We start from the raw sequence: 52,656 nt of genomic DNA on the forward strand, positions 1-52,656 counted from the left end.
CGGCTGGGCCGCCGCGCGCACCCCGCCGCGCGGGCGGACGGCCCGCCGGGCGATGCTGGTGCGCACGGGACACACGTGGCACCGCCGAGGAGAGTGGATGGACGCCGGGGAACAGCACGACGCGGACGACGAGTTCGTCCGGTTCTGGCAGGAGCGCCGGGTGTGCTTCCTGTCGACGCGGCGGGCCGACGGCACGCCGCACCTGGTCCCGGTCGGGGTGACGTACGACCACGCCACCCGCACGGCGCGGGGTGATCACGAGCCGGGACACCGCGAAGGCGCGCAACGTGCGGCGGGCCGCCGGTGCGGTCGTCGCCGTGGGCCAGGTGGACGGCCGGCGCTGGTCCACGCTGGAGGGCGTGGCCCGCGTGCGCGACGACGCCGGGGCGGTCCGCGACGCGGAGACCCGCTACGCGGCCCGCTACCGGCAGCCCCGGGCGAACCCGGAGCGGGTCGTCATCGAGATCGGCGTACGGCGCTACCTCGGCACCGTGCGCCCGTCGGAGCGGCGCCCGCAGGCGTGACGGCCGGGGCGGGGCGGCCGGGCCGGGGCGGCCGGGCCGGGGCGGGGCCGCTCAGTCCCGTCCCGCCCGGGTCCGGTGTCCGAGCCGCCCGGGCCACCAGGCGACGGCGCCGATGTCGCGGGCGAGCGCCGGGACCAGCAGGGAGCGCACCACCAGCGTGTCCAGCAGGACGCCGAAGGCCACGATGAAGGCGATCTGCAGCAGGAAGGCCAGCGGAATCACCCCGAGCGCGGCGAAGGTCGCGGCGAGCACGACGCCGGCCGAGGTGATCACGCCGCCGGTGGCGGTCAGCCCGCGCAGGATGCCCTCGCGCACGCCGTGGCGCAGCGCCTCCTCCCGTACCCGGGACATGAGGAAGATGTTGTAGTCCACGCCGAGGGCGACCAGGAAGACGAAGCCGTACAGCGGGACGGAGGCGTCGGTGCCGCTGAAGCCGAACACATGGGTGAAGACGAGCGCCGAGACGCCCAGGGTGGCCAGGAAGTTCAGCGCCACCGTCGCCACCAGCAGGACGGGCAGCAGCAGGGAGCGCAGCAGCAGGATCAGGATGACCAGGATGATGGCGAGGACCACCGGCACGATGAGGGTGCGGTCCTCCGCCGCGGTCTCCTGGGTGTCGTACTGCTGGGCGGTGTAGCCCCCGACGAGGGCGTCCGCCCCGGAGACGTCGTGGACGGCGTCCCGCAGCCGGACCACCGTGCTCTTGGCGGCGTCGCTGTCGGCGGGCGCCTCGAGCGTCGCGTCGACGCGTACGCGTCCGTCGACCACCAGGGGCGTACCGGCGCCGGGGCGGCCCGAGTCGGTCACCGGGTCGGCCGAGGCGACGCCGTCGGTGTCGCGGGCGGCCCGAAGGACCGGGTCGAGGCGGTCGGCCTCGGCGATGACGACGGCGGGGTTGCCGGAGCCGCCGGGGAAGTGCTCGGCGAGGGTCTGCTGGGCGGCGACCGAGGGCGTGTCGTTCACGAAGATCTCGTCGAGCGGGACGCCCTTGGAGCTCAGAGTCGGCGCGAAGGCGGCGCAGGCGAGCAGCGCGGCCAGCGAGAGGGCCCAGATGCGGCGCGGAGCGCGGTCCACCAGCGCGGCGACACGGTGCCACAGCCGGTGTCCGGCCTCCGGGTCGCCGGTCCGCACCGGCTTGGCCGGCCAGTAGGCGACCCGGCCGAGCAGCACCAGGACGGCGGGCAGGAAGGTGAGCGTGCTCAGCACCGAGCAGACGATGCCGATGGCACCGACGGGCCCGAGCGCGCGGTTGTTGGTCAGGTCGCTGAGCAGCAGCGCCAGCAGGCCGAGCGCGACGGTGGCCGCACTGGCGACGACGGCGCCCCAGGAGTCGCGCAGCGCGGCGCGCACGGCGCCGAAGCGGTCCGGACGGCGGGCGAGTTCCTCGCGGAAGCGGGCGGTGAGCAGCAGCGCGTAGTCGGTGGCGGCGCCGATGACCAGGATGGAGAGGATGCCCTGGACCTGTCCGTCGACGCGTACGACGTCGCGGTCGGCCAGGGCGTAGACGACGGCGCACGCCAGGGCCAGTGCGAAGACCGCGCTCAGGATGATGACCAGGGGCAGCAGCACGCTGCGGTAGACGAGCAGCAGGATCACCAGGACCGTGATCAGCGCGACGGCGAGCAGCAGTCCGTCGATGCCCGCGAAGGCGTCGGAGAGGTCGGCCTGGGAGGCCGCGGGCCCGGCGAGCTGGGCCCGGGTGCCGGGGACCTGCCCGGCGGCGTCGCCGATGTCCGCCAGCACGTCCGGGAGCCGTTCGCCGAGGTCCGGCTCGACCTGGACGACGGCCTGGAGTGCCCGGCCGTCGTCCGAGGGCAGCGCGGGGCTCGCGGATCCGACGATCCCCGGGTCGCCTTCGAGACCCGCGACCGAGCGGGTGGCGGCCTCCCGGTGCGCGGTGACCGCGGCCTCGCCGTCGCCGTCGGCGGTCCAGACGACGATCACGGGAAGCGTCTCGTCCTGCTGGAAGGCCTGCTGCGCTTCGACGACCCGCGTGGACTCCGCGCTTCGGGGCAGGAAGGAGGCCTGGTCGTTGGTGGCGACCTCGCCGAGCTTGCCGGCGTAGGGACCGAGCGCTCCGCCGACGACGAGCCAGACCAGGAGGAGCAGGACCGGGACGAGCCATCGGGCGCGTCGGGGGCTTCGGGACGGTCGGGAGGGGGTGGACATCGGTGTCGAGTCTCCAAATCTCGGGGGGCGCTGGCACCAAATGCAGCTCGATCATAAACAATCTCAATCATCGAGTTACTTTCGCGTGGTACCGGCGCGCCGGGCGTCGCGACCCGCCGCCGGACGGCGGGGCGGCGGCCGGCTCAGCGGTCGTCCGACGCCACGTGGCCCAGCTCCTCGTTCAACGCCGCCAGGAAGCGGGCCACGACGGCCAGTTCGCCGTCGTCGAAGTGGGCGCGGGCGGCCACGGCGGCGTCGGCCAGCGGACGGAAGTACCGGCGGGCCGCCTCCCGGGCCTCGGGCACGTAGTGCAGGTGGACGACCCGGCGGTCGGCGCTCTCCCGGACCCGGCGCACGTGTCCGGCGCGCTCGAGCCGGTCCACGCACGCCGTCACCGCACCCGACGTCAGCCCCAGGTGCCGGCGCAGCCGTCCGGGCGTCATGGGTTCGGGCGCGTCCAGGATCGCCGCGAGGGCCTGGATGTCGGTGGCGTGCAGCGTGTGGGCACCGGCGAAACCGTGCACGACGCGGTTGATCTCGCCGTTCATCCGCCGCAGCTGGACGGCGAGGACGTGCAGGTCGCTCGCCTCGGGTCCGGGACCGGGTCCGGGACCGGGACCGGGACCGGGTCCGGGACCGGGACCGGGTCCGGGACCGGGACCGGCCGCCCGCTCGTGCGCGTGCTGTCCGCGCTGCTTCGCTGTCGCCACGTGATCAGCGTATAGAAGGGTCGACCTGGGCCCGGACGCGTCGACCCCGTCCCGTTCGGGGGAAGGGCTCACGGTGACGACTGTCCCGCGAACGACGGAGCCGCATGAGCCAGGCAGGCGAAGGACCCGGCAGGACGAGTGGCGCGGGCGGCGGGGCGGGCCTGCGCTGCCTGGTCACCGGCGCGACGGGATACGTCGGGGGGCGTCTCGTGCCCGAACTGCTCGACGCCGGACACCGGGTGCGGTGCCTGGCCCGCTCCCCGCACAAGCTGCGCGACCATCCGTGGGCCGGGAAGGCCGAGGTGGTGCGGGGCGACGTGACGGACGCCGACTCGGTGGCGCGGGCGATGGAGGGCGTCGACGTGGCCTACTACCTGGTGCACGCGCTGGGCAGCGGCGACGACTTCGAGGCGACCGACCGGCGGGCGGCGCGCACCTTCGCCGAGCGCGCCGCGGCGGCGGGCGTGCGGCGCATCGTCTACCTGGGCGGCCTGACCCCGTCCGGCGTGCCGGAGGGCGAGCTGTCGCCGCACCTGCGCTCGCGGGCCGAGGTCGGCCGCATCCTGCTGGCCTCCGGCGTGCCCACGACGGTGCTGCGCGCGGCGGTCGTCATCGGCTCCGGGTCGGCGTCCTTCGAGATGCTGCGCTACCTCACCGAACGGCTGCCGGTCATGGTCACGCCCAGCTGGGTCCACACCCGCATCCAGCCGGTCGCCGTGCGGGACGTGCTGCGCGCCCTGGTGGGCAGCGCGACCATGCCTCGGGAGGTCTCCCGGACCTTCGACGTCGGCGGCCCGGACATCCTGACCTACCGGCAGATGATGGAGCGCTACGCCCGGGTGGCCGAGCTGCCCAGACGGCTGATCCTGCCGGTGCCGATGCTGTCCCCCGGGCTGTCCAGCCACTGGGTCGGGCTGGTCACGCCGGTCCCGGCGGCCATCGCGCGCCCGCTCACCGAGTCGCTGCGGCACGAGGTGGTGTGCGGCGAGAACGACATCGTGCGGTACGTGCCGCCGCCGCCGGGCTACCCCCTCGGCTTCGACGACGCGCTGCGCCTGGCCCTGCAACGGGTGCGCGAGGCGCGGGTCACCACCCGCTGGTCGTCCGCGTCCGTGCCGGGGGCGCCCAGCGACCCGCTGCCCACCGACCCCGACTGGGCCGGCGGCAGCCTCTACACCGACGACCGCGCGCTGGGCGTCGACGCGCCGCCGGACGCGCTGTGGCGGGTCGTCGAGGGCATCGGCGGCGACAACGGCTGGTACTCCTTCCCCCTGGCCTGGGCGGTACGGGGCTGGCTGGACCGGCTGGTGGGCGGGGTGGGCCTGCGCCGGGGACGCCGGGACGCCGCGCGGCTGCGGGTCGGCGACTCGCTGGACTTCTGGCGGGTGGAGGAGATCGTCCCCGGGCGGCTGCTGCGGCTGCGCGCCGAGATGCGGCTGCCGGGGCTCGCCTGGCTGGAGATGTACGCCGAGACCGACGACGCCGGGCGGACGCGGTACCGCCAGCGGGCGCTGTTCCATCCGCGCGGGCTGGCGGGCCAGGCCTACTGGTGGAGCGTGTGGCCCTTCCACGCCGTGGTCTTCGGCGGCATGGCCCGCAACATCGCCCGCGCCGCCGCCCGCGCCGCCGGACCGCCGGGCCCGGTCGCCGACGTCACCGGATCCTGAGCCCGACCGGACGCGGCGGTGGTCAGCGCGTCCCCGCGCCGGGGGGCCGCCGGTCCGGTACCGTCGCCCGCCCGACACCCCCCGCGAGGAGCGCCATGGCCACGTCGGTCGTCCTGTTCACCCGCGATCTGCGGTTGCACGACCATCCGCCGCTGCGTGCGGCCCTGGACCGCTCCGATGCCGTGGTGCCGCTGTTCGTCCGCGACCGGGCCGTCGACGCCGCGGGATTCGCCGCGCCCAACCGGCTCGCCCTCCTCGCCGACTGCCTGCGGGACCTGGACTCGGGGCTGCGGGACCGGGGCGGGCGGCTGGTCGTCCGCTCCGGCGACCTGGTCGAGGAGGTGTGCGCGGTGGCCGGGGAGGCGGAGGCCGACGAGGTGCACCTGGCGGCCGACGTCAGCGCGCACGCGCACCGGCGCGAGGAACTCCTGCGGTCGGCCCTCGCGGCCCGGGGCTGCCGGCTGCACGTGCACGACGCCGTGACCACCGTGCTGGCCCCGGGAGCGGTCACCCCGGCCTCCTCCGACCACTTCGCGGTCTTCACGCCGTACTTCCGGCGCTGGAGCGAGCGAGCCGTCCGCGAGCCGCTGGCCGCCCCGCGCAAGGTCCGGGTCCCGGACGGCGTCGGCTCGGAGCCGCTGCCCGCCCGCGGGGACCTGGCGGGGCTGTCCCCGGGGCTGCGGACCGGTGGGGAACGGGACGCCAGGAAGCGCCTGACGGCGTGGTTGCGCGGCGGCATCGCCGGCTACGCGGACCACCACGACGACCTGGCCGGCGACGCCACCTCCCGGCTCTCCCCCGACCTGCACCTCGGCGCCCTCTCCCCCGTCGAGCTGGTCCACCGGGCCCGGCGTGCGGGCGGCCCCGGTGCCGAGGCGTTCGTACGGCAGCTGGCCTGGCGGGACTTCCACCACCAGGTGCTGGCCGCCCGCCCGCACACCTCGGCCGCCGACTACCGCACCCGGCACGACCGCTGGCGCACCGGCGCGGCCGCCGAGGCGGACGCCGCCGCGTGGCGGGACGGGCGCACGGGCTACCCCGTCGTGGACGCCGCGATGCGCCAGCTGCGGCACGAGGGGTGGATGCACAACCGGGGCCGCCTGCTGGTCGCCAGTTTCCTCACCAAGACGCTGTACGTGGACTGGCGGGTCGGCGCCCGGCACTTCCTGGAACTGCTCGTGGACGGCGACGTGGCCAACAACCAGCTGAACTGGCAGTGGGCCGCGGGCACCGGCACCGACACCCGGCCGCACCGGGTCCTCAACCCGACCACGCAGGCACGGCGGTTCGACCCCGACGGGGCGTACGTCCGGCGCTGGGTGCCCGAGCTGGCCGGGCTCGCGGGCCGCTCCGTGCACGAGCCCTGGCGGCTGGCGGCGGCGGAGCGTTCCCGGTACGACGCCTACCCCGACCCGATCGTCGGCCTCTCCGAGGGCCTGGACCGCTTCAAGCGGGCCCGCGGACGCGACTGAGCCCCGGGGCCGGGGGCGGGAGACCGTCAGCCGCGGGGGCCGAACGGGCGGGACGTGTGGTCGGGGTGGTTCCGGGTCCGGCGGACCTCCTTCAGCTCCGCCTCGTACAGGTGGCGGCGGCCCCCGGCGAGACGCGCCGCCGCATCCCGCTCCAGGTCCCGGAACGGCTGGTAGTACGTCCGGTCGTAGGCGTCGACGATCTGGAACGTCCAGTGGCCGGGGATGACGTTGCGGCCCAGGATCTCGGTGCGCACCCGCTCCGCCAGCTCCGGGTGCCCCGCGGCGCGGAGCAGCGCGACGGCGCGGTCGAGTTCGAAGTCCGCCGAGCCGGTGTGCTGGTGGAAGGCGAACAGGTGGCCGCGGGCGCACTCGGTCGTCTCCAGGGCCTTGGACAGGGACCCGAGGGCCTCGACGGTCTCGTCGCTGACGCCCGCGGGGCGCCGGTGCGGGTCGTCATCCATCGTGGGCCAGGGGGTCGTGGCCCCAGTTCATGAGCGAGTACCGCCACCGGGTGTCCTCGACGTCGCCCGACGGGCGCTGGGCCAGGTGACGGCGGACGTAGCCGACGACCTTGCGCATGTGCTCGTAGTCGTCGTCGGAGAGGTCGCCCTTGTTCTTGTGCAGGATCTCCACGATCCGGCGTCCGGACGCGTGTCCGACGGACTCGCCGCCGTCCTGGTGGTGCCCGGCGTCGCGCGACTCGTCGGTGTCGAGCCACCGGTCCAGTCCGGCCGGTGTCATGTTCACCAGTTCGTGGAAGTCGTCCCGGGTCCGGTCCTGCTCGTTGCCGTCCATGGCGCCTCACTTCTTCTTCAGCGCGGACGGCTTGTGCACCGCCGACCGGCCCGACCTGTCGCTGCGGACCTGGTACTGCGGGTCGCCCTTCTTCAGGCGCTCGCGGTCGTCGCGGTTCTTCGCCATCGTGGTACTCCTTCGCGTGCGCGCCCCCGCCTTCGGCATTCAGGCCACCTGGGTTCCCAGCCGGGGGCGCCCCACTCGGCCGGGGCGGTGATTCACCGCCGAACTATCCTGGTCGCGGCCCCGCCGTCGTTCCAGGAGCAGCCCGTTGAACACCAGCACAGCGCCCACCCCTGACAGCTACTACGAGCGGATCGACGAGCACCGCTACAAGCCCACCCCGCACGCGGGCGGCGCGTGGAGTCCGGACGAGCAGCACTTCAGTCCGCTCGGGGGTCTGATCGTCCACGCCGTGGACCGCCATCTGGCGGGTCGTGCCGGTGCGGGCATGTCACTGAGCCGGATCAGCTTCGACATCCTGGGCCGCCCGGCGCTGGACGAGTGCGAGATACGGGTGGAGACCGTCCGGCCGGGACGCACCATCGAGCTGGTCGAGGCGACCGTGCTGATAGCAGACCGGTCGGTGGCACGGGCCAGGGCGTGGCTGCTGGCCGACGGGGACACGAGCGCCGTCGCCGGTGGCGGTGCCGACCGGCTCGCGTCGCCGGACACGCTGGCCCGCTGGCCGATGGACACCGAGTGGCCCGGCGGATACATCGCCTCCCTGGACGTACGCCCGCTCGCCCCGCCCCGGCCGGGTCGCACCACCGCCTGGGTCTCCACCGGCCTCGGCCTGGTGGCCGGGGAGAGCGCGAGCCCGCTGGCCTCCTACGTCACGCTGGTCGACACGGCCAACGGCATCGCGGTACGGCAGTCGCCGCGGGAGTGGATGTTCCCGAACGTCGATCTGACCCTGCACCTGCACCGCGCGCCGCGGGGGCGCTGGACGGGCCTGGACACCACCGTCGTCTTCGGGCCCACCGGTCAGGGCGTCACCAGCACCGTGCTGCACGACCTGGACGGCCCCGTGGGTCACGCCCAGCAGCTGCTGACCGTCCGCCCACAGCCCTGAGCAGCCCCGCCGGACCCGCTGGAGGGGTCAGCCCCGGCCCGCGGGCGGATCGGCGAGGATGCCCTCCAGCAGCCCGGTGGCCTGGCCGACCTCGATCAGGTACCCGTCGGGGTCGCGCAGGTAGCACCGCAGCTCGGCCTTGCGGTCGATCGGCGGGGTGAGGAACTCGGCGCCGAGCGCGCTCCACTCACGGTGGCAGCGCTCGATGTCGGCCACCCGGATGTTGAGGAAGCTCGTGGCCGTCCCGGGGTCGTCCGGCGGGCGCAGGGTGACGTCGGGTTTGTCCGGCGTCGGTCCGCCGCCCGGGTTCATGATGATCCAGCTGTTCGCGAGCTTGACGATGCACGGGTTCTCCGCGAGCACGACCTCGCCGCCGAGCACCTCGGAGTAGAAGGCACGCGAGCGCGGCACGTCGGCCACGGTGAGGAAGTGGGTGAGCAGCAGTCCCGACTCCGGTGCCGGCAGGTCTTCACGGCGCATTCCTGGACCCCCACGCTCTTGTCACGGGCTTCGGCTTCGGGCTTCGGGTTCTGAGTTCTGCGTTCTGCGTTTCCTTCGACATGCCCATCATGGACCGCACCCGGCCGGCCGGAAAGACGATCAAGAGGGCCTGAGGACCAGACGCCCCCGCACCTCGCCTGCCTCCAGCCTGCGGTGGGCCTCGGCCGTCATCGACAGCGGCAGCCGGCCGGCGATGCGCGGGCGCCACGGGGTGTCCGTGAGGACGCCCACGACGCCCCGCGCCGCCTCGGCGAGGTCGGCGGTCGTGGCGTTGCTGATGGCGAACCCGACGATGCTCGCGTCCTTCGTGTAGAGCCCGCCCACGGACAGTGCGGCCGGCCCGGTGCCCAGTCCCACCATCGCGACCAGCCGCCCACCCCGCGCCAGCGAGTCCACGGCGTCGGCGAGCACCCCGTGCCCGGACGTGTCCAGGTGCACGTCGTAGCCGTCGGGGGCGGCCCCGCGCACGCGGGCGCCGAGGTCGGGCGCGTGGTGGTCGAGGACCTCGGCGGCGCCCAGCTCGCGGACCGCCGCCGCGTCCTCCGCCCGCGCCGTGGCGACCACGCGGGCCCCGGCCCGGGAAGCCAGGGCGACGGCGGCGCCGCCCACGTTCCCCGCGCCGCCCCCGACGTACACGGTCTCCCCCGCCCGCAGCCGGCCGTGCCGGAACAGCGCGAGCCAGGCGGAGGCCGCCGGGTGGGCGGCTGCCACGAGGTGCTCCGCGTCGATGCCGGACGGCGCGGGATAGAGGCGTTCGGCGGCGACCGTCGCGTACTGGGCGAAGGAACCCTGCCGGCCCGCGTGCCCGAGGCTGTTGCACCACACCCGCTGCCCGACGGTGCGGCCCGCGGCGCCGGGCCCGGCCGCCGCGACCTCGCCCACCAGGTCACGGCCGACGACGAAGGGCAGCGGCAGCGGTGTGGCGTACGCACCGGACCGTACGAAGGTGTCCACGGGGTCGGCGGCGACGGCCGTCACCCGCACGAGCACGTCCGTGGGGCCCACCGTCGGTACGGCGAGCTCTCCGTACCGGATGGCGTCGGCCGGTCCGACGGCGTCGATGTACGCCGCCCGCATGGTCTCCGGGACTGTGCCGTTCATGGCCTCATGCTACGAACGGCCCGGTGGCGGCGCAGCCGAGGGCCGCTCGCGCAGCCGGCGACCGCGGCGGGTGAGTCCCCAGGGCTTGAGGAGCGAGAGGACCGTCATGAACACGTAGGCGGACAGGGAGACCACCGGCCCGAAGAGCACGTCCCCCGCGTCGGGCAGCGGCCGGCCGGCGGCCACGGCGGCGACCGCCGCGTTCACCCCGGGCCGCAGGGCGAAGAACGTGGCGACGGTCGTGCCCAGGGTCAGCCAGAACTTGGTGTACACCCACCGGTGGCGGGCGAGACCCCACGGCGTGCCCAGGGCCAGCACCAGTCCGCTCACCAGGGTGAGCAGGGCGAGGGGGAGCAGCAGCCGGTCGGCGAACAGTTTCATGCAGCGGACGGCGGCCCCCACCGCCACCGGGGAGGCGCCGGTCGCCGCGGTGACGCCGAGCGCGAGCAGCCCGAGGGTGAGCCCGAGCCAGGCGGCGGAGGCGACGACATGGACGATCAGGGAGGCCCTGCGTGCGGGGCGGCCGAGTTTCACGTCACCCACGCTGCCGGTCGGCGGCCGCCGTGGCGTCCCGCGGCGGGAGTATCCGCCCGTACTGGCCCGGGCGTACGCGACGGGGGCGCGGCGCCGTGACCCGATCGGCGCAGGCCCCGGACGCCCGCACTGCGCGGGGCACCCGGGCGTCCTAGCCTGGGCGTGTCTTCGAGGAAACGCCGCTAGGAGTTCCCATGCGCCTGCCCATCGAGCTCAGGCACGTCGCCCCACGGCTCGCCACCGGGGCCTTCATTCTCAATTCCGGCCTGGCCAAGCGGGGGGCCGACGAGCAGACCGCCGCCATGATGCACGGAATGGCGAAACACACCTATCCGTTCCTCGGCAGACTGCGGCCCGCGACCTTCCTGCGCCTGCTTTCCGCCGGTGAGATCACGCTCGGTGCGGCGCTGCTCCTGCCGGTCGTGCCGACGGCCGTCGCGGGCATCGGCCTGACCGCCTTCTCGGCCGGGCTGGTGGGTCTGTACCTGCGCACCCCGGGCATGCGCGAGGAGGGCAGCCTGCGTCCGACGCAGGACGGGACGGCGCTGGCGAAGGACACCTGGATGCTCGGCATCGGGATCGGCTTCGTCGTCGACGGGGCCACCGGCAGGGCCTGCTGACGCCCTACGGCACCGGCGCCCGGCACCAGTCCTGCTCGGTGCGGGACAGCATGGCCCCGACGGTGTCCTCGTCGGGCAGGGGACCGTGGTCCCCCACGACCTTCAGCGCGGACGCCGCGGCGATGTGGCCCAGGCGCAGGGCCCGGGTGAGGTCCGTTCCGCGCCACAGTCCGGCGAGGAATCCGGCGGCGAACGCGTCGCCCGCGCCCACCGGCTCCACGACCTCGGTGGTCAGCGCGGGCACGGTGCACGCGCCCTGCCCGGTGAACGCGGTGGCGCTGCGCCCGCCGTCCTTGACGACGAGGACGCGCGGGCCGCTCAGCAGCCGGCGGACGTCCGGCGCGGTCAGGCCGGCGCCCCACAGGTCCTGGGCCTCGTCCAGGCCGACGAAGGCGATGTCGGCCCGGTCGGCCAGGTCCCGGAGCACCGCGGCGGCCGTGTCCGGCGGCCACAGCGCGGGGCGGTGGTTGACGTCGAAGCTGACGGCGTGGGTGCGCCGCGCCGGCGCAGTGCTCAGCGCCCGTTCCACCAGGTCCCGGCAGGACGGGGACAGCGCCGGGGTCACCCCGGTCAGGTGGAGGAGGGCGGCCCCGCCGAACCGTTCGTCGTCCAGGACGTCGGGGCCGAGCGCCGAAGCCGCCGAACCCCGGCGGTAGTAGTGCACGCGGGTCCCGGCGGCGCCCGGCTCCTTCAGGAGCAGGCCGGTCGGCCGTGCCGGGTCGGTACGCACACCGGAGACGTCCACGCCCGCCCGCGCGACGGCCGCCCGCACCCGCCGGCCGAGCGCGTCGTCGCCGAGCGCCGAGAGCCAGGAGACGGGCAGGCCCAGGTCCGCGAGGTACATGGCCACGTTCGACTCGGCGCCCGCCACCGACAGGCGCAGGGACTCGGTGTCGTCCAGCGAGTCCGGCGGGGCCGGGGCCATGGCCGCCATGGTCTCCCCCAGGCACACCACCGGTCCTCGCGGCGGCCGCCAGGGCTCCGTGGCCGGACCGGCCGCGTCATTGCCGGGCCTGCGTACGGGGGTGTCGTCGCGCCCCTCGGACGCGAGCCGTGCGCCGGTCACGGCCGGGTCTCCCGTACGGCGGCGCGGAAGGCGCGGGCCCGGGTGCGCAGGCCGTCGAGGCTGCCTCCGTCCGCGGCGTCGCCGATGAGCGGGGAGCCGACCCCGACCGCGGTGGCACCCGCCGCCAGATGGGCACGGGCCGCCGCCTCGTCGACACCGCCGACGGGCACGAGGGTCTCGTGCGGGAAGGGGCCGCGCAACGCCTTCACGTAGGCGGGTCCACCCGCCTGGGCGGCCGGGAAGATCTTCAGCGCGGTGGCGCCGAGGGTGCGCGCGGTGATGACGTCGGTGGGCGTCATGACACCGGCCAGGACGGGCATGCCCCGTTCGCGGGCCGCCGTGACCCCCTCCCCCAGACCCGGCGTGACCGCGAAGTCGGCGCCTGCCCGGTGGGCGGCCACCGCGTCGTCCGCGGTGAGGATCGTCCCGGCGCCCAGGGGCCGGCCGGGGCCGTGGGCCGCTCTGGCGCGTTCTATGACCCGGAGGGCGTCCTTGCCGGTCAACGACACCTCGATGAGTTCCACGCCCTCCTCCGCCAGCGTCAGCACGGTGCGCAGCGCGGCGTCGGCGTCGTCTCCGCGCACGATGGCGACGAGGCGGTGTGCGGCCAGGGCAGCTCGCAGATCCACAGGCTGGTCTCCTACTCCGGGGCATCGGGGGGCACGGGCCGGCCGGCACGCAGCGGCACTCGACGGCCAGGGTAGAACGCCGCCGCAACCGGCCGGAGGCCGGGGTGACATCCCGTTACGTACGGGGTGTATCCGGCACCAACCCGGGGCGATGTCCAGGTTGTGCGTTTTGTGCCATTCCTCATGGTGACCCGGGTGGAGGACATCCACGTGCGACGAGGTGAGGAACATGCTGGTGCTGGGTCTCCTGCTCATGGCGGGCGCCGCCGCCTTCGCAGGCCTGCTGATCGCGTACAACCTGTCCGGCGGTCCGGACTACACCGTGACCCTGTTCGGGAGCGAGCCATTCACGATCAGTACGCTCGGGGCGTTTCTCGGCGGCATCGCCCTGACCCTGATCTTCGGCCTGGGCATGTGGATGCTCCTGGCCGGGACCGTCCTGGCACGCCACCGCGGCAAGAAGCGCCGCCGGGACCGGGAGACCGCCGAGCAGGCCGCCGCCGAGCGCGACGCGATGGCCGGCCGGCTGGAAGGTCGGGGCAGCACGAACGACCCGGCCGAGCCCGCCGGACATCGGCGCCCCGCCTCCCACCGACCGCAGTGGCTGCGGCCGCACGGCCACCACTGACCGGCCCCTCCCATGTGCGCTCCACCGGCGGGCCGGTAAATACGTTGGCGGTGACGCGAGCCCGTGATGGGATGAGCGACGACGGGGGCGGCTCCCCGGCGTGCATCCTTCTCACCTTCCTGAAAAGACCCGGCGCGCCCACTCTCCGCCCCCGTTCTTCCGCCTCTTGCGTGTCGAGCCGTCGTGGAGGGCTTCCTGTTGCTCGCTGCCGAGTCCGTACTGCTGCGCCGTGACCAGACCGTGTACGTGGACCGGGGGTCCGCGCCGGGCGGCGGAACGGGACCGGCACTGCGCCGGCTCGAGGCCGAACTGCTCGGCCGCGGCCACGCCGTCTCCGCCCAACTGCACGAGGTCCTGGCCTCGTTGGACTCCGAGGAGCTGGCGGCCGCGCACCTGCGCACGGTCGGACTGGTCGACGACCTGCTCGGTTCCGACCGTGCCCACACCCCGCTCTTCCGCCGCTTCCCCCGCACCGTGCCGCGCGACACCGAAGCGCTGTACGTGGACCGGGTCTTCGCCTACCTGCTGCAGCAGCCGGAACAGCCCTGCGTGCTGTGCGGCGAGGCGCGCACCGTCCGGCCCGTGTCCCCCTGCGCGCACCTGGTGTGCCGGCTGTGCTGGGACGGGTCCGACTACGCGGGCTGCCCGCTGTGCCACCGCCGCATCGACGCCGACGACCCCTTCCTGCGCCCGGTCCGCGCCGTCGGCGCCGCCAAGGCGGCCGTACCCGGACCCTTGCGGCTGCTGCGCCTGGGCACCGCCCTGGACGCCGACGCGACCTCGGCGGTGGACGCCCTGCTGGCCCGCCGCACTCCGCTCTCGCCGCAGGACCGGTACGACCTGGTGACCCTGCTGCCGCTCACCCCGGCCGGGCGGGGCCTGCTGCCCGAGGACATCCCGGTGCGCGAGACCAAGGCGCTGGTACTGGGCGCGCTGGTGCGCGAGGCGCCACCGGGACCGCCCCCGCGTGACCTGCTGACCGAGCGGCTCACCACCGCCACCGACGTGCTGCGCCTGCTCGCCGTGATCTCCGGCGGTGACGCCGGGCTGGTGACGCCGTCGCCTTTCACGAACGTCCCGCGCTCCCTGCGCCGCGTTCTGCTCTCCGTCCTCGACGGCCTGCCGACGCCGTACCTGGTGGAGGACGTGCTGCGGCACCCCACGGCGTGGAAGCGGGCCGCGGAGGTCCTGCACCCCTTCGAGCGGCACACCCGGCATCCCCGGGCCGCCCTCGCCTTCGCGGTGCTGCGCGGCACCCCGGTGGATCCGGGCACCGCGTTCGGCGCCGCCCTGCTCGACACGGCCGCCGCGTGCCCGGACGCCGTACGCGTGGCCGGCGCCCGGATCCGCCCGGCCACCTGGTCGGGACGGCTGGAGCAGGCCCTGGCCGAGGGCGACGCGGGACGGGCCTCGGCCCTCGCCGGGGAACGCCCCGGTGAACTGGTGCGCCGCCTGGACGTGTTGCTGCGCCTGCACACCGGTGACGTGCTGGTCCCCGAGCTGGCGACGGCCCTTCGGCGCGGGCTGCCGAAGGTGGGGCCGGGTCCGCTGCTGTCGGCGCTCGGGGCGCTGCGGGTGCGCACCGAGGACCGCGCCGGTGACCGCCGGGTGTTCTTCCCGCGCGGGGACGTCACCCGGGCCCTGTCCGTGCCCGAGCGGCGCCCCGCGCTGCCCACCTCACTGGTGTCGCAAGTGGTCACGTCGTTGGAGGGGGAACCGCTGCGCAGGTTCGCCGCCGGGGAGCCGTACGAGCTGTCGGTGCTGGACGCCGGTCTGGCCGACCTCACCCTGCCGTTCACCGAGCGGACCGCGGCGAAGGCCCTGGTGACCGTGGGGCGCGGCAGCACCCAGGCGCTCCCCGAGGGCGGCGTACTCCGGCTCTTCCTGCACTGGACGGAACCGCAGGGCAACCGCACCGACCTGGACCTGTCCGTCGCGTTCTTCGACGCCGGGTGGAAGTTCACCGGCCTGTGCGACTACACGAACCTGGTGCACGGCCGGGACGCGGCGGTCCACTCCGGCGACCTCACGTCGGCCCCGGCACCACGCGGTGCCACCGAGTACGTGGACCTGGACCTGGAGCGCCTCGCGCGGCGCGGGGACGTCTACGCCGTCCCGCTGGTCTTCAGCTTCAACAACATCCCGTTCGAGGAACTGCCGGACGCGTTCGCGGGATTCATGGCCCTGCCCGCGCACGGCCCGCGCGACGCGTCCTACGACCCGCGCACGGTCAGGCAGCGGTTCGACCTGGCGGGCGACTCGAAGGTGTGCCTGCCGATGATCGTCGACCTGAGCCGGCGGCGGGCGCTGTGGACCGACACCCATCTGCCGGCCACGGGCGGCTTCCAGAGCGTCCGTTCGCACGGCGGCGACGATCTGGCCACGGTGGCCGCGGACCTCTGGCAGCAGTTCACCTCGGGTGGCCGGGTCACCCTGTGGGACCTCTCGGTCTGGCGGGCGGCCGCGCTCTCTTCGCAGGTGGCGGTGGTGTCCCGGGAACCGGAGCCCGCCCTGCTCCACTACCGGCGGCGCCCCGGGGAGACCGCGGCCGCGTTCGCCGTGAGAGTGTCGTCGCTCAAGGACGCCGAGGAGCACCACGAGCACGTCGACCCCGACGCGGCCGCGGCCTCTCTCGCCGCCGGCAGGCGGATCTTCCTCGCGACGGTCCACGGGGACGTCCGGCCACCGGACGCGACGGGCACGGCCTACCGGCTCTTCCCGGGCACCGGCGATGCGTCGCAGACCCTGACCCGCGTGACCGCCTCAGACCTGGTCGCCGACCTGGCGTGAGCCCGTACGGTGCCCTGGAGACGGCGGCACCCGGGCGGCGGCTCCTCGGGGCGTCATTCCGAAGCGACGCGGAACTCGAATTCGGGACGGTCCCAGGGCACCGCGGGCGGATTCGCGAGCGCGGTGCCGGTCCGCACCGCACCGGCGCGGTGGTAGAAGCCCTCGGCGGGGAGGTGCGACACGACCCTGACACGGTCGAGCCCGGCGGCTCGGGCCTGCGACCGCATGTGCGCGACGAGCAGCCGTCCGATACCCCGTCCCTGCGCCTCGTCGGCGACGAACAGCAGGTCGAGCTCCGGTGGAGCGAGGACAAGCGAGTAGAACCCGAGGACCCGGCCTCCCTGGCCGTCGGCGCCGACGGCCGCGAAGACGCGGTGGGCCTCGATGTAGACGGGCCCGACCCGGTAGCCCGCGACCGCGGCCGCGTACTGGCCCGCGTAGGCACCTGAGCCGCGCACGAGCCGAGTGAGCCGCTTGGCATCCCGCGCGACGGCCCTCCGTATCGTGATCGGCGGGCTGACCGGGGAAGTGCGAGGGCTCATCCGCAGAGTATGCCGTGCACGGGCTCGGGTGGCGGTCAGGCGGCCCGTGCGGCGAAGGTCGTGGCGAGGGTGCGGGCCTGGTCGTGGGCGGCCGTCATGGACGCCTCGTGCAGGGGAAGGAGCGAGGTGAGGGCCGGGACGTGGGCGGCCATGGTCAGCTCGGGCGTCACGGTGGCGACGTCCAGGCCGAGGAGGTCCTCGTGGCCCAGGACGGTTTCCAGCGTGGGCACCAGGTAGTCCAGGCCCTCCCGCGGAGCGCCCGGGGCATAGCTGCCGCCGCGGGCGGATATCAGCAGGGCGGGGCGGCCCGCGGCCGGGGAGGCGCCGGTGTGGGTGAAGGTACGGTCCGTGACGAGGATCTGGTCCAGCCACGCCTTGAACGCCGACGGCATGGACAGGTTGTACAACGGCACCGTGAACAGGTACGCGCCGGCGCCGAGGAACTCCTCGATCAGCTCGTCCTGCAGTGCCTGGGCCTTGGCCTGCTCGGGGGTGTGCCGGGCCGGGTCCGTGTCGCGGGCGGTGACGCCCGCCGCCGTCAGGTGCGGCACCGGCGAGGCCGCGAGGTCGCGGTGGACGACCGGGCCCTGCCACCGGTCGCGGAAGGACCGGGCGACCCGGCGGGAGACGGAGGCCTCGCCGAGCGAGGAGGAGTCGATGTGCAGCAGGTACGACATGGTGGTTGCGCCTTTCGAGGAGACCGGGGTGGGGTGACGGGGTGGGCTTCGTCCCAGGCGGTACGGAGCACGGCGAGCGGCGCGCCGCCGCTCTGGGCGCCGGTAGCGGCGCTCGGTGCGTGTCCGACGCGTCGGGTCACGGTCCGGGCCCAGCGGTTCAAAGAGCCCGAGCAGGTCGTCCGCAGGGGGAGGTGACCTCGGCCCAGATTTCTGCCTTCACGGCCTGACCTCCAATTCCTACGTTTTGTTCGTAGCGCCATGATGCGCCAGTATGGAGGTCGTTACAAAAGGCACACGGGTGTGCGCGACGGAGAGGAATGGGTGCCATGCCGGACAGCGCCGATACGGAGATGGCGGCCGCGACCGGGCCGTGTGCGAGCATCCCCGCCGAGCACATGCCCTTCATCCGGCAGGTGCTGGACCGGGTCGGCGACAAGTGGAGCATGCTGATCGTCGTCGTCCTGGACGACGGCCCGCTGCGCTACACCGACCTGCAGCGCCGGATCCCCGGCATCTCCCAGCGCATGCTCACCCACACGCTGCGCCAGCTCGTCGAGGACGGTCTGATCACGCGCACCGCCTACGCCGAGGTTCCGCCGCGTGTGGAGTACGCCCTCGCCCCGCTGGGCCGCGGCCTGCACGAGATCGCCATGCGGCTGATCGCCTGGGCCGCGGACCACCACACGGAGATCCGCGCCCACCGCTCCCGGGTGGACGCCGTCACCGGCACCTGAGTAGGCAGGCACCGCTCAGGTCACTCAGGAGCGTGCCCCCCTCACACCGCCGGGGTGTCGCCGGCCTCCCTGCCGGTCCTCGCGTTGCGACGACGGTCCGCGGCGAGCATGAGGGCGACACCGGCGAGGGTCCACAGGCCCAGGACGAGCGCCGGGCCGCCCGCGCCGGTCCCGTCGTAGAAGGCGTTGGCGCGCAGCAGGCTGCCGGAGGCGCCGGGCGGCAGGAGCTGACCGAGCGTGGACCAGCCGTCGGGCAACCAGTACGGGCCGGTGGTGAGGCCGGAGAGCGGGTTGCCGAGGAACATCATCACGACGGAGCCCGCACCGAACCCGGCGTATCCGAGCAGCGACTCCAGCCCGAGGAACGGGACGGCGAGCGCGGCCATGCCCAGCCCGAGACCGAGGGATGTGACCCAGTAGTCGCCGTCGAGGGTGCCGATACCGAACTGGAGGACGGCGGTCACGGCGGCTCCACCGGCCAGGGCGAAGGCGACGACCCCGGCGAGACGGATCCGCAGATTGGCGTGGCCGGGGAAGAACTGGAGCAGGGCGATGGCGGGCAGCATGCCACCGAAGATCATCGGCAGCGCGGCGGAGGCGAGACCGGCGCCCCGCGGGTCGTCCTTCGGGAAGGGCACCACGTCGTGGACGGTCGCGGAGACGTGCTGCTGACCGGCAAGCGCGGTACCGAGCCCGCTGATCGCGTTGCTGATCATCTGGCCGCCCGCCGTCGCCGTGTAGACGGTCAGGCCGTCGTCGCCGAAGGCGAGGCCGCCCACGGCGTCGCGCTCCTCGACGGCACGGACCAGGGCACGGGCGTCGTCGTACGCCGTGACCTCCCAGTCGTCGCCGGGGAGCTGCTGCTGCACGGCGGCCACCGCGGACTCCGGGCCCGTGACACCGAGCGGGGCGTGGTGGGGGCCGCCGTTGGCGGACGGCAGACCGAAGGCGCACAGCATGAGGGTGATCGCGGCGGTCAGGCCGACGACGATGGCGGCGAGTTTCGCCACGAGCCCCCGGCCACCGGGCGGTCCGGCTTCCGGGGTGTCGCCACTCGGCTGTGAGGTGGTGGAGGCGTCGAGATTGGCAGACATGGCAACCGTTCCGTAGAGGTGCTCCGCCCCGCCCTGGCAGACGGGGCGAAACAGCGGACGAAGTACGAAGGCTCGGTGACACCGACGACGTCACTATATAACTCATCAGACAATGAGTTCATCATGTGATGAGTTTTCGGACGCGGCGTTCGGAGCGGGCATGATGGGGCCATGGAGAGCGTCAGCGATACGCGTGAGGTGACTGGTGCCGGTCGGGCGACCAAGCACGCCGGGGGCAGGCGTCCCGGGGAGACCCGTACGCGGGAGGCGATCCTCGGCGCGGCACGGGTCTGCTTCGCCGAGCGCGGTTTCGACGCGACCAGCCTGCGCCGCATCGCGGAGACGGCGGAGGTGGACCAGTCGCTGGTGCACCACTTCTACGGCACGAAGGAGAACCTGTTCCTCCAGGCGCTGGAACTGCCGGGGAAGATCGAGGAGGCCATCACCGCCGCGGCGCGGGGCGGACTGGACGGGATCGGGGAACGCATGGTGCGCGCCCACCTGTCGGTGTGGGACGACGTGTCGTCACGCCCGGCACTCATGACCATGGTGCGCTCGGCCGCCATCCACCGTGCCGCGGCCGCCCAGCTCCGTGAGACCGCGACCGGCATCCTGGCGCGCGCACTCGGCGGGGTGATCACGGGCGAGGACGCGACGCTCCGGACGAGCATGGTCGCCACGCAGCTCATCGGGCTCGCCATGATGCGCTACGTGGCGCATCTCGAACCCCTCGCCTCGGCCGACACCGACACAGTGGCCCGCCACTACGGCCGCGCCCTCCAGGCGATCGTGGCGGACTGAACCGGCGTCGCCGCGCGTTCGGCCCGCCGCGGCCGGGCGCGTGACACGGGTCACGCCCGCATTGCGGACGTCCGCGTTCCTGACGCGCGAACTGCCCGTAGGCTGCCCACAGCAGCTGGTTCGCCCCGTCAGCCGGACGGGGCGTCGCAAGAGGGAACCCGGTGGGAATCCGGGACTGCCCCGCAGCGGTGAGCGGGAACGACCGCCGTCATACGCACTGGGTCCGAGGTACCGGGCCCGGGAAGCGACGGCCAGTAGGTGTCCTCGAACGGTGAGGACGTGCCCGCGAGTCCGAAGACCTGCCAACTGCCCGCGCGCGAACCGTTCGTGCGCGGACATCCCGGTGACCTCGAGGGCGGGTCGGCGTACATACCAGGCGGATGTGTCTGCCCTACTGCGCAGCGTCGGTCCCGCCCGGTGTGTCACTCCTTCGCGTTCTCGTCCCGTCGCCGGGATCTCAGGGATTCATCTCGTGAAGGAGATCTCCGTGACCACGAAGTCCGCAGCCGCGGCAGCACGGGCCACCGTGTACGGCTACCCCCGCCAGGGGCAAAACCGGGAACTGAAGCAGGCCGTCGAGGGCTACTGGAAGGGCCGCGTCACCGCCGACGCCCTGCGCGCCACGGCCGCCGAACTGCGCCGGACGAACTGGCGGCAGTTGGCCGACGCGGGCATCGACGAGGTGCCGACCGGTGACTTCTCGTACTACGACCATGTGCTCGACACCACCGTGATGGTCGGCGCGATTCCCGAGCGTCACCGCTCCGCCGTGGCGGACGACGCGCTCGGCGGCTACTTCGCCATGGCACGCGGCACCCAGGAGGTGGCACCGCTGGAGATGACCAAGTGGTTCGACACCAACTACCACTACCTCGTCCCGGAACTGAGCCCGGACACCGCGTTCACCGCCGACTCCGCCAAGCAGGTCGACGAACTGAGGGAGGCCCTCGCCCTCGGCCTCACCGCCCGGCCCGTTCTCGTCGGCCCCGTCACCTACCTTCTGCTGGCCAAGCCCGCCCCGGGCGGGCCGGCGGACTTCGACCCGCTCACCCTGCTGGACCGGTTGCTGCCCGTGTACGCCGAGGTGCTGGCCGACCTGCGGGCGGCGGGCGCGGAGTGGGTCCAGCTGGACGAGCCCGCCCTCGTCCAGGACCGCACCGCGGCCGAGCTGAACGCCGCCGAGCGCGCCTACCGTGACCTCGGCACTCTCGCCGACCGTCCGAAGCTCCTGGTCGCCTCGTACTTCGACCGGCTCGGCGATGCGCTGCCGATGCTGGCCAAGGCCCCGGTCGAAGGGCTCGCCCTGGACTTCACCGGGAGCGCCGCCAACCTCGACGCGCTGGCCGCCGTCGGCGGGCTGCCAGGAAAACGGCTGGTCGCCGGTGTCGTGAACGGCCGCAACATCTGGGTCAACGATCTCGTCCGTTCCCTGTCCACCCTCGGCACCCTGCTGGGCCTGGCCGACCGCGTCGACGTGTCCGCCTCCTGCTCCCTGCTGCACGTCCCCCTGGACACCGCCGCCGAACGGGACATCGAACCGCAGATCCTGCGCTGGCTCGCCTTCGCCAGGCAGAAGACCGCCGAGGTCGTCACCCTCGCCAGGGGCCTCGCCCAGGGCACCGACGCCATCGCCGCCGACCTGGCGGCCAACCGTGCCGACCTCGCCTCCCGCGCCAACTCCCCCATCACGCGCGATCCCGCCGTCCGCGCCCGTGCCGCCGCGGTCTCCGGGGCCGACGCGCGACGTTCCCAGCCCTACGCGGAGCGCGCCGCGGCGCAGCGCTCGCACCTCCGCCTGCCGTTGCTGCCGACGACCACGATCGGTTCCTTCCCGCAGACCGGCGAACTGCGCACCGCGCGCGCCGATCTGCGCGCCGGGCGGATCGACACGGCCGGCTACGAGGAGCGGATCAGGGCGGAGATCCAGGAGGTGATCTCCTTCCAGGAGCAGACCGGCCTCGACGTCCTGGTGCACGGCGAACCCGAACGCAACGACATGGTCCAGTACTTCGCCGAACAGCTCACCGGCTACCTCGCCACCCGGCACGGCTGGGTCCAGTCCTACGGCACCCGCTACGTCCGCCCGCCGATCCTGGCCGGCGACATCTCCCGTCCGGACCCGATGACCGTGCGCTGGACCACGTACGCCCAGTCCCTCACCGGCCGCCCGGTCAAGGGCATGCTCACCGGCCCCGTCACCATGCTCGCCTGGTCCTTCGTCCGTGACGACCAGCCCCTCGGCGACACCGCCCGCCAGGTCGCGCTCGCCCTGCGCGAGGAGGTGAACGACCTGGAGGCCGCGGGCACGTCCGTCATCCAGGTGGACGAACCCGCCCTGCGTGAGACGCTGCCCCTGCGCACCGCCGACCGGGCCGGATACCTGGCCTGGGCCACCGAAGCCTTCCGGCTCACCACCTCCGGCGTCCGTCCGCAGACCCAGATCCACACCCACATGTGCTATGCCGAGTTCGGCGACATCGTACGGGCCATCGACGACCTCGACGCCGACGTCATCAGCCTGGAGGCGGCCCGCTCCCAGATGCAGGTCGCCCGCGAACTCGCCGTCCACGGCTACCCGCGCGAGGCGGGACCCGGCGTGTGGGACATCCACTCCCCCCGCGTGCCCGGTGCCGAGGAGATGGCCGACCTCCTGTGTGACGGCCTGAAGGCCATCCCCGCCGAACGGCTCTGGGTCAACCCCGACTGCGGCCTGAAGACCCGCGCCTGGCCCGAGACCCGGGCCTCGCTCGAACACCTGGTGGCCGCCGCCCGCGCCGTCCGCGACGAGCTGTGCCGCTCCTGATCCACCCGGAAGCGCTTCTCGGTGTCCGCAGCACGCTCGTGAGGCCGGTGAGCGGTCCGCGGTGAGACCCGCCGCCCGGTCACCCGGCCACCGCCCCGGTCCTCGCGTCGTCGCTGCTCGGTCGGGCTCGTGGTGCGGTGCCGGCGGCAGCGGGTCGGCGGCTGAGGCCGCCGTGGCGGCGGGTGACGAGCAGTTGGTCGCGATGCTCGTGGACCGGAAGGAGCCACCCCCCACCCCGGGAACACCCGGTGGCCGACAGGGCCGGGAACCCGCTGAACTCCCGGCTCCACCACAGCCGCGCGGGCGATGCGGGCCCCGGCTCACACGGTCTTGCCACGCGACCGCCGGTCCCCCAGGCCGAGGCGCTTGAGCGCCAGCGTGTCCAGCGCGCTGAGTACTCCGTTGAGGATCAGCGTCATCGCCACCAGGACGATCAGGCCGGCGAACTCGGTCGGGGCGTCGAGGTTCGTGGCCGCGGTGAACAGCTCGTGGCCGACTCCCTCGGTGGAGGCGATGAACTCACCGCCGATGACGCCGAGGATGGCCAGTGGTCCACCCGTCTTGAGCGCCGCGAAGAACGGCGCGGCCAAGGTGGGGAGCGTGACGTAGCTCAGGACGTGATGCCGGCGCCCGCCCATGACCTGGACGATCTCCACGAGTTCGCGTTCCCTCAGCCGCAGGCCCAGGTAGACGTTGTAGAAGACCACGAAGGACACCCCCGCCGCCGCGATCGTGATCTTCGACATGGGACCGATGCCGAAGAAGAGCAGGAACAGCGGCGCGAGCGCGATCTTGGGGATGCCGTTGACGGCCGCGATGAGCGGCTCCAGCACCGGCCCGCGAGCGGGACCGAGCCCAGCACCAGGCCCATCACGGTGCCGACGGCCACACCGATCCCGAAGCCCGCCAGGATCTCGATCGCCGTCGCCCTGATGTCGATCCATCCGGTCGACGAGCCGAGCAGATCCCACAGGGCGTGCGACACGTCGGTGGGCTTGCTGACGGCGTACTCCGGCAGCACGGGACCGCTCATCACCTGCCAGAGGATCAGGCACAGGGCGATGACCGCGATACGCAGCACCACGACCAGGGCGGTCTTCCGCCAAGCACTGCTCCTGACGTCTCCTGTGGGGGGCGCTTTCCTGACCTCGGTCTTGTCTTTCGCACTGCTGGTGGCAGTCGCCATCGTCTGCTCCTTCCGGTTGGCCGGGCGCGGCGCGCCGGCCGCCTTACGGCAGGTACTTGTTGGTCCAGTTGCCGGTGGTGACCTTCGCGCCCTCGGGGAGCGTTCCCAGGCTGTCGAGGAAGGCCGTGGTCTTCTTCCAGCCCGCGGCGTCCATCGAGCCGTTCGCGGGCCATTCGACCTGCTCGAGGCTGTCCTCCACCACGTTGTCCGGCACACCTTCCAGCGCCTTCTGGGCCGCCTGCAGCACCGTCTCGTCGTTGCTGTCCTTCAGGTGGGTGCTCATGTACGCAGTCGCCTGCTGAACCGCCTTGACGAACTTCCTCACGATGTCGGGGTGTTCGGCGGCGTAGCTCTTCTGCGTCACCACCAGCTGCCCGTAGCCGGCCTGCTCGGCGGCCCACTGGGGGACCTTGACCGGGTCGGCGACCAGGATGCCGTCACCGGCGTCCTGGATCTGCAGCGGGATCGGTTCGGAGGTGAGGAACCAGTCGATCTGGCCGCTGTTGATGGCGGCCTTGTCGGCGGCCGGGCTCGGCAGCGAGACCCACTCGACCTTCTTGTCGGGGTCGACGCCGTACTTCTTCAGAAAGATGCCGGCCTCGGCCCTGGTGTTGGCCGAGCTGGCGCCGCCGGTGGAGCCCGACAGTGCCTTCGCCACCTGTGCGGCGGGAGTCTTCGCGGTCAGGCCGTGGTCCTTGGCGAAGTCCTTGCTCACGACGAGGCCGAGCGGGTTGCCCAGGCCGTCGGCGGAGACGGCGATCTGCGGAAGTCTTTTGGAGTCTTCAGGCCCTGCTTCTTGAAGAAGCCCTGGGCGTCGGCGACGTGCAGCGGCGTGTCGAAGATGCTGCCTCCGCCACCCACGGTAATCTGGGTGAGCCCGTCCGAGGTGGTCGTGGTGGCGGAGCCGCTGCCGCAGGCGGTGAGCAGCGCCGGCACGATCACGGCGGCCGAAGCCGCGGCAAGAAGCCGTCGGCTCCCTCCGGGCCGGGGCCGGAGGCCATTGCGGGCCGGGCGGGCGGTGGGGTGGTCGTGTGTCATGAACGGTCTCCTGTCACCAAGCATGCTGGGTACGGAAATGGCGCTTCCAGAAGTCGAACCGAGGCGGGTCAGCCAGGGGGATCGGTCCGAAGCCCGCACCGACCTCCATGACCGCCGGGGTGTCCGGTGTCCACGCGGGCCAGTGCGGCAGTCCTGGTCCGTTGGGGTCGCCGGTGATCACGTAGTTGGCCCAGTAGCCGCTCATCGTCTCGGCGATGACGCGGTCCTCGTCGGTCCACTCGGCGCGGTCGGGGTGGAGATTGCCGAGCACGAAGTCAATCTCGGAGCCGTGCGAGGCGCGGCGGGCGCCCTGTCCCGCCGTCGGGCAGGCGTACGTCCAGAAGTACGCGTACACGGGCCGCTTCGCGTGCGGGGCCCAGTCCTTCGCCCACAGCCAGGTGGAGATCCTGGCGTTGTCGCGCACCGCGGCGCAATGGGCGTGCGCCGCCTCTTCGTCCGTGTGTGCCGGGTAGAGCCGGAGGAACTCGTCCGCCATCGCGCCGAACTTGAGACGGGACGCGGCGACATAGTCCTCTCGTGTCACGTGGACCGGTGGTGCGCCCGGCCGCCGACGACGGGCCGGTCATGGTCTGCACCTCGGACACCCATCCCGAGCTCGCGCATCGGCTCAGCCACGTCATCATCCCGCCGAACCTCGTCGTGCCCGAGCTGATGACGTCGGTCGGCGAGCTCACCGACTGGCTCGTCGGACTCCGGTCCCAGGGCACCACTCTGTGCGCGAGGAGCTGGCGCGCCGATACCCGAAGGTCCGGGTGGACGCCTCACGCATGGTGATCGACGACGTCGACATCATGACGGTCGCGGGCATCCTGGCGTGGGTCGACCTGGGCCTCACCCTCGTCGACCGGATGCTCGGTCCCAGCGTCATGCTGCACACGGCACGCTTCGTCCTCGCCGACCCGCCGCGCCGACGGCAGTCCCTCTACCAGGAGTTCACGCCCCGGCTCCAGCACGGCGACAGCGACGTCCGCGAGGTGCAGGCCCAGCTGCATGCCCGCCTCCACGAGCCCCACTCCATTGAGCACCTCGCGCAGACCGCCGCCATGCACCGCGCGCCCTCCAGCGCCGGTTCAAGGAGGCCACGGGCCTGACTGCGACGGAATACACCCGGGCGGCGCGCATCGCGAAGGCACGCGAGTTGCTGGAGCTGACCAATGAGCCGGTCGCCGAGATCTCCCGCAGCGCCGGCTACCTTGACGTGTCGAACTTCCGCCGACTCTTCCAGCGCGCCACGGGCGTCACCCCGTCGGAGTACCGGCGCCGGTTCGGCATCGCGGCACGAGTCAGCCGACCGGCGGAGGTGCTGTCGGTGGGTCAGCCGACGAGGATCCGCTCCACGCCCTCCCGATAGCTCGTGACGTGGAATTCGGGAAAGCGGGCGGCGAATTTCGAGCTGTCGAAGATGTTGTCGTCGCGGTATCGGTCGATCAGCTCGTACATTTCGTCGAGCGGCTTGACGAAGCGGCGCCCGAGACGGAAGGCGAGCATCGGCAGCACCGTGTAGCCGATCTTGCGGCCGGTGACCTCGCCGGCGATCTCGATGAGCTGGGCGTAGGACTTGCGGTCCGGGTCGACGGGCAGGTGCCACGTCTGGCCGTAGGCGTCCGGAGTGTTGCCGAGCAGGGCGAGAGCGCGGCTCGCGTCGGGGGTCCAGATCAGCGAACGCTTGGCGCGGGCGTCGACCGGGACGAACGGCCGCTTGCCCGCCTTGATCCGGTCGAACACCAGCGAGTTCGTGTAGCTCGTCGTCCGGCCCGGACCGTAGAACTCGGGCGCCCGGCCGATCAGGGCCTCGACCCGGCCGGCTCGCATGGCCTCCAGCAGCATGGTGGCGATCTGTCCGCGGACTCGTCCCTTGCGTCCGCCCGGTGCGAATGCCGTCGACTCGGTCTGGGGCGCCGGCGTTCCGGGATACATGTAGGTGTTGTCGAAGAAGACGAGCTTCGTGCCGTGTTCGGCGCAGGCGTCGATGACGTTGCGCATCATGACGGGGAACTGGCGCTCCCACAGCTCCGAGTCCAGGGGTAGGCCGACGGTGAGGTAGGCGATGTCGCTGCCCGCGACGGCGCGGCTGGTGGCGTCGGCGTCCGTGAGGTCCGCGGCGACGAGCTCGTCGGTGTCGTTCACCCTCGACGGCTTGCGGCTGACGAGGCGGACGTCCTTGGTGTGGCTGCGGTGGAGCTCGTGCACGAGCTCGTCGGCGATCGGTCCGCCGGCGCCGAGAACGGTCTGCATGAGTCTGGTCTCCTTGCGATGGATGGTGCGGGTGCCGGCGACAGCGCGTGGTTGCCCAGGCTGATGACGAGGGCCGGTGTGAGCGCCATGCGGGCCCATTTCCCGCAGCGGGGTGCGCGCCCCGGGGCCGCCGAACGCCGGTTCCTTCGGACGTACGATATGTTTACGGTGCTAACAAAGCATAGGAGGATGAAGTAAGCAATGTCAACATCGGAGAAAAGCGGCTACCATCACGGCGACCTGCGGGCGGCCCTGCTGTCGACCGCGATGGAGATGCTGGAGAACGGCGAACCCTTCTCGCTGCGGGCCGTCGCGCGCCAGGCCGGCGTGTCGCCGACCGCGCCGTACCGCCACTTCAAAGACCGCGACGCCCTGGAGTCCGCACTGGCCGCCGAGGGCTTCCGCGCCCTGCTGACCGACCTGAGCGGCGAGCGCGGCCTGCCCGCATCCCCCTCGGACCTGGCCGAGTTCGCCGTCACCTACGTCGCCTTCGCACTGCGGCGGCCCGCCCTGTTCGGCGTGATGTTCGGCAAGCCGTGCGACGACGCCGACGACGAGCGGGTCAAGGCCGCCGACGCCCTGCACGTACTGCTGGCCGACGCACTCGACCGCGTCTTCCCCGACACCGACGCCTCGGCTCTGGCGTCGGCCGGCTGGGGACTCGCCCACGGGCTGGCCTGCCTGCACCTCGACGGCAAGCTGCAGGCCACGTCGGAACAGGAAGTCGCCGACCGGGTGCGCAGCGCCTTCCTCGCCATCACCTCGGTCGGCGCCTGACGCACGAACCCGCCTCCCGCAGACCCTGCGGCATCCATTGTTGACGATGCTCACATCGCGTGCCATCCTCCGTGTTAGCAGCGCTCACATTGGAGGAGAGAGCCCATGTCATCAACCGGCAAACTGACCGACCGGAACGTAGAGGTCGATCTCGGAGGGCGTCTCGTCACCGTCCCTGAAGGCGGCCTCTACGACCGGTTCCGCATGGACACCGACCTCGACGAGGTCGCGCGGGACCCGCGGGTCAGCAGCGTCGACTTCTTCCGCCGGATGCCCAAGAGCCGCGTGGACTCCCGCATCGGGCCGACACTGACGCCGAACTTCTACTACCGCATCTCCACGGCCCGGCTCACGATGCTCGCGCCGGCCAAGGCGATCCGGGCCCGCCTGCCGCGGGAGCTGGACCCGCTCGAGATCGCCCCGGGACTCGGGATCGTCTCCATGATGGCCTTCCGGTACGACGTGTGCGACATCGACTTCTACACCGAGGCCGCGGTCGGCGTCGCGGTGAAGCCGGCGCGGCACGGCGGGCTGGGCCTGCTCGACCTGGTCACCGGGCTCAAGAACGACTGGCTGCACTCCTACGTCCTCTCGCTCCCGGTCAACACCGAGATCGCGCAGGTGCGCGGCCACGACGGCTACGGGTTCCCCAAGTGGGTCACCGGGCTCGACGTCGACATCGACGCCAAGCGCACCTCCGCCAGGCTCGCCAACGACCGGGGCGGCCTCGACCTCGCCCTGTCGGCGCCCACCCCGAAGCAGACCGCCCGGCCCACCGGCGAGCACGTCTCGACTCTGACCTCCTACACCACGATCGACGGTGCCTGGCACTCCACGACCAGCCAGATCAACGTGCTCTCCTCGGGAACCACGCGGTTCCCCCGCGGCCTGGACCTGCGGCTCGGCGAGGGCCGGGTGAGCGACGACCTGCGCTCGCTGAAGCCGATCCGGACGATCCAGCTCGACGTCACCACCGAGGGCCAGCTGGCGCTGCACATGCCCGTGCCCACCTCCATCCAGGACCGGAGCTGAGACCGCGATGACCACCACGCAGACCAACCACCCCGAGGCCGCCCTCCCGGCATCCCTGACACCGGCCCGGCTCGCCCGCCTGGCCACCCTGGTGGCCGCCGGTGCCCGGGCCCAGCGGGTCACCACGACCTCCCCGTACGCCGGTACACCGCTCGCGGACCTGCCGGTCTCCACCCCCGAGGACGTCGAGGACGCCTTCGCCCGGGCGCGCGCGGCCCAGGCCTGCTGGGCGGCCACCCCGGTGGCCGAGCGCAAGCGCATCATGCTGCGCTTCCACGACCTCGTCCTCCAGCGGCAGGAGGAGGCCCTCGACCTGATGCAGGCCGAGAGCGGCAAGACCCGCCGGGACGCGTTCCTCGAGGTGAGCGACATCGCGATCACCGCCCGCTACTACGCGCGCAGCGCACGAGGGCTGCTCTCACCGAAGCGCCGCAGGGGCGCGATCCCGGTGCTGACTCACACCACCGAGCTGCGCCACCCCAAGGGCGTCGTCACCGTCATCTCGCCCTGGAACTACCCGCTCAGCATGGCCGCCGGCGACGCCATCCCGGCCCTGATGGCCGGCAACGCCGTCGTGCAGAAACCTGACACCCAGACCGCCCTGACCGCGCTGTGGGCCCTGGCCCTCATGCGCGAGGCCGGACTGCCGACCGACGTCTGGCAGATGGCGGTCGGCCGCGGCAGCTCCATCGGAGACGCGCTCATGGCCGGCGGGGACTACATGATGTTCACCGGCTCCACCGCCAGCGGACGCCAGATCGCGCGCGGCGCGGGTGAGCGCCTGATCGGCGCGTCCCTGGAGCTCGGCGGCAAGAACGCCATGGTCGTCCTCGCCGACGCCGACATCGACAAGGCCGCCGCCGGCGCGGTCGTCGCCTGCTTCCCCTCGGCCGGCCAGCTGTGCGTGTCCATCGAGCGGCTCTACGTCGCCGACGAGATCCACGACGCGTTCGTCACCGCGTTCGTCAAACGTACCCGGGCCCTGCGACTGGGCGCGGCCTACGACTTCTCGGTGGACATGGGCTCGCTCACCACCCCCTCACAGCTCGACACCGTCACCTTGCACGTCGACGACGCGGTGTCGAAAGGCGCGAACGTGCTGGCCGGAGGCAACGCCCGGCCCGACCTCGGGCCGCTGTTCTACGAGCCGACGATTCTGACCGATGTGACCCCGCAGATGAGGCTGTTCGACCACGAGACCTTCGGTCCCGTGGTGTCGATCTACCGCTACCGGTCGGTCGACGAGGCGGTGGCTATGGCCAACGCGACGCCGTACGGCCTCAACGCGAGCGTCTGGGGCCGCAACGGCGCCCGGGCCCGCAGGGTCGCGCGGCGACTGCACGCCGGCACCGTCAACGTCAACGAGGCGTTCGCCGCCGCCTGGGGCAGCATTGACGCCCCCATGGGCGGCATGGGCGACTCCGGAATCGGCCGCCGTCACGGCGCCGAGGGGCTACTCAAGTACACCGAGGCCCAGACCGTCGCCCACCAGCGTCTCCAGGGCTTCTCCCCGCCCCGCGGGATCGATCACGAGCAGTGGGCGCGGATCCTGACCCGGGGGTTCAGGACGCTGCGTGCCCTGGGCGTCCGCTGAGCGACCACTGGCGCCGGCTACGACGGCCCGTCACCTCGCTGGACCGGCCCCCATGAAGGAAGATCAGCCATGACCAAGCGCGTCCTCGACGTCGTCACCAACGTCGGCCACTACGACGACCCGTCCCACACAACTGGCCTGTGGCTCTCCGAGCTCACGCACGCCTGGCACGTCTTCGAGGAGCACGGCTACGAGCAGACGCTCGTCAGCCCGGCCGGCGGCGCCGTGCCTCTCGAGCCCCGTGCGCTGAAGTTCCCGAACTACGACAAGACGGCCAAGACCTGGCGCGCCGACCCCGGCAAGATGGCGCTGCTCGAGAACACGGCGAGTCCGGACCAGATCGACCCGGCCGAGTACGACGCGATCTACTTCACCGGCGGTCACGCCGTGATGTACGACTTCCCCGACAGCGAGGGCCTGCAGCACATCACCCGCGAGATCTACGAGCACGGCGGCATCGTCTCCTCGGTCTGCCACGGCTACTGCGGCCTGCTCAACACCCGGCTCTCCGACAACTCCTACCTCATCGCCGGCCGCAAGATGACGGGATTCGCCTGGACCGAGGAAGTCCTCGCCCGCGTCGACAAGCTGGTCCCCTACAACGCCGAGGAAAGGGCCAAACAACGCGGCGCGCTCTACGAGAAGGCGACACTGCCCTTCGTCTCCTACGTCGTCACCGACGGCAGCCTCGTCACCGGCCAGAACCCGGGCTCGGCCAAGGCCACAGCGAAGAAGGTCGTCGAGGCCATCGAGGGCAACGCGCCGAGGGAGCGAGGCTGAGCCGAGAAGCAATCCCTCCGTGACAGCAGGGCTGGACGAGCACGCGGACTCGGGGCCCGAGGACATGCCATATGGCTTTCTTGACAGGCAACCCAGCCGTGCGGGAGCAGCATGCTGGACAGACCATTCGACGGTCACTTGGTCACTGACCGTCCCGCGTTCGAGACGCTGGCTTCTTGCGTGGCGCCCCAGGCGGCGAGAAGGCGTAGCCCTTCCTCGGAGGAGGAGCCGGGCTCGGCGGTGTAGATGGTGAGGGTGAGGCCGGGGTCGGCTGCCATGTCCAGGCCCTCGAAGGCGAGGGAGAGGTCACCGACAGCCGTGTGGTGGAAGTGCTTGGTGCCGGTGCTGTGGTGGCGGACGTTGTGCGCGCCCCACCGGGTGCGGAATTCGTCGCTGCGGGTGGACAGCTCTCCGACCAGGTCGTGGAGGTCCTTGTCGTGGGGGTTGCGGCCGGCCTCCGTGCGCACGATGGCGACGGTGATGTCGGCGAAGCGGTCCCAGTCGGGGTAGAAGCGGCGGGCGGCGGGGTCGAGGAAGGTGAAGCGGGCCAGGTTCTGCTGGTTGCCCGGTGTCGTGTAGAGGTCGGTGTAGAAGGCGCGGAAGAGGTCGTTGGCGGCGAGGACGTCCATCCGGCCGTTGCGGACGAACGCCGGTCCGGCGGTGATCGCGTCCAGCGTCCATTGCAAGCTGCGGTGGGGTGTCCACTGTCGGGTGCCGGTACGCCGGCGGGGCCGGGTGAGGGCGTCGGAGCCGTCGGCGGTCTGGGCGAGGTTCACCAGGTGCGCGCGCTCGGCGTCGTCGAGGCGCAGGGCGCGGGCGAGGGCTTCGAGGACGCCCGGGGAGACTCCGGAGAGGTCGCCGCGCTCCAGTTTCGCGTAGTACTCCACGCTCATGTCGGCCAGGGCGGCGACCTCGCTGCGGCGCAGGCCCGGCACCCGGCGGCGGGATCCGGAGGGCAGTCCGGCCTGGTCGGGGGTGATCTTGGCGCGCCGCGAGGAGAGGAACTCGCGGACCTCCTCACGGTTGTCCATGCCTTCGACGGTACGTCCCGCACAGGGTCGAAGGGATGCACTGCCAGTACACCCCTTGTCAGTGACTCGCTCCGCGTCTGAGGAGGGCGTTACCTGGAAGGCGTGGAGCTTCCCGTCCCGCCCGTCAGGCGGAGACCCGGGGGCTCCGCCCCCGGCCGGGCGGTCCGCCGTCCGTGTTCCGGGGCCCGCACCCTGTACCCGGAAACGCGAAGGAACCCCTCTCATGCGCGGCGCAGTGATCCATGCCCCCGGCGACATCCGCTTCGAGACCCTTCCGGACCCGAAGATCCTCAAGCCGACCGACGCGATCATCCGCACGGCCGTGACTTGCGTGTGCGGGTCGGATCTGTGGCCCTACCGCGGTGCGGAGCCGACCGACCACGCGCACCCGATGGGCCACGAGTACGTCGGCTTCGTGGAGGAGGTCGGCTCCGAGGTGAGCGCGCTCAAGCCGGGCCAGCTGGTCGTCGGCTCGTTCGCGACCTCCGACAACACCTGCGCGAACTGCCGCAACGGGTTCCAGTCGAGCTGCCTGAACGTGGAGTTCATGACCACCTGCCAGGCCGACTACGTACGCATCCCCAACGCCCAGGGCACCCTGGTCGCCACCGACGGCGTGCCGGACGAGAAGTTCTGGCCGGGGCTGCTGGCCGTCTCGGACGTGATGGGCACTGGCTGGTGGGCGGCTGAGGCCGCCGAGGTCAAGCCCGGCTCGACCGCTGTGGTCGTCGGTGACGGCGCGGTCGGCCTGTGCGCGGTGATCGCGGCGAAGGAGAGGGGGGCGGAGCGGATCATCGCCATGTCCCGCCACGAGAGCCGGCAGAAGCTCGCCCGGGAGTTCGGCGCCACCGACATCGTCACCGAGCGCGGCGAAGAGGGTGCGGCCCGGATCAAGGAGCTGACCGGCGGGATCGGCGCGGACAGCGTCCTGGAGTGCGTCGGCACGCAGCAGTCCATGAGCCAGGCCCTGCACTCCACCCGCCCCGGCGGCAACGTCGGCTTCGTCGGCGTCCCCCACGAGGTCGCCGTCGACGGGCAGGAACTGTTCTTCTCCCACGTCGGCCTGCGCGGCGGCCCCGCCCCCGTACGCCGCTGCCTCCCCGACCTCATCGACCGCGTCCTCACGGGCGCGATCGACCCCGGCAAGGTCTTCGACCTCACCCTCCCCCTGGACCAGGTCGCCGAGGGCTACCAGGCCATGGACGAGCGCCGCGCCATCAAGACGCTCCTGACCCCCTGAGCCCAGCCCCCGCCCCATCACCATCTCGTACGAGGAGATTCTCCGTGCAGATCACCCGCAGCTCGATCGACACCGCGAAGGGGCCGGCCGACTGGTTCACCGGCGATGTCTACATCGACGCCGTCGCCGCCGCGCCCGCCCCGTCCCGGGTCACCGCCGCCCTGGTGCACTTCATGCCCGGTGCCCGCACCCACTGGCACCGCCACCCGCTGGGCCAGACCGTCTTCGTCACCGAAGGAGTCGGCCTGTGCCAGCGCAGGGGCGGACCGGTGGAAGTCATCCGGCCCGGCGACCGCGTCCTGTTCGAGGCCGACGAGGAGCACTGGCACGGTGCCGCGCCGAACCGGCTGATGGTCCACCTGGCCATCAACGAGGGCGACGACGCCCACGACGTCGTGCACTGGCTGAACCCCGTCACCGACGAGGAGTACCACGCAGCCCCGGCAACTGACTGAACGCGGCCAGAACCGTCCCGCACCCCGGAAGCGCCCCACCTCGCCCACTTCGCAGGGAGAACTACCGTGACCACCTTCGCTCTCGTCGGCGCCGGCCCCGGCCTGGGTCTGGCCGCCGCCCGCCGCTTCGGCAAGGCGGGCCACACCGTCGCCCTTCTCTCGCGCAGCAGCCAGCACCAGGACAACCTGGTCTACGAGCTGGCGCAGGAGGGCGTCCAGGCCCGCGGGTTCACCGCCGACGTCCTCGACCCCGCCTCCCTCACCGCAGCCCTGCACGAGGCCGCGGACACGCTGGGGCCCGTCGAGATCCTCCAGTTCAGCCCGGTGCCCCGCAGCGACTTCATGAAGCCGGTCCTGGACACCACGGCGGCCGACCTGGACGACCCCCTGGCCTTCTCCGTCAAAGGCCCGGTCACCTGCGTGAACGCGGTCCTGCCCGGCATGCGGGAGCTGGGCCGGGGCAGCCTGCTGTTCGTCAACGGCGGCAGCGCGGTACGCCCGAAGGGCACCGTGGCCGGTACCTCGATCGCATTCGCCGCCGAGAGCGCATACGCGCAGATGCTCCACACCGTCCTCGCGCCGGAGAACATCCACGCGGCCCAGCTCGTCGTGCCCGGGGCGATCAGCCCCGACTCCGCGACCTCCAGTCCCGAGAAGCTGGCCGAGCTGCTGTACGGCCTGCACACCGACCGCACGGGCTTCCGCCACTACGCCGAGCCCATGCCCGACCCGCAGGACGGCACCCCATGGCCTTCGCCCTCCGCCGCGCCCTGACCGCCACCGCCGCCACCGGCGTGTTGCTGCTCGCCGCGACCGCCTGCTCGCAGGGCTCATCCGCCGAGCAGGCCGCCGCCACCACCGGGACCGCCGCGCGGTCCGCCCCGGTCTCCACACCGGCGTCGGCGTCGGCGAGCCCGACCGGATCAGACAGGAGCACCCCGATGGACATCAGCGTCACCATCGACGGCCAAGAGGTCGAGGCGACCCTGAACGACAGCCCCGCCGCCCGCGACCTGGCCACCCTGCTCCCGCTCACCCTGGACGTGGAGGACTTCCACGGGACCGAGCGGATCGCCGACCCGCCCAGGAAGCTGACCACCGAAAACGCGCCCGAACCGCAGGCACCGAAGCCCGGTGACCTCACCTACTACGCCCCCTGGGGCAACCTCGCCCTCTTCTACAAGGACGGCCCCTCTGCCTCCTCCGACCTGCTGGTCCTTGGCCACATCGATGCCGACGCCGATCAGCTCGCCGAGGCCGACCGGATCACCATCGAGGCCGTCTCCTGACCTCCCCCAGCACCGCCCCTCCTCTAACGGGAAGAAGCTTTCGCATGCCCTCCGCCACCGGGCCTGTCCCCGGCAAGCTGCCCTTCGTCGTCTGGGTGCTCGCCGCCGGCACGTTCCTGATGGGCACCACCGAATTCGTCATCGCCGGACTGCTGCCCGAGATGGCCGCCGACCTGAACGTCAGCGTGTCCCACGCCGGCCTCCTGATCACCGCGTTCGCCGTCGGGATGATCGTCGGCGGGCCCACCATGGCCATGGCCACCCTGCGCCTGCCCCAGCGCCACACCCTCATCGGCGCCCTCGCCGTCTTCGCCCTCGGCCACGCCGTCGCCGCGCTCAGCACCTCCTTCAGCGTCGTGCTCACCGCCCGCGTGGTCACCGCCCTGGCCACCGGAGCGTTCTGGGCCGTCGGCTTCGTCATCGCCACCACCGCAGCAGGCCCGGCCCGGTCCACCCGGGCGGTCGGCGCCATGATGGGCGGCCTCACCCTGGCCAACGTGATCGGCGTGCCGATCGGCTCGTTCGTCGGCCACTACACCGGCTGGCGCGGCCCCTTCTGGGCGCTCGCCGTCCTCGCCGTCCTGGCCGCCGCGTTCGTCGGCCGGTTCATCCCCCGTACCGAACAGCGGCCCGAAGTCTCCGTGCGAGCCGAGGTCAGGGCCCTGAAGCAGGGGCGGCTGTGGCTGGCCCTCGGCGCGGCCGTGCTGATCATGGGCGGGGTCCTGGCGACGTACACCTACATCACGCCGCTGCTGACCGACCGTGCGGGCATCCCGGCCGGCGCAGTACCGCTGGTGCTGATCGCCTTCGGTATCGGTGCGCTGGGCGGCACCGCGATCGGCGGCCGTCTCGGCGACCACCGCCCGATGGTCACCACGATCACCGCGTCGGCAGCCACCTCCCTCATCCTGCTGACCCTGATCCCCGCCTCCAACAGCCCCGTGGCCGCCGTGGTCCTGGTGTTCGGCATGGCACTGGCCGGGTTCACCGTCAACCCGGTCGTCACCTCCCTCGCCGTCCACTTCGCAGGCGACGCCCCCACCCTCACCTCGGCGCTGACCACCTCCGGCTACAACACCGGCATCGCCGCCGGATCCCTCGTCGCCGGGCGAGCCCTGGACTCCTCCTTCGGCCTGACCGGCCCGGCCCTGATCGGCGCGGTCTTCGCCGCGCTCACCCTGCTGCCCCTGACCGCCCTCGCACTGCGCGGCACCACCGGCCCCTCCCGGATCGTCGCCCACCACACCACCACCGCCGAACCGGAGACAGACGACGCCTCCGCCACCGCTACGGCCGCGCGCTGAACTCCACGCTCGACTCAACTTGTCGGGAGCCACCGTCATGAACCCCGCCTACGACTTCACCGGCCAGGTCGCCTTCGTCACCGGCGCCTCCTCCGGCATGGGCCTGGCCACGGCCCGCGCCTTCGCCGAAGCCGGGGCGGCCGTCGCCCTCGCCGACATCAACGAGGACGCCGTCAACGCCGCCACCAAGCAGCCCGCCGACGACGGCCACCAGGTCCTCGCGCTGGTCTGCGACGTCACCGACGAGGACCAGGTCGCCGCCGCCGTCGACCGCACCGTCGAAGCCTTCGGGCGGCTCGACATGGCCTACAACAACGCCGGGATCATGCCCCCGCCCACCGACGCCGCCGACGAAAGCGCCGAGCAGTTCTACCGCGTCCAGGGCATCAACCTGCGGGGCATCTGGGCGAGCGTGAAGCACGAACTGCGCCACATGCGCACCCAGGGCAGCGGCGCGATCGCCAACTGCTCCTCCCTCGGCGGCCTCGTCGGCAACCCCGGCCGCGCCGCCCACCACGCCTCCAAGCACGGCGTGATCGGCCTGACCAAGAGCGCCGCCCTCGAATACGGGTCGCGCGGGGTGCGGGTCAACGCAGTGTGTCCCGGCACGATCAGCACCCCGATGGTCGACGCCATGGTCGAGGGCGGGGAACTCGACCGCTCCCAGGCTGAAGGAGGCCAGGCCATCGGCCGCCTCAGCACTGCCGACGAGATCGCCCAAGCCGTCATGTGGCTGTGCAGCGACAGAGCCGGCTACGTCACCGGCATCGCCCTGCCCGTCGACGGCGGTTACACCGCCCAGTGACCACCACAGACAAGTACGGCCCAGCACCTTCTCGTGCAGGCGGATTTGCGAAAGTCTCTTCCCCACTGGGAGACCACAGAGCCAGGCCCGCTGAGACGAGCCGCTGTGCTGTCAGCCCCGTCCACGCACCGAAAGTGGCCAGATCTCATGAGCGATGGCCACCCCGTGGCCACTTGGCCACGGGTCTGAGACGAACTGGTCAGCTTGGCCACTCTTTCGAGTGCATCAGGCGTGATGCCAGCGTCCTATGGACAGTCTCCTAGCGGCGCGCCTCCTCAGCCACCGGCCGCCAGGGGACCCGCACGCGGGACTGCCGCCTGGTCCGCGTCGGCGAACGTACGCAAACCGACGATGAATCGCGCCACAATCTCTGCGTGGATCAGGAGATAGCGGCGATAGTCACTGGCGTGTTCGGTTTGGTGGGAGCCGCCATCGGCGGTGCCTCGGCGGCCTGGGGTGCCCGAACGGGTGCAGAGCGAACTGCGCGGGCCACGCATCAGCAGGTGCGCGACCAGGCCGACGCCGAGCATGCTCATTGGCTACGGCAACAACGTCTCGAAGCCTACGAAGGCTTCATGCGGGCTTACGACGGCTTCGCGCGTGTGGCCACCGAGAGCCTCCGAGCCTCTGAGGAACGGCGGTCACGAAGTGATCAGTCCGATCGTGAGGCCCACGTCTCGGAGGGCCTGCCCTCAGCGAGCGAGCTGGACGCGATAGGGGCCCAAGTGCGCGCGATGGAAGAGCAGGCCGCACGCATCTCGGTCGTCGGCCCTTCAACTGTGGATGAGCGCGCGGCACAGCTGACGAGAGCCGCGGGAGTCGAACACCAACGGTATGTCGCCCTACGGGAGCGTCCCTCGGATGAGCTCCATCAGCGGGACGTGGCCTTGGACGAAATACGAGCACAAACAGGACACCGAAAACGATTCCTGGCCGCTGCCCGACAGGCCCTCGGTGCCCTGCCAGACCTCGGGGCGCGAAACCAGCAGCATCGCTGATCTGCGCTGCAGGCTGGACCTGGGCAACCAGTCCCGTTCTGCGCGGGCTGAACCCTCTCCGTCGGCATACAAGTCGGTAACGATCGGCCCAGTGCTGAAAGGACCTCTAGTGCCCCCATCCGCCACGTCACGAACAACCACCGCGATGCAAACACACAGCTCAACAGCCTGCCGAGTCAGCGAACTCAAGATACTCCAGGGGAAGCCCGGCCACGTCAGATTCTCGTCGACAAGCGGCTCGCCCGGGATGCGGGCATACTCCGACTCCGCTCGCTCGCGGCCCATGGAATCGCGCCGAGTCCTTGAGGAAATGCCACGCTCGTGAGACTGAGCGTTTTCCAACCTCACGCTGATGAGTGGTGAAGGACGATGACAGCCTTCACCACATCGGTGATGCGGTTGGTGCTCGCCGCGGCAACGGATCTTGGCGTGGGTGGTGTTGTAGCAGCGCCTCCACCGCTTGAGGCGGCGGCCACGAAACGGGGACCCTTCTTCACCCTGATGGTCGTCTTGGGCTACGGTCGTGCCCCGTGTCTGCGAGGGAGTGGTGCTGATGCCCCGCCATGTACTGGCCGCGATGGGCATGGACGGCAGGGAAATCGCGCGCGAGGAGCGCCCCGCCGCGCCATCGCTCGCATGGGTCGCCGCGTACGGCGATCTCCATGCCTGCGACTACGTGACCGTCTCCCAGGGGGCGTCCGTCGCGCTCTACGCCCGCGATCCCGGAGGCACGTGGGACGCTGTGAGCCCCGGGACCGACGCGGTGACCGCCGACGAGATGCGCCTGTGGTTCGAGCTCACCCACCACTATCCGGGCCCGGACGGGGCGGACCCGGGCCATCCGCTGGGCAGGGCCCCGCAACCGGGTGCGATCGGACGCATCGACGAGCGGCGCGCCATCGCCCTGGTCCAGGAGCACATCACCACCGGTGGCCTGGACTACCCGCCCCAGGACCTGGTGGCGGATCGGTTCGCCGCGGGCTGGAGCGTATACGCGCCCGTCGACGTCGACGACAGCGATCCCATGGCATTCCTCGACATGCCCGTCGGCCGTTCGGTGTTCATGGTCGGCGACACGGGGCGCATCAAGGAGGTCACCTCCGCGGTCCCGCCCGAACAGGCCGACGCCCTGTTCACCGCGGAGGAGGCCTTCGTACGGCGTCCGCCCGCCGAGGAGGCATTCATGAACGACCTCAAGGCGGAGTTCGAGCGCCTCGATGCCCGGTCCGGGCAGCCGGGCGCGATCACCGACTTCACCGTCGTCGGCACCCCGCCCGAGGACGTGACGGCGGCCCGCGTGACCGCGCTGACCGACGAGATCGCCCGCCAGCTGGCGCTGTGCGGACCACAGCGGTGGGAACGCATGGTGGCGGCATTCTCCTGCGCCGTCTCCGCCGAGACGGCCGATCTGTGCTTCTGGCAGCACGAACGGCCCATGGAGGCACGAGTGCCGGAGCAAATAGCCCTCCTCGTACGCCGCCAGCGTCACCTCGCGGCCGCCATGCCGGCCGGACCGTGGCTGCGTCTGATGGTCGCCGTCACCAAAGGGCCCGGCGGCCAGGCCCAGGTCTCCACCCAGTACGACTACGGTGACGAACGGCTCCCCGACGGGCAGTTGCTCGCCCCCACGCACTACCGCAACGACCTCGCCGCCTACCCACGGGCCGAAGTACCGGCGTGGCTGCGGGCCTATGCCGGGGCGAACGGTCGGCGCACCGCATCCCCGCGCACGGCGCCCGGGCGATCCGCGCCCCCGCGCCAGGAGGCTCCCGAGCGCCCCTTCGTGGACAGTCCCGTCGGCTGGACGACACACGTGGTCGCCGACCAGCAGCGGATCACCTACGGCCGGGACTCGCTGACCTGGGAAGAGATCGAGTGGGTCCGGTATCCCGTCTCGCGGACCAAACACCTGGGCTTCCTGATCCCCTCCACCTACACCAATACGTACACGTTCGGCGTAGGCAGATACGGGAACTCACCCAAGAGCCTGGGAAATCTGATCTGGAGCAAGGGCGGTAAGCGGACACAGGCCCCCGAAGCGTGGCTGGCCCTGGTCGAGTTCGCGCAGCGCGTCCTCGAGCCCCGACTGCTCGCGGAGCGCCTCGACCAGATCCGGCGCGGCGGGTCGTTCACCATCGGCGAGATGCGCGTGCACCGCGGCGGGCTCACGCTGCGCGGGGTCATGGAGGCCGATTGGGGTTCGCTCACGGACGTCAAGGTCGCGGACGGCCTGGTGTGGATCCATGAACGGGGCAGGCAGCAACCGGTGAGGGTGTCCCTCGACAGCGCCAACGCCGCACTCCTGCCCCGCATCGTGGCAGCCATGGCAGGCTGAGCGCCGCTATCCGTGCAGACGTCCCGAGACCTGCGTGATCTCCTCGGCACCTAGCGGGTACGGGCTGCCGTACAGCAGCGGACCGGCGACGACCGCGGGACCGGTTACGGGCGCCGCGCCGTGATCGGCCAGGAGCCGGCTGGCAACGGGGTTGGGCGGGCCGGAGCGTGCCCGACCCGGGCCGTCCTCGGTGTACCAGAGGGTGAGCTCCTCACCGAGCTTGGTGGAGCGTATGTGCTCCGAACCGAGAAGACGAGCGACCTCCTGCACGAGATCCATCCCGTACGAGGCGGTCTCTACTTGCTGGATGCCCCTGTCGGACACGAGCAGCAGGCCGGACGTCGCCTTGTTGCGCTTGAAGAGTCCCATCCCGCCACTCTACGGACGCGGCCACTTCACCTGCCACCCTCTTCCTTGGCCCCGTCACGCGTCGGCCCCTCCCCGCGCGCGGTCCTCCTGGCAGTGCGCACCTGTGGAGCCCTGAATTTCGCCCGACGGGGGAGAGCCTTCGCGAATCCGGCTCCTCTGAAAGCGAGTTGGGCAGTCCGGCGCAACGACGAGGCTCCTGATTTACGGGTTCTCGACCAAGATCGCCCGTGTCTGCCAGGAGCTTCGCATGCTTGTCTACCCGTCCGCCATCGATCTCTCCAGCCGCACCCTGCGGCACCTCGACATAGGGCGGCCGCCCCGCTGGCCGTCACCAGCCTGTTAGCCGTTCTTGCAGGTCAACGGGACCTTCCACGAGGCTTCAGCGGGACTGCCGGTAGCGCGGGTGCGGCCAGCGGAGCCCCGTCGTACCCCTTGACCTCCCCGAAACGTGTCCCTTCCGTCCAGTCCCGCCGGGCCTGAACGATCTCCTCCTGCGACCGTCCGATCCAGTTCCAGAACATGATCAGCTCCTCCTCGAACGGCTCGCCGCCCAGGAGCATCAGCCCCGCGTCCGAGTCGGCCCGCAGGGGCAACTCGTCGCGGCCGCAGCCGAGGTAGAGCATCGAGCCCGGCACCAGGGGCACGCCGTCGACGTGGGCCTCGCCGCTCATGGCCAGTACGGCGTACTCGAAGTCCCGTTCCAGCGGCAGGCGTACGTCCGTGCCGCCGGTGAGGGCCAGGTCGGCGCCGACGAGGGGGGTGTACGTGGTGCCGGGCGAGGTGGCGGTGTCGAGGGTGCCGAGGAGCACGGTGGCGGCCAGGCCCGGGGCGGTGACCCGGGGCAGCTCGGCGTGGAACTCGAAGTGGGGGTCGGTGTGGCGGTGGGCGTCCGGGAGGGCCACCCACAGCTGCGCGCCGTGCAGGAGGCGCGCGTGCGGGCGCGGGCTCTCCTCCGAGTGGCTGATCGCGCGGCCGGAGGTCATCAGGCCCAGCTGGCGCGGGCGGATGGTCTGCAGGCTGCCGGTGGAGTCGCGGTGCACTACCTCGCCCTCGTGCAGCCAGCTCACCGTCTGCAGGCCCATGTGCGGATGCGGTGGCACCTGCATGCCGGGCTCGTCGGCGATGTCGTCGGGGCCGTAGTGGTCGACGAAGCACCAGGCGCCGACCATGCGCCGGCCCAGGTTGGGCAGCAGTCGGCGGACCTCGGTGGACTCGCCGAGCTTGACGTTGCGAGGGCTGAGGAGTTCCCGTACGGGCTCGGTCACCACGAAGCCGCGGCCGCCGCAGAGACTGGGCACGGCCTCGCGATCAAGGTTGCTCATGCCGCCCAACCTAGACCCGGCGGGGCCTTCGCGTCAGACGGACCGCGGGCCGTCACCGTGGCGGGCGACGGTGTCGCCACGAGTACCTCCACTCGCGCCTATCAGTAGTGGAATGTTCAACCGTGTGGCGTGGTTGCAGGGGCCGGAGGAGGTTTCCAGTGGACATGACGTACTACGACCACGGAACGCCGGCGGAGCGCTGGGAGCGCGCGCGGATGTTCTTCGACGCCAAGGACTACGCCGCCGCGGCGCGCGTCCTGGACGGACTGGTCGCGCAGGTGCCCGAGCAGACCGGCCCCCGGCTGCTGCTGGCGCGCTCCTACTACCACTCGGCCCAGCTGCGGCGGGCGGAGGCCGAGCTGCGGGTCGTCGTCGAGCGCGATCCGGTCGAGCACTACGCCCGGCTGATGCTGGGCCGCACCCTGGAGCGGCAGGGTCGGCAGGAGGAGGCCGACGCCCAGTTGCGGATCGCCTCGGCCCTCGCGGGCGACTTCGCGGAACTCTGAGCGGGAACTCGGAGCGTGGCATCCTGACGCGATGGCAACCGCGATGGGAACTCCGAGTGATCGTGCCCCGCTGGCCCGGCGGGTCGAGGAACTGCTCGCCGTCGGCGGCCCGTTGCCGATCGTCGCGGCCGGTGACCCGGTGCTGCGGCGTGCGGCCGAGCCGTACGACGGGCAGTTGGCGCCCGCGCTCTTCGAGCGGTTCGTCGAGGCGCTGCGGCTGACCATGCACGCGGCGCCCGGCGTGGGCCTGGCCGCGCCGCAGGTCGGGGTGGGGCTGCGGGTCGCGGTGATCGAGGATCCGGCGCCGGTGCCGGACGAGGTGCGGGTGGCGCGGGGGCGGGTGGCGCAGCCGTTCCGGGTGCTGGTGAACCCGTCGTACGAACCGGTGGGCGCCGGGCGGGCCGCGTTCTTCGAGGGCTGTCTGAGCGTGCCGGGCTGGCAGGCGGTGGTGGCGCGCCACGCCGAGGTGCGGCTGCGGGCGCGGGACGAGCACGGCCGGGCGGTGGACGAGGTGTTCGCGGGCTGGCCGGCCCGGATCGTGCAGCACGAGACGGACCACCTCGACGGCGCGCTGTACCTGGACCGCGCCGAGCTGCGCTCGCTGGCCTCGAACGCGGCGATGGCGGAGCTGTGGTCCCAGCCGACGCCGCGGCGGGCGGCGGCGGCGCTGGGATTCGAGCTGCCCGGCCCGACGGCCTGACCGCCCGCCCGCACGGACGCGCGGCACCGCCCGCCGGGTCCTGACCGGGCCGGCCGGTCCGTCAGTTGTCCCGGTACGTCTCCAGCAGCCTCAGCCACACCTCGCTGATCGTCGGGTACGACGGGACCGCGTGCCACAGGCGGCTGAGCGGAACCCGGCCGGCGACGGCGATCGTCGCGGAGTGGATCATCTCGCCGACGCCCGGGCCGACGAAGGTGACGCCGCGGACGATCTCGTCCTCCAGGTCGACCACCATGCGGGCGCGGCCCTTGTATCCGTCGCCGTACAGGCTCGACCCCGCCACCGCGATGGGCACGTCGACGGCGCGGACCCGGTGTCCCGCCTGCTCGGCCTCGGCCAGGGTCAGGCCGACGGACGCGGCCTCGGGGTCGGTGAACACCACCTGGGGGACGGCGTCGTGGTCGGCGGTCGCGGCGTGCGCGCCCCAGGGGTCGGACTCCAGGATCGGCACCCCGGAGGCGCGGGCGGCGATGGCGGCACCGGCGATGCGGGCCTGGTACTTGCCCTGGTGGGTGAGGAGGGCGCGGTGGTTGACGTCGCCGACGGCGTAGAGCCAGTCGCTGCCCTCCACGCGGAGGCTGTCGTCGACCGGCAGCCAGGAGCCCGGCTTCAGGCCGACGGTGTCCAGGCCGATGTCGCCGGTGCGCGGCGTCCGGCCGGTGGCGAAGAGGATCTCGTCGGCCTCCAGTCGGTCGCCGGTGTCGGTGACGGCCACGACGGTGCCGTTCTCGCGGGTGACGGACTCGACGGAGACGCCGGTGCGGATGTCCACGCCGGCTTCGGTGAGCGCCTCGGCGACCAGCTCCCCGGCGAACGGCTCCATGCGGGCGAGCAGGCCGCCGTCGCCGCGCACCAGCATCGTCACCCGGGAGCCGAGGGCCTGCCAGGCGGTGGCCATCTCGACGGCGACGACTCCGCCGCCGACGACGATCAGCCGGCCGGGCGCGCGCTCGGCGCTGGTGGCCTCGCGGCTGGTCCAGGGGCGTACCTCGGCGAGTCCGGGCAGCGGGGGCAGGGCGGCGGCGCTGCCGGTGCAGACGGCGACGGCGTGCCGGGCGGTCAGGGTCCGGCGGGTGCCGTCGGGACCGGCCACCTCCACGGTGCGCGGTCCGGCGAGCCGCCCCTGTCCGCGGTACAGGTCGGCGCCGATGCCCTCGACCCACTGGACCTGGCCGTCGTCCTTCCAGTGGGAGGTGAACTCGTCGCGGCGGGCGAGGACGGCCTGCGCGTCGAGGGGGTCCCGGACCTCCTGGGCGAGGCCGGGCAGGCGGCGGGCGTCCGCGCGGGCGAGGACCGGGCGCAGCAGGGCCTTGCTGGGCATGCACGCCCAGTAGGAGCATTCGCCGCCGACCAGTTCGCTCTCCACGATCGCGGTGGACAGTCCGGCCGCCCGGGTGCGGTCGGCGACGTTCTCGCCGACGGGGCCCGCGCCGATCACGACGACGTCGTACGTGAGGGAATCCGATTGCGTCATGGGGTCAGTCTGGTGGGTGGTGTGCGACGTGGCCACATGGGTACGTGCGCGGAATACCCACCAGGTCGGCAGTGTTGTGCCGACGGCTTCTCCCCCGAAACCAGGAAGAGGGATCACCTCATGACCAGCACCGTGGAACTCACCAAGGAGAACTTCGACCAGACGGTCACGGACAACGAGTTCGTGTTGATCGACTTCTGGGCGGAGTGGTGCGGTCCGTGCAAGCAGTTCGGGCCGGTCTACGAGAAGGCGGCGGAGGCCAACCCGGACCTGGTGTTCGGCAAGGTGGACACCGAGGCGCAGCCCGAGCTGGCGCAGGCCTTCGGCATCAGTTCGATCCCGACGCTGATGATCGTGCGGGAGCAGGTGGCCGTGTTCGCGCAGCCGGGCGCGCTGCCGGAGGCGGCCCTGACCGACGTGATCGGCCAGGCCCGGAAGCTGGACATGGACGAGGTCCGCAAGGCGGTCGCCGAGCAGCAGGCGCAGGCCGGGCAGAACGGCCAGGAAGGCCAGTAGCGGGCGGTTCGGCCGCCGGTCAGCTCGACTCCCGGTGCACCACCGTCGCGCCCAGCACCTTGTGGCGTTCGGGCGCGGCGCCGGGGTCGTGCACCGCCCGGTCGACGAGTGCGGCCAGGTCGCGGCCGGCGGGCAGTTCCAGGTGGACGGTGCTCAGCCGGGGCCGCAGCAGCCTGCCCAGCATCAGGTCGTCGGCGCCGATCACGGCGGCGTGGCCGGGGATGTCGAGGCCCTCGTCCTGGAGGGCCCGCATCAGCAGCATCGCGTACTCGTCGTTGTACGCGAACACCGCGTCGAGCCCCAGGGGGCGCCAGCGCGCCGCGAGGCGGGCGGCGTCCTCCTCGTCGTAGGCGAGGGGCAGCTCGGTGACGGTGGCGTCGGTGCCGGACACGGCCTCGCGGGCGCCCACGAGGCGTGGCGCCGAGAAGACGTCCAGGCCGCCTTCGGCGGGCACGACGACGCCGATTCTGCGGCGTCCGCGGTCGTACAGGTGGCGGGTCGCGCCGCGGCCGACGCCCGCCTGGTCCGTGAGCAGCGCGTGCGCTCCGTCGACGGCCTCGGGGCCGAGGGTGACGACCGCCCGGGCGCCGGAGCGTTTGAGGACCTCCACGCCCTGCGGGCCGAGGTCGGAACCGGGTGCGAGGACGGCGACCGGGCGGAGTTCGGCCCAGGCGCGGGCGGCCTCGTCGCCGCGCAGGCCGACGGTGCCGTACTGCACGACGGTGTAGTCGAGGCGGCCGAGCGCCCACTGGAGTTCGCTGAGGAACCGGCTGTAGAGCGGGCCGGCGGGGAAGGACGGCGCCGGCATCAGGACCATCCGGCTGTGCCCGGCGCGCAGTGAGCGGGCCGCGGCGTGCGGGACGTAGCCGAGTTCCCGGGCGGCCTCGCGGACGCGGCGGCGGGTGGGTTCGCTGATCCGTACGGTGCCGGTGTTGTTGAGGACGTAGGAGACGGTCGCGCGCGACACACCGGCCAGGCGGGCCACATCGGCGCTCGTCGGCACGGAGCGCGGTGCGGAGGGGTCGCAGGGCGGTGGATTCGGTATCTGCACCATGACGTACGGCATCCTGGCAGAAGCCGGGCGGGAGGCGTCGGGCGGGGCAACGCCGTCCGCGGCGTACGGAGTTCAGGCCGACGGCGCGACGGCCGGGGGCACGGCCCCGGGGGCCGGGGTGTCGGTGCGGGTGACCCGCGCGACCAGGTCGAGCCAGCCCTCCCGCACGCGTTCGGCGGGCAGCCCGCACTGCTGGGTGAGGTGGTGGATCAGGGCGGCGTCGAGGTAGGCCATGAGGGTGTGCGAGAGCAGTTCGCTGTCGGCGTCCGGCACGGCCTCGCGCAGCAGCAGGGCCACGTGGTGGCGCAGGAAACGGCGCGGCGGGAAGGTGTGGCGGCGTTCGGCGCTGGGTTCCCCGGCCAGGAGGAGGTCCAGTTCGTCGATGGAGCGGCGCAGCAGCGCGCAGCCGAAGGCCCGCAGCCGCTCGACCGGGGGTGCGCCCGGGCCCAGGGGCGGCGGACCGCTCAGGAGCGCGGCCTGGAACTTGCGCTCCGAGTGGTCGAGCAGTGCCGCGAGGAGCCCGGTGCGGTCGCCGAAGCGGCGGAAGACCGTGCCCTTGCCCACGCAGGCCGCGGCGGCCACCGCCTCCATGGTGAGGGCGCCCGCGCCGTGCTCGGCCACCAGCCGCTCGGCGGCCTCCAGGAGCCGGGCGCGGTTGCGCGCGGCGTCGGCGCGCAGGCACGGCTCGTCCTCGTCGATCCCGGTGCCGAGTTGCAGCAGCTCGGGCGGACCGGCGTTCTCCTGGGGCTGCGGGAAGGGCGGCGGGGCGGCGGACATGAAGCCAGCGTAAAGCATCGGGAAGAGAACTGGACCGCGGTCCGTTTGAGATGTTAGAAATTAAACGGACCCCGGTCCGGATTGTTACCGCAGTGTTTCGGCACGCCTGCCGACACGTGTTCCAGCAGTGGGAGTACTCATGTCTGTCCGCATCCTTGCGCTCGTCGGCAGCCTTCGCGCCGGTTCGCACAACCGTCAGCTCGCCGAGGCGGCCGTCAGGTTCGCCCCGGAGGGCGCCGAGGTGCAGCTGTTCGAGGGGCTCGCCGAGATCCCCTTCTACAACGAGGACATCGACGTCGAGGGCAGCGTCCCGGCCGCCGCCGCGAAGCTGCGCGAGGCCGCCCAGGGCGCGCAGGCCTTCCTGCTCTTCTCGCCCGAGTACAACGGCACCATCCCGGCCGTCCTGAAGAACGCCATCGACTGGCTGTCCCGCCCGTACGGCGCCGGCGCCTTCACCGGCAAGCCGGTCGCCGTGGTCGGCACCGCCTTCGGCCAGTACGGCGGCGTGTGGGCGCAGGACGAGGCCCGCAAGGCCGTGGGCATCGCCGGCGGCAAGGTGATCGAGGACATCAAGCTGTCCATCCCCGGCTCGGTGACCCGCTTCGCCGAGACCCACCCGGCCGACGACGCCGAGGTGGCCGCCCAGCTGACCGAGGTCGTGGCCCGGCTGCACGGCCACGCGGACGAGGCCATCGCCGCCTGACCGGCGCGAGAGCACGTCGTACGGGACCGGAGCTCGGCCGAGCTCCGGTCCCGCCGTGTGTCAGTCCACCGCCGCGGCGGCCAGCGTGCGCAGTTCCTCCAGCGCCGCCGCGACCGCCGCGCGACGGTGCCCACCGCTGCGTGTGCAGGTCAGCAGTTTGCGGTGCGGCCGGCCGGCGCAGGGCACGCGGACGATCCGCAGCTCGGGGGTGAGCCGGGCGAGCCGGGGCACCAGCGCCACGCCGAGCCCGTGCGCGACCAGGTGGGCCGTGACGTTCCAGTCCACCGCGAGATGGACCACGTCGGGGGTGAACCCGGCGGCTCCGCAGGCCGCCACCATGTGCGTCCGGCAGGGACTCTGCGGCAGCGGCGCGATCCAGGCCTCGTGGGCCACGTCGGCGAGGTCGGCCTGCGCCCGTCCGGCCAGCGGATGGTCCACGGGGACGACCAGGTCGAACGGCTCGTCCAGGAGCGGCCGCTGCTCGAAGCGCGGGTCGGCCGAGGGCGGGCTGACCGGAGTCGCCTCCACCACCGCCAGATCGCTCTCCCCCTCGAAGAGCAGGTCGAAGCTCTCCGCCACCTCGACCTCCCGGATCCGCACCGACAGCCGGGGGTGCCGCTCGCGCAGCCGGGCCGCCATCGGGGCCAGCAGGACGGCGACGGCCACCGGGAACCCCGTCACCCGCAGCGGTCCGGCCGGGGCCCCCTCCCCGGCCCGCAGATCCTGTTCCGCCTCGTCCCAGCGGGCCTCGATCGCGTCGGCGTGTTCCAGCAGGCTCTCCGCGGCGGCGGTGAGCCGCACCCCGCGCCCCTGCGGCTCCAGCAGGTCGACGCCCAGGTCCCGGGCGAGCTGCCGGATCTGCTGGGAGGCGGCCGAGGTGGTGAAATGCAGGGCGCGGGCCGCCGCGGTGACGGTGCCGTAGTGGGAGACGGCCCGAAGCACGTGCAGCCTGCGCAGATCAATCATGAAGTGCACGCTTCACGGTGGAGTCCGTAAAGTCAACCTGGACGTGAACGGATCCGTGGCCGCACCCTGTCAGTGGCGCCACGGTGGGACCAGAAACCCACACCGGCATCCCGACGTACCACTGACGCACGAGGAGTCGCCATGCCCAGCACGACCGGTCTCGTCTGCCCGCACTGCGGGTGGCCCGACGGCGCCGAGCCCTTCCAGGTGCTGTCCGCGCACACCACCGCGGCGGGCGGCACCCTGTGGACCCGGTGCGCCTGCGGTTCGCTCCAGGCCCGTGTCGTCGACGGCCACGGCAGCCGCGTGGTCTCGCGCGGCAGGCCCACACCCGCCGGCTGCTGAGCGACTTGGGCGACTTGGGGCGCTACCAGGCCAGCGGGCCCGCCGCGTCGAAGTAGCCCCCGGTGGGTCCGTCCGGGCCCAGCCGGGCCATCCGGACGATCACCTCGGCGCCCTGGGCCACGGTCTGCGTGCCGGTGTTGCCGTTCAGGTCGGTCGCGGTGAAGCCGGGCTCGACCGCGTTGATCCGCATCCCGGGGAACGCCTTCGCGTACTGCACGGTCAGCGCGTTGACCGCGGTCTTGGACGCCGGGTAGGCGAGGCCCGGATAGCCGTACCCCGGGCTCTGCGGTGAGGTGAGCCCCGTCAGGGAGGCCAGGCCGCTGCTCACGTTGACCACGACGGGCGCGGCGGAGCGGCGCAGCAGCGGCAGGAACGCGTGGGTCACCCGCACCACACCGAAGACGTTGGTCTCGAAGACGGTGCGCAGCAGGTCCGCGGTCGTGCCCTCGGCCCCGGTCACGGAGTTGTGCTCGCCGCGCTGCTCGATGCCGGCGTTGTTGACCAGTACGTCCAGGCCGCCGCCGGCCGTCACGGTCCGCACGGCGGCGGCGACGGAGGCGTCGTCGGTGACGTCGAGGACGAGGGGCCGCGCGCCCAGTTCCTCGGCGGCGCGGCGGCCGCGCTCGGGGTCGCGGGCGGCGGCGTAGACGGTGTGGCCGGCGGCGAGCAGGCGGCGGGCCGTCTCGAAGCCGAGGCCCTTGTTGGCTCCGGTGATCAGTGTGGTCGTCATGGGGAAAGCCTGCGGCGCGCCGGGGCGGGCAGCCAGGCGTCCGGTCTTCCTGGGACCACGGGTACCAGGAAGACCGGACGTCCGCGGTGTTCACTGGGGGCATGACGGCTACGGAGTTCGGGCGGGCGCTGCGGCTGCGCAGGGACCGGGTCTCCCCCGAGGCGGCGGGGCTGCCGGCGGGCGGGCACCGGCGGGCGGCGGGGCTGCGGCGCGAGGAGCTGGCCCTGCTGGCCGGCATCTCCGTCGACTACGTCACCCGCCTCGAACAGGGCCGGGCGGCCAACCCGTCGGCCCAGGTCGTCGAGGCGCTCGTACGGGCACTGCGGCTGCCGGCCGAGGAGCGCGCGCATCTGTTCCGGCTCGCCGGGCTGGCGCCGCCGGGCCCCGGGACCGTTCCCGCGTACGTCCCGCCGAGCGTCCACCGGCTCCTCGACCGGCTGGCCGGCACCCCGGTGGCCGTGTACGACGCGATGTGGACGCTGTTGCTGGCCAACCCGCCCTACGCGGCGCTCATGGGTGATCCGTCCGAGTGGCACGGCCCGGAGCGCAACGGCGTGTGGCGCAACTTCGTCGGGCCGGGCAGCCGGGCCCGGTACACGCCGGGCGAACGCCGGTCCTTGGAGTCGGCGCTCGTCGCGGACCTGCGGGCCACCGCCGCCCGCTATCCGGCCGACCGGCGGCTCGGCCGGCTGGTCGCGGAGCTGCGCGCCCGCAGCGAGCGGTTCGCCGAGCTGTGGCGGGCGGACGCGGTCGGCCGGCACGAGGCCTCGCGCAAGACCATCGACCATCCGCGGGTGGGGCCGCTCGTGCTGGACTGCGACGTGCTCGGTGTGGCGGGCAGCGATCTGCGGATCATGGTCTACACGGCCGAACCGGACACCGCCGACGCGGAGCGGCTCGCCCTGCTCACGGTCCTGGGCACCCAGGAGCTGGTGGAGTAGCCCGCGCCGGTGGCCACCGTCATGCCCGCTCCTGCCGCCGTGTGGCCCACAGGCTGGTCGCCGTGGTGACCGCGAGGACCAGCACGATGAACCCGAGCGAGAAGGGGATGCCGATCTCGGGCACGTGGACGCCGGACTCGTGCAGGGCGTGCAGCACCAGCTTGACGCCGATGAAGCCGAGGATGACCGACAGACCGTAGGAGAGGTGCACCAGCTTCTTCAGCAGGCCTCCGATGAGGAAGTACAGCTGCCTGAGGCCCATCAGGGCGAACGCGTTGGCCGTGAACACGATGTACGGGTCCTGGGTCAGCCCGTAGATGGCGGGGATGGAGTCCAGGGCGAAGAGGATGTCGGTGAATCCGATGGCGAGCATCACGACCAGCATCGGGGTCATGACCCGCCTGCCGTTCTCCTCCACCCACAGCCGGGTGCCGTGGTAGCGGTCGGCGACGCCGAAGCGGCGCTCGATCGACTTCAGCAGCTTGTTCTCCTCGTACTCCTGCTCGTGCTCGTCCTTGCGGGCGTCCTGGATGAGCTTCCAGGCGGTCCAGATCAGGAAGGCGCCGAAGATGTAGAAGACCCAGGAGAAGGCGGAGATGATCGCCGCGCCGGCCGCGATGAAGGCGGCCCGCAGCACCAGCGCCACCAGGACGCCGACCATCAGCACCCGCTGCTGGTACTGCGAGGGCACCGCGAACTTCGCCATGATCAGGACGAAGACGAAGAGGTTGTCGACGCTCAGCGACTTCTCGGTGAGGTACCCGGCGAAGAACTCCCCGCCCGGCCCGCCGCCCCCGTACACGAGCAGCCCCACGCCGAACAGGCAGGCCAGGACCACCCAGACGGCCGTCCAGATCCCGGCCTCCCGCAGGGACACGTCGTGCGGCTTGCGCCCGATGAAGAAGTCGGCGGCGACGAGGACGCACAGGCCCGCGACGGTCAGCAGCCAGACGCTGAGGGTGACGTTCACCGGTGCTCCTCGTGCGGTACGGGTCGCGTACGGACGGTCCTTGATCAGGGTGTTTCCGGGATGCGGCGCAGGCAACCCGGCACGGTGCGCGGCTCCACGCGCCGAAACCGGCGCGCGCCGGCCGATTCCGACGTGACGGGAGCCCCCGATGCCCCTTCGGCCCTCGCCTCCCCACCCCGACCGCCGGGGCCCGCGCATCGGCGTGCTGGG

58 protein-coding genes, 1 pseudogene and 1 riboswitch (1 of these 60 only partly in view) are annotated in these 52,656 nt (G+C 72.5%); of the genes and pseudogenes, 31 read left to right on the plus strand and 28 right to left on the minus strand.

Annotation, left to right across the window (positions count from 1 at the left end; all coding sequences use genetic code 11):
- Positions 1-97: 97 nt before the first annotated feature.
- Positions 98-524 (plus strand): annotated as a pseudogene (locus ACFV9J_RS05350) (PPOX class F420-dependent oxidoreductase).
- A 51-nt stretch (positions 525-575) separates the two neighbouring features.
- On the opposite strand, the gene ACFV9J_RS05355 reads toward ACFV9J_RS05350, so the two are convergent.
- Both ACFV9J_RS05355 and ACFV9J_RS05360 read right to left on the minus strand, forming a co-directional pair.
- A complete protein-coding gene (locus tag ACFV9J_RS05355; protein ID WP_385350150.1) occupies positions 576-2,693 on the minus strand; it encodes an MMPL family transporter in 2,118 nt (705 codons plus the stop codon).
- A gap of 143 nt (positions 2,694-2,836) precedes the next feature.
- A complete protein-coding gene (locus tag ACFV9J_RS05360; RefSeq protein ID WP_385350152.1) occupies positions 2,837-3,403 on the minus strand; it encodes a MarR family winged helix-turn-helix transcriptional regulator in 567 nt (188 codons plus the stop codon).
- A gap of 104 nt (positions 3,404-3,507) precedes the next feature.
- Here ACFV9J_RS05360 and ACFV9J_RS05365 point away from each other — a divergent pair, with 104 nt between their 5' ends.
- Complete coding sequence (locus ACFV9J_RS05365; RefSeq protein ID WP_385350155.1) at positions 3,508-5,070, plus strand: SDR family oxidoreductase; 1,563 nt, start codon at positions 3,508-3,510, stop codon at positions 5,068-5,070.
- A gap of 95 nt (positions 5,071-5,165) precedes the next feature.
- Positions 5,166-6,542, plus strand: a complete 1,377-nt coding sequence (locus ACFV9J_RS05370) for a cryptochrome/photolyase family protein (protein WP_385350158.1) — start codon at positions 5,166-5,168, stop codon at positions 6,540-6,542.
- A 26-nt stretch (positions 6,543-6,568) separates the two neighbouring features.
- On the opposite strand, the gene ACFV9J_RS05375 is transcribed toward ACFV9J_RS05370, so the two are convergent.
- From ACFV9J_RS05375 to ACFV9J_RS05385, 3 genes are read right to left on the minus strand one after another with little or no spacing between them, the layout of a single operon-like run.
- Positions 6,569-7,003 (minus strand): hypothetical protein, encoded by a 435-nt coding sequence (locus tag ACFV9J_RS05375; RefSeq protein WP_385350160.1) that lies wholly within the window; start codon positions 7,001-7,003, stop codon positions 6,569-6,571.
- Positions 6,996-7,337, minus strand: coding sequence for a DUF3140 domain-containing protein (locus tag ACFV9J_RS05380; RefSeq protein WP_385350163.1), 342 nt, complete (start codon positions 7,335-7,337; stop codon positions 6,996-6,998). Before ACFV9J_RS05380 ends, ACFV9J_RS05375 begins: the two co-directional genes overlap by 8 nt.
- A gap of 6 nt (positions 7,338-7,343) precedes the next feature.
- Positions 7,344-7,463, minus strand: a complete 120-nt coding sequence (locus tag ACFV9J_RS05385) for an HVA1 family protein (RefSeq protein ID WP_385350165.1) — start codon at positions 7,461-7,463, stop codon at positions 7,344-7,346.
- Positions 7,464-7,608: 145 nt separating this feature from the next.
- Between ACFV9J_RS05385 and ACFV9J_RS05390 the strand changes: the two genes are divergently transcribed.
- Entirely contained in the window at positions 7,609-8,412 is an 804-nt protein-coding gene (locus ACFV9J_RS05390; RefSeq protein ID WP_385350167.1) for a thioesterase family protein, read from the plus strand.
- A gap of 27 nt (positions 8,413-8,439) precedes the next feature.
- Here the strand turns inward: ACFV9J_RS05390 and ACFV9J_RS05395 are convergent, their stop codons facing one another.
- From ACFV9J_RS05395 to ACFV9J_RS05405, 3 genes are all read right to left on the minus strand, one after another.
- On the minus strand, positions 8,440-8,892 hold the full coding sequence (locus ACFV9J_RS05395; protein WP_016325268.1) for a VOC family protein: 453 nt from the start codon (positions 8,890-8,892) through the stop codon (positions 8,440-8,442).
- 120 nt (positions 8,893-9,012) lie between these two features.
- Positions 9,013-10,014, minus strand: coding sequence for an NADPH:quinone reductase (locus tag ACFV9J_RS05400; protein ID WP_385350170.1), 1,002 nt, complete (start codon positions 10,012-10,014; stop codon positions 9,013-9,015).
- Between the two features lie 9 nt (positions 10,015-10,023).
- Complete coding sequence (locus ACFV9J_RS05405; RefSeq protein ID WP_385350172.1) at positions 10,024-10,548, minus strand: DUF2269 domain-containing protein; 525 nt, start codon at positions 10,546-10,548, stop codon at positions 10,024-10,026.
- 194 nt (positions 10,549-10,742) lie between these two features.
- Between ACFV9J_RS05405 and ACFV9J_RS05410 the strand changes: the two genes are divergently transcribed.
- A complete protein-coding gene (locus ACFV9J_RS05410) occupies positions 10,743-11,168 on the plus strand; it encodes a hypothetical protein (protein WP_385350175.1) in 426 nt (141 codons plus the stop codon).
- A gap of 4 nt (positions 11,169-11,172) precedes the next feature.
- Here the strand turns inward: ACFV9J_RS05410 and ACFV9J_RS05415 are convergent, their stop codons facing one another.
- Positions 11,173-12,234, minus strand: a complete 1,062-nt coding sequence (locus ACFV9J_RS05415; RefSeq protein WP_385350178.1) for a sugar kinase — start codon at positions 12,232-12,234, stop codon at positions 11,173-11,175.
- A complete protein-coding gene (locus ACFV9J_RS05420) occupies positions 12,231-12,863 on the minus strand; it encodes a bifunctional 4-hydroxy-2-oxoglutarate aldolase/2-dehydro-3-deoxy-phosphogluconate aldolase (protein ID WP_385350181.1) in 633 nt (210 codons plus the stop codon). The genes ACFV9J_RS05415 and ACFV9J_RS05420 overlap by 4 nt, the downstream gene beginning before the upstream one ends.
- Positions 12,864-13,092: 229 nt before the next feature.
- On the opposite strand from ACFV9J_RS05420, the gene ACFV9J_RS05425 reads away from it, so the two are divergent.
- Positions 13,093-13,491 carry a hypothetical protein gene (locus tag ACFV9J_RS05425; RefSeq protein WP_385350184.1) on the plus strand — a complete coding sequence of 133 codons (399 nt, stop codon included), beginning with the start codon at positions 13,093-13,095 and terminating at the stop codon, positions 13,489-13,491.
- A gap of 198 nt (positions 13,492-13,689) precedes the next feature.
- Entirely contained in the window at positions 13,690-16,281 is a 2,592-nt protein-coding gene (locus tag ACFV9J_RS05430; RefSeq protein ID WP_385350186.1) for an MXAN_6230/SCO0854 family RING domain-containing protein, read from the plus strand.
- Positions 16,282-16,334: 53 nt separating this feature from the next.
- On the opposite strand, the gene ACFV9J_RS05435 is transcribed toward ACFV9J_RS05430, so the two are convergent.
- Together ACFV9J_RS05435 and ACFV9J_RS05440 are read right to left on the minus strand one after the other, a co-directional pair.
- A complete protein-coding gene (locus ACFV9J_RS05435; protein ID WP_385350189.1) occupies positions 16,335-16,823 on the minus strand; it encodes a GNAT family N-acetyltransferase in 489 nt (162 codons plus the stop codon).
- Between the two features lie 35 nt (positions 16,824-16,858).
- A complete protein-coding gene (locus ACFV9J_RS05440; RefSeq protein WP_385350191.1) occupies positions 16,859-17,500 on the minus strand; it encodes an FMN-dependent NADH-azoreductase in 642 nt (213 codons plus the stop codon).
- A 317-nt stretch (positions 17,501-17,817) separates the two neighbouring features.
- On the opposite strand from ACFV9J_RS05440, the gene ACFV9J_RS05445 reads away from it, so the two are divergent.
- Positions 17,818-18,234 (plus strand): winged helix-turn-helix transcriptional regulator, encoded by a 417-nt coding sequence (locus tag ACFV9J_RS05445; RefSeq protein ID WP_385350193.1) that lies wholly within the window; start codon positions 17,818-17,820, stop codon positions 18,232-18,234.
- Between the two features lie 41 nt (positions 18,235-18,275).
- Here ACFV9J_RS05445 and ACFV9J_RS05450 read toward each other — a convergent pair whose 3' ends face one another.
- Complete coding sequence (locus ACFV9J_RS05450) at positions 18,276-19,328, minus strand: hypothetical protein (protein ID WP_385350196.1); 1,053 nt, start codon at positions 19,326-19,328, stop codon at positions 18,276-18,278.
- Between the two features lie 171 nt (positions 19,329-19,499).
- Here ACFV9J_RS05450 and ACFV9J_RS05455 point away from each other — a divergent pair, with 171 nt between their 5' ends.
- Positions 19,500-20,129, plus strand: a complete 630-nt coding sequence (locus tag ACFV9J_RS05455; RefSeq protein ID WP_385350199.1) for a TetR family transcriptional regulator — start codon at positions 19,500-19,502, stop codon at positions 20,127-20,129.
- A gap of 99 nt (positions 20,130-20,228) precedes the next feature.
- A riboswitch (cobalamin riboswitch) is annotated at positions 20,229-20,451 on the plus strand.
- A 165-nt stretch (positions 20,452-20,616) separates the two neighbouring features.
- Entirely contained in the window at positions 20,617-22,932 is a 2,316-nt protein-coding gene (metE, locus tag ACFV9J_RS05460) for a 5-methyltetrahydropteroyltriglutamate--homocysteine S-methyltransferase (protein ID WP_385350202.1), read from the plus strand.
- A gap of 320 nt (positions 22,933-23,252) precedes the next feature.
- On the opposite strand, the gene ACFV9J_RS05465 is transcribed toward metE, so the two are convergent.
- The 4 genes from ACFV9J_RS05465 to ACFV9J_RS05480 form a co-directional block, all read right to left on the minus strand.
- Entirely contained in the window at positions 23,253-23,765 is a 513-nt protein-coding gene (locus ACFV9J_RS05465) for an ABC transporter permease (RefSeq protein WP_385350205.1), read from the minus strand.
- A 396-nt stretch (positions 23,766-24,161) separates the two neighbouring features.
- Positions 24,162-24,833 carry an ABC transporter substrate-binding protein gene (locus ACFV9J_RS05470; RefSeq protein ID WP_385350208.1) on the minus strand — a complete coding sequence of 224 codons (672 nt, stop codon included), beginning with the start codon at positions 24,831-24,833 and terminating at the stop codon, positions 24,162-24,164.
- Positions 24,830-25,156, minus strand: a complete 327-nt coding sequence (locus ACFV9J_RS05475; protein ID WP_385350211.1) for a hypothetical protein — start codon at positions 25,154-25,156, stop codon at positions 24,830-24,832. Before ACFV9J_RS05475 ends, ACFV9J_RS05470 begins: the two co-directional genes overlap by 4 nt.
- Positions 25,157-25,169: 13 nt before the next feature.
- Positions 25,170-25,700, minus strand: coding sequence for a carboxylesterase family protein (locus ACFV9J_RS05480; protein ID WP_385350214.1), 531 nt, complete (start codon positions 25,698-25,700; stop codon positions 25,170-25,172).
- On the opposite strand from ACFV9J_RS05480, the gene ACFV9J_RS05485 reads away from it, so the two are divergent.
- Genes ACFV9J_RS05485 through ACFV9J_RS05495 form a run of 3 tightly spaced genes read left to right on the plus strand, consistent with a single transcriptional unit; the run spans position 25,694 to position 26,528 of the window.
- The gene (locus ACFV9J_RS05485; RefSeq protein ID WP_385350216.1) at positions 25,694-25,951 is read left to right on the plus strand and encodes a hypothetical protein; all 258 of its coding nucleotides are present in this window, start codon (positions 25,694-25,696) and stop codon (positions 25,949-25,951) included. The two genes, ACFV9J_RS05480 and ACFV9J_RS05485, sit on opposite strands and share 7 nt — an antisense overlap.
- The gene (locus ACFV9J_RS05490) at positions 25,945-26,268 is read left to right on the plus strand and encodes a hypothetical protein (protein ID WP_385350219.1); all 324 of its coding nucleotides are present in this window, start codon (positions 25,945-25,947) and stop codon (positions 26,266-26,268) included. The genes ACFV9J_RS05485 and ACFV9J_RS05490 overlap by 7 nt, the downstream gene beginning before the upstream one ends.
- On the plus strand, positions 26,265-26,528 hold the full coding sequence (locus ACFV9J_RS05495; RefSeq protein WP_385351301.1) for a helix-turn-helix domain-containing protein: 264 nt from the start codon (positions 26,265-26,267) through the stop codon (positions 26,526-26,528). Before ACFV9J_RS05490 ends, ACFV9J_RS05495 begins: the two co-directional genes overlap by 4 nt.
- Here ACFV9J_RS05495 and ACFV9J_RS05500 read toward each other — a convergent pair.
- The gene (locus ACFV9J_RS05500; RefSeq protein WP_385350221.1) at positions 26,492-27,412 is read right to left on the minus strand and encodes an NAD-dependent epimerase/dehydratase family protein; all 921 of its coding nucleotides are present in this window, start codon (positions 27,410-27,412) and stop codon (positions 26,492-26,494) included. The two genes, ACFV9J_RS05495 and ACFV9J_RS05500, sit on opposite strands and share 37 nt — an antisense overlap.
- A gap of 201 nt (positions 27,413-27,613) precedes the next feature.
- Between ACFV9J_RS05500 and ACFV9J_RS05505 the strand changes: the two genes are divergently transcribed.
- The 4 genes from ACFV9J_RS05505 to ACFV9J_RS05520 all read left to right on the plus strand — a co-directional run bounded on the left by ACFV9J_RS05505 (position 27,614) and on the right by ACFV9J_RS05520 (position 31,595).
- Positions 27,614-28,189 (plus strand): TetR/AcrR family transcriptional regulator, encoded by a 576-nt coding sequence (locus ACFV9J_RS05505; RefSeq protein ID WP_385350224.1) that lies wholly within the window; start codon positions 27,614-27,616, stop codon positions 28,187-28,189.
- A 105-nt stretch (positions 28,190-28,294) separates the two neighbouring features.
- Complete coding sequence (locus ACFV9J_RS05510) at positions 28,295-29,221, plus strand: acetoacetate decarboxylase family protein (RefSeq protein ID WP_385350227.1); 927 nt, start codon at positions 28,295-28,297, stop codon at positions 29,219-29,221.
- A 7-nt stretch (positions 29,222-29,228) separates the two neighbouring features.
- The gene (locus tag ACFV9J_RS05515) at positions 29,229-30,815 is read left to right on the plus strand and encodes a succinic semialdehyde dehydrogenase (protein ID WP_385350229.1); all 1,587 of its coding nucleotides are present in this window, start codon (positions 29,229-29,231) and stop codon (positions 30,813-30,815) included.
- Positions 30,816-30,884: 69 nt separating this feature from the next.
- On the plus strand, positions 30,885-31,595 hold the full coding sequence (locus ACFV9J_RS05520) for a type 1 glutamine amidotransferase domain-containing protein (RefSeq protein WP_385350232.1): 711 nt from the start codon (positions 30,885-30,887) through the stop codon (positions 31,593-31,595).
- A gap of 134 nt (positions 31,596-31,729) precedes the next feature.
- Here the strand turns inward: ACFV9J_RS05520 and ACFV9J_RS05525 are convergent, their stop codons facing one another.
- A complete protein-coding gene (locus tag ACFV9J_RS05525) occupies positions 31,730-32,626 on the minus strand; it encodes a helix-turn-helix transcriptional regulator (protein ID WP_385350235.1) in 897 nt (298 codons plus the stop codon).
- A gap of 223 nt (positions 32,627-32,849) precedes the next feature.
- On the opposite strand from ACFV9J_RS05525, the gene ACFV9J_RS05530 reads away from it, so the two are divergent.
- The 6 genes from ACFV9J_RS05530 to ACFV9J_RS05555 all read left to right on the plus strand — a co-directional run bounded on the left by ACFV9J_RS05530 (position 32,850) and on the right by ACFV9J_RS05555 (position 37,719).
- Positions 32,850-33,866 (plus strand): zinc-dependent alcohol dehydrogenase family protein, encoded by a 1,017-nt coding sequence (locus ACFV9J_RS05530; RefSeq protein WP_385350237.1) that lies wholly within the window; start codon positions 32,850-32,852, stop codon positions 33,864-33,866.
- Between the two features lie 44 nt (positions 33,867-33,910).
- On the plus strand, positions 33,911-34,321 hold the full coding sequence (locus tag ACFV9J_RS05535) for a cupin domain-containing protein (protein ID WP_385350239.1): 411 nt from the start codon (positions 33,911-33,913) through the stop codon (positions 34,319-34,321).
- A 66-nt stretch (positions 34,322-34,387) separates the two neighbouring features.
- Entirely contained in the window at positions 34,388-35,095 is a 708-nt protein-coding gene (locus ACFV9J_RS05540) for an SDR family NAD(P)-dependent oxidoreductase (RefSeq protein WP_385350242.1), read from the plus strand.
- A complete protein-coding gene (locus tag ACFV9J_RS05545; protein ID WP_385350245.1) occupies positions 35,068-35,610 on the plus strand; it encodes a cyclophilin-like fold protein in 543 nt (180 codons plus the stop codon). Before ACFV9J_RS05540 ends, ACFV9J_RS05545 begins: the two co-directional genes overlap by 28 nt.
- Before the next feature lie 44 nt (positions 35,611-35,654).
- A complete protein-coding gene (locus ACFV9J_RS05550; protein WP_385350248.1) occupies positions 35,655-36,914 on the plus strand; it encodes an MFS transporter in 1,260 nt (419 codons plus the stop codon).
- Positions 36,915-36,951: 37 nt separating this feature from the next.
- The gene (locus tag ACFV9J_RS05555) at positions 36,952-37,719 is read left to right on the plus strand and encodes an SDR family NAD(P)-dependent oxidoreductase (RefSeq protein WP_385350251.1); all 768 of its coding nucleotides are present in this window, start codon (positions 36,952-36,954) and stop codon (positions 37,717-37,719) included.
- Positions 37,720-37,994: 275 nt separating this feature from the next.
- Here ACFV9J_RS05555 and ACFV9J_RS05560 read toward each other — a convergent pair whose 3' ends face one another.
- A complete protein-coding gene (locus ACFV9J_RS05560; protein WP_385350254.1) occupies positions 37,995-38,249 on the minus strand; it encodes a hypothetical protein in 255 nt (84 codons plus the stop codon).
- Positions 38,250-39,270: 1,021 nt separating this feature from the next.
- Between ACFV9J_RS05560 and ACFV9J_RS05565 the strand changes: the two genes are divergently transcribed.
- The gene (locus ACFV9J_RS05565; protein WP_385350256.1) at positions 39,271-41,052 is read left to right on the plus strand and encodes a hypothetical protein; all 1,782 of its coding nucleotides are present in this window, start codon (positions 39,271-39,273) and stop codon (positions 41,050-41,052) included.
- Between the two features lie 6 nt (positions 41,053-41,058).
- Here the strand turns inward: ACFV9J_RS05565 and ACFV9J_RS05570 are convergent, their stop codons facing one another.
- A complete protein-coding gene (locus tag ACFV9J_RS05570; protein ID WP_385350258.1) occupies positions 41,059-41,421 on the minus strand; it encodes a hypothetical protein in 363 nt (120 codons plus the stop codon).
- Positions 41,422-41,777: 356 nt separating this feature from the next.
- A complete protein-coding gene (locus tag ACFV9J_RS05575; RefSeq protein ID WP_385350260.1) occupies positions 41,778-42,743 on the minus strand; it encodes a pirin family protein in 966 nt (321 codons plus the stop codon).
- A 158-nt stretch (positions 42,744-42,901) separates the two neighbouring features.
- On the opposite strand from ACFV9J_RS05575, the gene ACFV9J_RS05580 reads away from it, so the two are divergent.
- Together ACFV9J_RS05580 and ACFV9J_RS05585 are read left to right on the plus strand one after the other, a co-directional pair.
- The gene (locus ACFV9J_RS05580) at positions 42,902-43,249 is read left to right on the plus strand and encodes a tetratricopeptide repeat protein (RefSeq protein ID WP_003977977.1); all 348 of its coding nucleotides are present in this window, start codon (positions 42,902-42,904) and stop codon (positions 43,247-43,249) included.
- Positions 43,250-43,292: 43 nt separating this feature from the next.
- Positions 43,293-43,949 (plus strand): peptide deformylase, encoded by a 657-nt coding sequence (locus ACFV9J_RS05585; protein WP_385351303.1) that lies wholly within the window; start codon positions 43,293-43,295, stop codon positions 43,947-43,949.
- 61 nt (positions 43,950-44,010) lie between these two features.
- Here ACFV9J_RS05585 and ACFV9J_RS05590 read toward each other — a convergent pair whose 3' ends face one another.
- Entirely contained in the window at positions 44,011-45,444 is a 1,434-nt protein-coding gene (locus tag ACFV9J_RS05590; protein WP_385350263.1) for a dihydrolipoyl dehydrogenase family protein, read from the minus strand.
- A gap of 120 nt (positions 45,445-45,564) precedes the next feature.
- Here ACFV9J_RS05590 and trxA point away from each other — a divergent pair, with 120 nt between their 5' ends.
- Positions 45,565-45,960: a thioredoxin gene (trxA, locus tag ACFV9J_RS05595; protein WP_121713859.1), complete on the plus strand. Its 396-nt coding sequence runs from the start codon at positions 45,565-45,567 to the stop codon at positions 45,958-45,960.
- Between the two features lie 19 nt (positions 45,961-45,979).
- Here the strand turns inward: trxA and ACFV9J_RS05600 are convergent, their stop codons facing one another.
- Together ACFV9J_RS05600 and ACFV9J_RS05605 are read right to left on the minus strand one after the other, a co-directional pair.
- Positions 45,980-47,014 carry a LacI family DNA-binding transcriptional regulator gene (locus ACFV9J_RS05600; RefSeq protein WP_385350266.1) on the minus strand — a complete coding sequence of 345 codons (1,035 nt, stop codon included), beginning with the start codon at positions 47,012-47,014 and terminating at the stop codon, positions 45,980-45,982.
- 72 nt (positions 47,015-47,086) lie between these two features.
- On the minus strand, positions 47,087-47,791 hold the full coding sequence (locus ACFV9J_RS05605; RefSeq protein ID WP_385350269.1) for a TetR/AcrR family transcriptional regulator: 705 nt from the start codon (positions 47,789-47,791) through the stop codon (positions 47,087-47,089).
- 139 nt (positions 47,792-47,930) lie between these two features.
- On the opposite strand from ACFV9J_RS05605, the gene ACFV9J_RS05610 reads away from it, so the two are divergent.
- Complete coding sequence (locus ACFV9J_RS05610) at positions 47,931-48,494, plus strand: NAD(P)H-dependent oxidoreductase (protein WP_003977971.1); 564 nt, start codon at positions 47,931-47,933, stop codon at positions 48,492-48,494.
- 60 nt (positions 48,495-48,554) lie between these two features.
- On the opposite strand, the gene ACFV9J_RS05615 is transcribed toward ACFV9J_RS05610, so the two are convergent.
- On the minus strand, positions 48,555-49,460 hold the full coding sequence (locus ACFV9J_RS05615) for a LysR family transcriptional regulator (protein WP_385350272.1): 906 nt from the start codon (positions 49,458-49,460) through the stop codon (positions 48,555-48,557).
- A 141-nt stretch (positions 49,461-49,601) separates the two neighbouring features.
- On the opposite strand from ACFV9J_RS05615, the gene ACFV9J_RS05620 reads away from it, so the two are divergent.
- Positions 49,602-49,805: a hypothetical protein gene (locus ACFV9J_RS05620; protein WP_385350275.1), complete on the plus strand. Its 204-nt coding sequence runs from the start codon at positions 49,602-49,604 to the stop codon at positions 49,803-49,805.
- A gap of 22 nt (positions 49,806-49,827) precedes the next feature.
- On the opposite strand, the gene ACFV9J_RS05625 is transcribed toward ACFV9J_RS05620, so the two are convergent.
- Positions 49,828-50,535 (minus strand): SDR family NAD(P)-dependent oxidoreductase, encoded by a 708-nt coding sequence (locus tag ACFV9J_RS05625; RefSeq protein WP_385350278.1) that lies wholly within the window; start codon positions 50,533-50,535, stop codon positions 49,828-49,830.
- A gap of 101 nt (positions 50,536-50,636) precedes the next feature.
- Between ACFV9J_RS05625 and ACFV9J_RS05630 the strand changes: the two genes are divergently transcribed.
- Positions 50,637-51,476, plus strand: a complete 840-nt coding sequence (locus ACFV9J_RS05630) for a helix-turn-helix transcriptional regulator (RefSeq protein WP_385350281.1) — start codon at positions 50,637-50,639, stop codon at positions 51,474-51,476.
- Positions 51,477-51,495: 19 nt separating this feature from the next.
- On the opposite strand, the gene ACFV9J_RS05635 is transcribed toward ACFV9J_RS05630, so the two are convergent.
- Positions 51,496-52,446: a TerC family protein gene (locus tag ACFV9J_RS05635; RefSeq protein ID WP_385350284.1), complete on the minus strand. Its 951-nt coding sequence runs from the start codon at positions 52,444-52,446 to the stop codon at positions 51,496-51,498.
- A gap of 148 nt (positions 52,447-52,594) precedes the next feature.
- On the opposite strand from ACFV9J_RS05635, the gene ACFV9J_RS05640 reads away from it, so the two are divergent.
- A protein-coding gene (locus ACFV9J_RS05640; RefSeq protein WP_385350287.1) for a polysaccharide pyruvyl transferase family protein crosses the window boundary here: on the plus strand, positions 52,595-52,656 show its 5' portion. Its footprint extends 1,162 nt past the window's final position; only the first 62 of its 1,224 coding nucleotides appear in the window; it begins with the start codon at positions 52,595-52,597; the stop codon falls past the right edge of the window.

The organism is Streptomyces sp. NPDC059906 (assembly GCF_042730645.1).
Taxonomy (GTDB): Bacteria; Actinomycetota; Actinomycetes; order Streptomycetales; family Streptomycetaceae; genus Streptomyces; species Streptomyces rubrogriseus.

What these genes read in the sequence shown, in the direction of transcription:
- ACFV9J_RS05370 (WP_385350158.1), top strand. Translation starts at nt 5,166, where the DNA reads ATGGCCACGTCGGTCGTCCTGTTCACCCGCGATCTGCGGTTGCACGAC.
- ACFV9J_RS05525 (WP_385350235.1), bottom strand. Translation starts at nt 32,626, where the DNA reads ATGGACAACCGTGAGGAGGTCCGCGAGTTCCTCTCCTCGCGGCGCGCC.
- ACFV9J_RS05425 (WP_385350184.1), top strand. Translation starts at nt 13,093, where the DNA reads ATGCTGGTGCTGGGTCTCCTGCTCATGGCGGGCGCCGCCGCCTTCGCA.
- ACFV9J_RS05515 (WP_385350229.1), top strand. Translation starts at nt 29,229, where the DNA reads ATGACCACCACGCAGACCAACCACCCCGAGGCCGCCCTCCCGGCATCC.
- ACFV9J_RS05625 (WP_385350278.1), bottom strand. Translation starts at nt 50,535, where the DNA reads ATGACGACCACACTGATCACCGGAGCCAACAAGGGCCTCGGCTTCGAG.
- ACFV9J_RS05505 (WP_385350224.1), top strand. Translation starts at nt 27,614, where the DNA reads ATGTCAACATCGGAGAAAAGCGGCTACCATCACGGCGACCTGCGGGCG.
- ACFV9J_RS05570 (WP_385350258.1), bottom strand. Translation starts at nt 41,421, where the DNA reads ATGGGACTCTTCAAGCGCAACAAGGCGACGTCCGGCCTGCTGCTCGTG.
- ACFV9J_RS05590 (WP_385350263.1), bottom strand. Translation starts at nt 45,444, where the DNA reads ATGACGCAATCGGATTCCCTCACGTACGACGTCGTCGTGATCGGCGCG.
- ACFV9J_RS05395 (WP_016325268.1), bottom strand. Translation starts at nt 8,892, where the DNA reads ATGCGCCGTGAAGACCTGCCGGCACCGGAGTCGGGACTGCTGCTCACC.
- ACFV9J_RS05410 (WP_385350175.1), top strand. Translation starts at nt 10,743, where the DNA reads ATGCGCCTGCCCATCGAGCTCAGGCACGTCGCCCCACGGCTCGCCACC.
- ACFV9J_RS05355 (WP_385350150.1), bottom strand. Translation starts at nt 2,693, where the DNA reads ATGTCCACCCCCTCCCGACCGTCCCGAAGCCCCCGACGCGCCCGATGG.
- ACFV9J_RS05475 (WP_385350211.1), bottom strand. Translation starts at nt 25,156, where the DNA reads ATGACACACGACCACCCCACCGCCCGCCCGGCCCGCAATGGCCTCCGG.
- ACFV9J_RS05610 (WP_003977971.1), top strand. Translation starts at nt 47,931, where the DNA reads ATGTCTGTCCGCATCCTTGCGCTCGTCGGCAGCCTTCGCGCCGGTTCG.
- ACFV9J_RS05620 (WP_385350275.1), top strand. Translation starts at nt 49,602, where the DNA reads ATGCCCAGCACGACCGGTCTCGTCTGCCCGCACTGCGGGTGGCCCGAC.
- ACFV9J_RS05400 (WP_385350170.1), bottom strand. Translation starts at nt 10,014, where the DNA reads ATGAACGGCACAGTCCCGGAGACCATGCGGGCGGCGTACATCGACGCC.
- ACFV9J_RS05440 (WP_385350191.1), bottom strand. Translation starts at nt 17,500, where the DNA reads ATGTCGTACCTGCTGCACATCGACTCCTCCTCGCTCGGCGAGGCCTCC.
- ACFV9J_RS05575 (WP_385350260.1), bottom strand. Translation starts at nt 42,743, where the DNA reads ATGAGCAACCTTGATCGCGAGGCCGTGCCCAGTCTCTGCGGCGGCCGC.
- ACFV9J_RS05560 (WP_385350254.1), bottom strand. Translation starts at nt 38,249, where the DNA reads ATGCTCGGCGTCGGCCTGGTCGCGCACCTGCTGATGCGTGGCCCGCGC.
- ACFV9J_RS05600 (WP_385350266.1), bottom strand. Translation starts at nt 47,014, where the DNA reads ATGGTGCAGATACCGAATCCACCGCCCTGCGACCCCTCCGCACCGCGC.
- ACFV9J_RS05510 (WP_385350227.1), top strand. Translation starts at nt 28,295, where the DNA reads ATGTCATCAACCGGCAAACTGACCGACCGGAACGTAGAGGTCGATCTC.
- ACFV9J_RS05585 (WP_385351303.1), top strand. Translation starts at nt 43,293, where the DNA reads ATGGGAACTCCGAGTGATCGTGCCCCGCTGGCCCGGCGGGTCGAGGAA.
- ACFV9J_RS05630 (WP_385350281.1), top strand. Translation starts at nt 50,637, where the DNA reads ATGACGGCTACGGAGTTCGGGCGGGCGCTGCGGCTGCGCAGGGACCGG.
- ACFV9J_RS05500 (WP_385350221.1), bottom strand. Translation starts at nt 27,412, where the DNA reads ATGCAGACCGTTCTCGGCGCCGGCGGACCGATCGCCGACGAGCTCGTG.
- ACFV9J_RS05530 (WP_385350237.1), top strand. Translation starts at nt 32,850, where the DNA reads ATGCGCGGCGCAGTGATCCATGCCCCCGGCGACATCCGCTTCGAGACC.
- ACFV9J_RS05545 (WP_385350245.1), top strand. Translation starts at nt 35,068, where the DNA reads ATGGCCTTCGCCCTCCGCCGCGCCCTGACCGCCACCGCCGCCACCGGC.
- ACFV9J_RS05490 (WP_385350219.1), top strand. Translation starts at nt 25,945, where the DNA reads ATGGTGATCGACGACGTCGACATCATGACGGTCGCGGGCATCCTGGCG.
- trxA (WP_121713859.1), top strand. Translation starts at nt 45,565, where the DNA reads ATGACCAGCACCGTGGAACTCACCAAGGAGAACTTCGACCAGACGGTC.
- ACFV9J_RS05555 (WP_385350251.1), top strand. Translation starts at nt 36,952, where the DNA reads ATGAACCCCGCCTACGACTTCACCGGCCAGGTCGCCTTCGTCACCGGC.
- ACFV9J_RS05375 (WP_385350160.1), bottom strand. Translation starts at nt 7,003, where the DNA reads ATGGATGACGACCCGCACCGGCGCCCCGCGGGCGTCAGCGACGAGACC.
- ACFV9J_RS05455 (WP_385350199.1), top strand. Translation starts at nt 19,500, where the DNA reads ATGGAGAGCGTCAGCGATACGCGTGAGGTGACTGGTGCCGGTCGGGCG.
- ACFV9J_RS05435 (WP_385350189.1), bottom strand. Translation starts at nt 16,823, where the DNA reads ATGAGCCCTCGCACTTCCCCGGTCAGCCCGCCGATCACGATACGGAGG.
- ACFV9J_RS05615 (WP_385350272.1), bottom strand. Translation starts at nt 49,460, where the DNA reads ATGATTGATCTGCGCAGGCTGCACGTGCTTCGGGCCGTCTCCCACTAC.
- ACFV9J_RS05445 (WP_385350193.1), top strand. Translation starts at nt 17,818, where the DNA reads ATGGGTGCCATGCCGGACAGCGCCGATACGGAGATGGCGGCCGCGACC.
- ACFV9J_RS05450 (WP_385350196.1), bottom strand. Translation starts at nt 19,328, where the DNA reads ATGTCTGCCAATCTCGACGCCTCCACCACCTCACAGCCGAGTGGCGAC.
- ACFV9J_RS05385 (WP_385350165.1), bottom strand. Translation starts at nt 7,463, where the DNA reads ATGGCGAAGAACCGCGACGACCGCGAGCGCCTGAAGAAGGGCGACCCG.
- ACFV9J_RS05520 (WP_385350232.1), top strand. Translation starts at nt 30,885, where the DNA reads ATGACCAAGCGCGTCCTCGACGTCGTCACCAACGTCGGCCACTACGAC.
- ACFV9J_RS05365 (WP_385350155.1), top strand. Translation starts at nt 3,508, where the DNA reads ATGAGCCAGGCAGGCGAAGGACCCGGCAGGACGAGTGGCGCGGGCGGC.
- ACFV9J_RS05605 (WP_385350269.1), bottom strand. Translation starts at nt 47,791, where the DNA reads ATGTCCGCCGCCCCGCCGCCCTTCCCGCAGCCCCAGGAGAACGCCGGT.
- ACFV9J_RS05380 (WP_385350163.1), bottom strand. Translation starts at nt 7,337, where the DNA reads ATGGACGGCAACGAGCAGGACCGGACCCGGGACGACTTCCACGAACTG.
- ACFV9J_RS05550 (WP_385350248.1), top strand. Translation starts at nt 35,655, where the DNA reads ATGCCCTCCGCCACCGGGCCTGTCCCCGGCAAGCTGCCCTTCGTCGTC.
- ACFV9J_RS05565 (WP_385350256.1), top strand. Translation starts at nt 39,271, where the DNA reads ATGCCCCGCCATGTACTGGCCGCGATGGGCATGGACGGCAGGGAAATC.